The sequence below is a fragment of the Pseudomonas sp. GW821-FHT07F01 genome (genome assembly GCF_059418825.1).
In genome coordinates this window covers 57,672-114,554 of the sequence record NZ_JBWKQO010000009.1, presented here as the reverse complement: position 1 = coordinate 114,554, position 56,883 = coordinate 57,672, and the positions used below count along the sequence as shown (strand labels likewise).

The window sequence follows — 56,883 nt, the reverse complement described above, 5'->3', positions numbered from 1 at the left end:
GGGTGGTGCCCAGGGTCAGCGAGGCGTCGCCACGCAGGCTGGAGTTGCTGCTGCTCTGGCGGTCATTGGCCTGGTTCAGCGCCAGTTCACCGCCGCTCTTGAGCGTCACGCCACCCTGGCCGCCATTGAACTGGCTGCCTTCGAAGCGCCCGTCGCCGGCCAGCTGGATGTCCACGCCCTGGCTGGCGTTGTAGCTGCCGACCTGGGCCTGGTCCTTGCTGCTGGTGACGGTACTGCTGCCACCGGCGCCGCTGCCGCGAATGTTCAGGTCCTCGCCGGTATTGGTGTAGACCCGCACGCCGGCCTTGGCATCCAGGGCCTGTTCGCTGCTGCTGGTGCTGTTGCTGGCGGCGCTGGCCAGCAGGCTGTCGGCGCTGATTTTCACCGCGCCATCAGTGGCACGGTACTGGGTGCCCTGGTCCTGCAGTTGGCCTTTGACCTTGACCTCGATCTGGCCACCGCTCAACTGGCTGACCACCGCGGTGCCGCTGCTGCTGTCCAGCTGGCGGTTCTGGTGGCTGACGTCCACGTCCAGCCCGACGTTGGGCTGTTCCAGGGCATCGAGTACTCCCGGTTGATGGAACTTGCGTTGGGCCACGCCCTGGATGGCCTTCTCGATCGGCCGGGTGACGCCCTTGTATTCAACGTTGGCGCCGACATCCACTGCCCAGTTGTTGTCCTGGTGGTGGCTGGTTTCGCTGTTGCGGGCGGCCTTGTTCACCACCTCGCCGGCGTTGACCTGCAAGGTACCGCCAGCCTTGACCTGGGCCCCTTCGGTGGTCAGGCGGTTGCCGGCGTTGATGGTCAGGTTGCCGCTGGCGCCGATGTTGCTGGTTTGCGCGGTGCTCTTGCTGCTGCTGTCCTGGCTGCTGTTGTGCGCCACTTCCACGCCGTTGCCGGCCCGGTCCAGGCCGCCGGTGTAATAGAAGCCGCCGCCGGTGGTGGTGCTGTCGCTGTGCTTCTCGGTTGTGGTGTCCGCGGCCAGCAACTGCACATGCTTGCCGCTCAGGCTGGCATCGCCGGCCGTGGCCGCAAGGTCGCTGCCTTGCACCTTGAGATCTTCGCCGGCAGTGACCGCCAGGGTGCCGCCGGTGAGGCTGGAGGCCTGTTGCCGGGTGCTGTCGCTGCTGTCGTTGCGCTGCTGATCCTGGTAGCGCACCCCGGCCCGGTATTGGCCGGTGCCCGGTGCATTTTCCTTGGCGTAGGCGTCGAAGCCGCGCTTCTGAGTGCTGCTGCTGTCGTGCTGGGTGTCTTCGGCGGCCGCGACCTTGATCGTGCCCTTGGCGCTGGCGTCCAGTGCCCCTGCTGCGGCGACCTGGGAGCCGCTGACGGTCAGGTCCTCGGCGCTCTGCAACTTGAGGTTGCTGTCCGAGCGCAACTGGCTGCCGACCGTGGTGCTGCCCTTGTTCTGCTGGCGGCTCTCGTCCTTGGCAATGCCGAAGAACTTGCTGTCCTTGCTGTGGTTGTTGCTGTGAGACGTGTCCCGCACGCCGTCGATGGTCAGCGCGCCCTTGTCACTGATGACGCTGGCCTCGGTGCCGCCCCGGGCCTGGCTGCCGCTGATGCGTACGCTGTCGGCGCGCACGATCAGCTTGCCGTCGGCGTTGACCTTGCTGCCCTGGTTCTGGGTCTTGCCCTGGTCGCCGTCGGCGTTCTTGCCGAAGAAGCCACCGCCCACCAGGTCGCCGGAGTAGCGCTGGTTGCTCTGGCTCTGCTGGCGGCTGGCGCTGGTGATGTCGACGTCCTTGGCGCTCAGCAGGATGTCGCCCTGGCTGTGCAACTCGGCGCCCTGCAGTTGCAGTGTCTGCTGGCTGGTCAGTTCCAGCTGCTTGCCGCTCTTGAGCTGGCTGGTGACGGTGCGCTGCTCGCTGCTGGCGTTGTCCCAGTTTTCCTTCCACAGGTGCTTGCGATGCCGGCCCTGGTCACGCTGGGTGTGGGTCTCGGTGGCAGCGGTCAGGCGCAGGTCGCCGCCGCTTTGGGCGCTCAGGCGATTGCCGGCCTCGACGCTGCTGCCCTGGATCTGGGTGCTGGCGCCGGAATTCAGCTCGGCATCCTGCCGGGCGACGACCTTGTTACCGTGCTGGCGGCTGTCGCTGTCGGTGTGGGTACTGTCGTAGGTTTCCCAGGTGATGCCGATGGTGCTGTTTTCCCATTGCTGGCGTTTTTCCTGGAGCTTGCGGCTTTCGATGCTGCTCAGGGTCAGGTTGCGCCCGGCGTCGAGCTTGACGTTGCGGCCACTGACATCGGTGGCGGCCAGGGTCAGGTCCTTGGCTCCGTGCAGCTCGATGTCGCCCTGGCTGCTGACCCCGGCACGGATCGCGTCGAGGCTGTTGTCCACGGCCTGGCCACGGATGTCCAGGTCACCGGCGGAACTCAGCTTGACCCCGTCGCGGCCGTCCACCTGGACGGCGCCGACACGCACCCCGGCACCTTCGGCGGTGCTGACGATATTGATCCGCCCGGCCTGCATGGCACCGAACAGGCTGGCGTCGATGCGCTGCTCCTGGGTGCGGCTTGCCGGGTCGACGTTACGCACCTGGCCGCTGGGGTAGTCCAGCTGGTTGCGACCGACGGTGACATTCAACTGGTCCCGGGCCTTGAGGGCGCCCTGGCTGTCGATGCGCGGGGCGATCAGATTGATCGAACCCTCGGCGTTGCGCAGGCCACCGCCCTGGATAGCCAACTGGCCGTGGGCATCCTGGGTGTTGAGCCCTTGCAGCTTGCCGTCCTGGAGTTCCGGGCGGCCCACCACCAGGCTGGCATTGGGGGTGTTGATGAAGCTGCCGCCATTGACCGAGATGCCATTGGGGTTGGCCAGCACGAAGTCGGCGGCGCGGCCGAAGATCTCCTGGGCACCATTGAGTTGCGAGGCATTGCGGCTGATCACTTCGTTGAGGATCACGCTGGCCGCCTGGCCGTGGAACTGCTGGTTGGCCGCCAGTTGCCCGGCCAGTTGCGACTGCCCGGCCTGCAAGGCGTTGTTCAGTACCACGCCCTGTTGCCCGACGTTGTAGTCCAGGAACTGGTTGTGGGACAGGCCGCCGGCATTGGGCGCGACGATGTTGACGATGGGTACGCCACCCTGGTTTTGCAGCTGGGGGATGCCGCCGGGCCCCTCGGCCACGGTGATCCCGCCGGCCAGGGCCAGGGGCAGATGGGAGACCAGCAGCAGGCCGGCGATGGTCCAGCGCAATGTGCCCTGGGGCGAAAGGTGGAACCTGTGAGTGTTGTCAGGCATGAGAACCTCGTTCTGAGTGGGGTGAGCCGGGCGTTGCTTTCTAAGGGGGCAACGGCGCGTGATGCTCAGGTTCGTCGGTTGATTCAGGCTAATCGGCGGTCGGGTCAAATCTGCAGGCTGAACCTGGCCAGCCAGACTTCCGGCTCCGTTCGGAAACCTTCTGGGGTGTTGAGGCTGCGTTGGTAGTCCAGGTCGACCTGGAGTTTTTTCCAGCTCAGGTTGAGCCCCAAGCTGGCACCGCTCAGCTGCCGGCTCCGGGCGCCGTGCTCGGCCTTGATCCAGCCGTTGTCCAGGCCCAGTCGCGGGGTGATCTTGACCGGCAGGTCGTTGTCGAGCGGCAGGCGCAGGGTGTTGCGCCATACCGCGCCAATGGCGCCGGAAGCACTGTTGATGCGATAGCCGCGCACCGCCGAATCGTCGGTGCCCAGCAGTTGTTCGATGGCCGGCAGCGGGTCCGGGCTGTACTGCGCCGAGAGCTGGCTCTGCCACTGCCAGCGCTGGGTGCCCAACTGGCCGTTGCGCCACTGGCTGAGGCCGGCGCGGTACTTGCGGAACTGCGCCTGGGGCAGGTTGCGCTGTACCTGCTGCGAGTCGCGGTCGGCGCCGAACCAGGTCAGGCCCTGGGCGTAATTGACATCCAGGTTCCACACTGCGCTGTCGAGCCAGAACAGGTTGAGCCCGGCTTCGGCCACGGTCAGGGTCGGGCTCTGGATCTGCAGGTGGGCCTTCTGCAGGTAGCTGTCCACGTCCTTGTAGGCCAGTTGCAGGCTGGCGCTGAGCTGGTGGCTCTGGTCGCGCCACAGCACCCGGTCGGCGCGGCCGCTGACCATGTCGGTACGCCCGCTGTTGTACAAGGTGGTGCGGGGCAGCTTGAGCGGCGCGCGGTATTCGGCATGGCTGGCGAACAGGCTGTAGGTCCAGTAGCCGTAGGGCACCGAGTAGAACAGGCTGCTGCTGCGGCTGTAGCGCGGGCCGTGGTTGAGGGTGTCGCTGTAGTTCAGGTTCAGCGCATCGTTGATCTGCAACGGGCTGTCGAGGTTGAGGTTGATCGACTGCCGGTCACGCCCGGTGCCGGCGCTGCCCAGGTTGTCCACCCCCAGGCCCAGGCCCCAGCGTGCGGCGCTGCTGCGCGAGCGCAGGATGATCCGCGAGGCCCCGGGCTGGCTGCCGGGGGCGATGTCGGCGGTCAGGTCCAGGGAGCGCAGGCGGTTCAGTTGATCCAGGCCCTGCTCCAGGTCCCGCAGGTACAGGGGCTTGCCGAGCATGCCCGGGAAAGCGCCGCGCAGGGACACCGGCAGGCTCTGGTCGGCCAGTTCGATGGCTTCGACGTAGCCTTCCTCTACCAGGATATCCAGGCTGTGCCCGGCCGCCGGAGTGCTGGCCAGGTAAGGGCGGCTGGCGATGTAGCCGGCCTCTACATAGAGGCGAGTGATGGCCGCCAGCAGCTGGTTGATCTGGTTGGCCCCCATGCACGGCGCGACATACGGCTTGATGTAGTCATTGAGCCGGGCCTTGTCGAACAGGCTGACGCCGCCGATGCGGGTGCCGCTCAGGGGCCAGCAGCGCTCGTCGCTGGCAGTCTGCGCAGGTTGGCTGGGGGCCGCCGGGGTGCTGCTGAAACTGCCGCGCTGCATCTGCCGCTGGCGCTGTTCCAGTTGCAGTTGTTGCAGGTCCCGTTGCTGTTGTTGCTGCAGGCGCAGGGCTTCCTGGCCCGGTTGCAGGTTATCGGCCAGGGCCGGCGTCAGGTACGTCAGGCCCAGCAGCAGTCCCAGGCACCAAGTGCTGGTGTGGGGGAGAAGGGAGCGGTCAGTGCGTAATGAATAGGGCACTTGGCATCCTTACTGTAATAAGACGAAGTGACAGACACTCGGAAAGCCGGGTATGAGGCTCAACTAGTGGCGTCGCTTTTAGTTCTGCCCTGTGAACGCTAAATACCTTCGATATCTATATCTGAGGTTCAGTGCTCAAGTGCTCGGAAGTGACAGTTCCTGAGTAAGTGCCGGATGGGTTAGTGCAAATTCAGGTATGACAAAAGGGTTGAGTGAGTTGCAGTGGAAACGTTACAGCGCAGTGCAAAATTAATTTTTCCGGGGGCGGTCAGCGGGGGGAATAGCCTGTGAAATCGAGACTATCCGAAACCCAAAAGGCTATTTGTACGTAAATTGTAAATACATAGAAGGCTAACGAAATTTGCTTGTCAGCCCTGATTGGCAAGGGGTGTGGCGCTCGGGTGAATTATTCAAAGGTAGGATGTTTGGTTGAATGGCTAACTGGATGTTTAATTCTGTAATCGTCAGTTCGTATATCAACTTGCGAGCACCAAGTGTTTTCGGCTATTTGCTCTTTCTGTTTGAGTAGTTGCTCTATTGTTGTTCTTGTTTAATCGGGCTGTTGTTGCTAGGGGATCTCCTTAGATGTCTTGGTGGTAAGAATTCTGCACTGCACCCATAGTTTCTGGTGGTGTCGCCGGTGAAATTATCGACGTATAGAAAACTATATAGCGATACTCTGGCTAGGGGATTCCCTTAGTTGCAGATTGGATGTCGCAGGTCATATCAAGTGCCTGGCACAGTGGCCGGGCACTTGATGAATGACGGTTATTGCGGGCTGGAGCGCCCGGTCATTTCCCGGGCCATCTCACTGGCATAGCTGTCGGTCATGCCGGCGATGAAATCGATCATGCGCAGGAACGAGGTATGCAACGGCCAGTTCGGGTCCGGCGCGTTATTGCCCAGCAGATCGAGGATCCGCCGGTTCTTGAACGAGGGGGTCTTGCCGCCGTGCTGTTCCAGCGCCGCGCCGCAGAAGGAGTTCAGCAGGATCTCCAGGGTGGTGTAGGCGCCGATCTCGTGCAGGGTCTTGCGCTTGTCCTGGAAGATCTTGCGTCGCGCCACATCCTTGGCATTGAGTACGCAACGCTTGGCCGGACCATGCATGTGCTCCACTAGGTCGCCGTGCAGGGTGCCGGCCAGCAGGGCGTCCTGCTGTTCGACAAAGGCCCGGGCGGCGGCGTTGGTCAGGTGCTCGATGGCCTTGCCCCGCAGGATCGCCAGGCGTCGCCGGCGCGAATCGCTGGGGCCCAGCTGGCGATAGGTTTCCGGCAGGTCGTCGCCCACCAGGCCGAGTAGCAGCGCCTCGACTTCGGCGTACTCCAGCAGGTCCATCTCCAGGCCGTCCTCAAGGTCGATCAGGGCATAGCAGATGTCGTCCGCCGCTTCCATCAGGTACACCAGCGGGTGCCGGGCCCAGCGCTGGTCTTCCAGCTGGGGCAGGCCCAACTTGTGGGCGATCTGTTCCAGCAGCGGCAGCTCGCTCTGGTAGCAGCCGAACTTGTGCTTCTTGTAGCCCAGGGAGTCGGCATGGCGCGCGGTCCAGGGGTACTTGAGGTAGGTGCCGAGGGTGGCGTAGGTGAGCCGGGTGCCGCCATCGAACTGGTGGTATTCGAGCTGGGTGAGCACCCGGAAGCCCTGGGCGTTGCCTTCGAAGTTGAGGAAGTCCTGGCGTTCGGCCTCGCTCATCGCATCCAGCCAGCCCCGCCCGGCGGCTTGCTGGAACCAGTGGCGGATGGCGTCTTCCCCGGAGTGGCCGAAGGGCGGGTTGCCGATGTCGTGGGCCAGGCAGGCCGATTGCACCACCATCCCCAGGTCGCTGGGCTCACACCAATCGGGCAGGGCGCTGCGCAGGGTCTCGCCGACGCGCATGCCCAGGGAACGACCTACACAGCTGACTTCCAGGGAGTGGGTCAGGCGGGTGTGGATATGGTCGTTGCTGGACACCGGGTGCACCTGGGTCTTGCGCCCCAGGCGGCGGAAGGCACCGGAGAAGATGATGCGGTCGTGGTCTTTGTGGAAAGGGCTACGGCCGAGTTCTTCCGGGCTGTGCACTGGCTTTCCGAGGCGTTCGCGGTTGAGCAGGGTCTGCCAATCCAAGGCGGGTCTCTCCGAAAAAAACTGAAGGGCAGAGCTTCCGGTTTCTCGGGCGTGGCCGCAAGAGGCGCATGGTCTGCGCTTGTGTCGACGCCTTCGCTGGCAAGCCAGCTCCTGCACGGAAATGGCATGGCCTGCGGCCCACCTGTAGGAGCCGGCTTGCCGGCGAAAGGGCCCGCAGTTCGTGCATCCATCGTGGCGCTGCGTTCGCCGGCAAACGGGACGGGGTTACAGGCCGGCCGCGTCGATGTCGATCAGCAGCAGGCGCTGGCCGTTGTCGAAAAACTGCCCGGCGGTCAGGCAATACTGGTTGCTGGTGGCGTCGCGGTAGGTGTTGGACAGGGTCAGGCGTCGCTCCTCCCAGCCTTCGGCCAGCAGGTGATAGAAGTACGGGCGCCAGGACCAGTTGTGGCCAACGTAGCTGCTGTCGGCCTGCCAGCTGTTGTGGCGCCATTCCAGGTTCGGGGTCAGTTGGGTGCCATGGCGGTCGCACTGATAGAAACGCAGTAGCCAGGGAAAGGCCTCGACCCGGGGCAGTTGGCTGATGGGCGCCTGGGCCTGGGCCCAGGCCTGCAGCAGGTTCATCAGTTCGGCCAGTTGCAGGCGCATGCGCATCAGCCGGTTGCGTTCGGCCAGCTTGTGCCGCACGTAGCGCTCGCGCAGGCGGGCGAAGGGCTGGACGAAGGCATCGCTGGGGTAAAACTGTTGCTCGGCCTGGGCAAACAGGAAGCCCTGTACATAGCGCGAGCCGCACTCCAGGGCGAAATCCAGTTCGGCTTCGGTTTCCACACCTTCGGCGATGATCCAGCAGCCGGTCTTCTCCGCCATCTGCGCCAGGGCCTTGACCACGTCGCTGCTGGGGCCACCCCGGGCCGCGGCCTGGAACAGGCGCATGTCGAGCTTGAGGATGTCCGGTTGCAGGGCCAGCACCCGGTCCAGTTGCGAGTAGCCGGCGCCGAAGTCGTCGATGGCGATCCGTGCTCCGGCCTGGCGATAGCGCTCCACCACTTCGCTGAGGCGTTGGCTGTTGCCCCCCAGTTCAGTGATCTCGAACACGATGCGCCGCGGGTCTACGCGGTTCTGCTGCAATTGCTTGAGGCTGGGCAAGGGCTGCCCGGGGCGCAGGCGGCTGATCCATCGGGGGGAAATGTTCAGGCTCAGGAACCAGTCCGCGGGTGCCTCGTGCAGGCGCCGCAGGGCGTCGTCGCGGATCAGCCGGTCAAGGCGGCGCAGGGCGCTGGAGGGGGTTCGAGGATCGGCGAACAGCGGCCCCACGGACGCCAGTTGGCCATTGTCCTGGCGCAGGCGGCCCAGGGCTTCGACCCCGGCGATACGCCCGGTGGCGGTGTCGATGAAGGGCTGGAAGCAGGCGAGCGGTTGCCCGTCGATCACAGGGCCTCCTTACAAGAGTCTGGGTGGAGTAGGGCCGTGGCTGACGGGTAGGCGGCCACGAACCGGCCCCTGGGTAAAGGGGCCGATCCGGGTTGCTTAGCAAGAATGCAGCCAGATAGCGCCGCTCAGGATTTGCGCGAGGAGCCTTGCATCACCAGCTTGATCAGCGGCACCAGCGTGGTGCCCAGGCGAACCAGGCGTGTGAGGCCGCCGGCGCCGCCGCTCTTGGCACCCTTGCCGGTGATGAAGCCCAGGAGCGTCACCACTGCCACGCCCCAGAGCGGGGCGTGCTTGATGCCCAAGCCTTCCTGCCAGCTCTGCCCCAGGCCGCGGACCCGTTGCAGGGGTTGCAGCAGTTGCTGGGACTCGTGACGGATTTCCTGGCGGTGCATTTCCATGCGCAGGCGGATCAGTACCTTGCGCATTTCCCGGCGTGAAGTGTTCTGCGGGACTTCAGGCAGTTTCATGGCAGGAGGCGCTCCCGATCATTGGCCAACTCTTCGAGGGTGGCGTGGAAAGGTGAGGATTCATCGAAGATCGCTGCCTTGAGGCGCAATCCGCAGAAGATCGCCGCCAGGGTGTAGAACACGCACAGGCCGATGATTCCAGCCAGGCGATAGCTGTCCCACAACAGGATCAGCACCAGTGCCGACAGCCCCACCAGCAACAGCAGGGCGAACACCAGGGCCAGCCCGGCGAATAGCAGCAGGCTCACGGTGCGTGCTTTCTGCTCCTGCAACTCGATGCCGAACAGCTCGACATGGCTGTGCAGCAGCCCCAGGACCGCCGCCCCCAGGCGCCGCGAAGACGCGCTCGGGCCGCTGCCGGACGAAGTGGATTCGCCGATAGCCATATCAGCGCCGCGTCGCCAGGAGGCCGATCAGGAAGCCCACGCCGGCGGCGATGCCCACCGATTGCCAAGGGTTGCTCTGCACATAGTCCTCGGCGGCGGTGACCGCTGCCTGGCCCCGCTGGCGCAGGGAGTCTTCGGTCAGTTGCAGGGTCTCCCGGGCCTTGAGCAGGCTGTCGTGGATCTGCTCGCGCAACTCGTCGGCCTGGTCGCCGGCCAGGGTCGCGGTGTGTTCCAGCAGACGCTCCGTGTCACTGACCAGTGCCTGAAAATCCGCCATCAGTACTTCTTGAGCCGTCTTTGCCGTTTTGCTGGCCATGGTTCCATCTCCGTTAGTTGCTTGTGTGAGCTATGAGTGTGAGCCCTGGGCGAAGGTTCACTGCAATTGTCTGGTACAGCTTTTGCTTTGTCCTGGTGCGCCAGGCCCCGGGCCTGCGCCGAAAACGAGCGAGGGTCGCGCTGTAGCCCGCGTAAACCCTGGCCAAGAAAACCATAACCTCAGGTCAGTCCTCACCCCGTGGTTTGTCGTGCCGCCCCCGGCGCGCCAAAACGGTTCACCGAATGCGTGCAATGGCGCGCCCGGGAGCCAACTTGGTGCAAGGAGCGGGGCGCCCTGCCAGGGAACGGCTGGCCGATTTCGGATCTGCCTACTCCATGGAAAATCTGCAAAGCGCTGTGGACACCCTGGTCCACGGTTCCAACACCCTGTTCATCCTGATCGGGGCGGTCATGGTCCTGGCCATGCACGCCGGCTTTGCCTTCCTCGAAGTCGGCACCGTCCGGCAGAAGAACCAGGTCAATGCGCTGTCGAAGATCCTCAGCGACTTCGCCGTCTCGACCCTGGCCTATTTCTTTATAGGCTATTGGATCTCCTACGGCGTGAGCTTCCTGCAACCGGCGGCGGTGATCAGTGCCGATCACGGCTACGGCCTGGTGAAGTTCTTCTTCCTGCTGACCTTCGCCGCGGCGATCCCGGCGATTATCTCCGGTGGCATCGCCGAGCGCGCGCGTTTTGTGCCGCAATTGTGCGCCACGGTGCTGATCGTGGCCTTTGTCTACCCGTTTTTCGAAGGGCTGGTGTGGAACGGCAACTTAGGGGTGCAGGCCTGGTTGCAGCAGCGCTTTGGTGCCGGCTTCCATGACTTTGCCGGCTCGGTGGTGGTGCACGCCATGGGAGGCTGGCTGGCCCTGGCCGCGGTGCTGTTGCTGGGGCCGCGCAATGGCCGCTATCGCGACGGCAAGCTGGTGGCGTTCGCGCCGTCGAGCATTCCGTTCCTGGCCCTGGGCTCGTGGATCCTGATTGTCGGCTGGTTCGGCTTCAACGTCATGAGCGCCCAGACCTTGCAGGGCGTCAGCGGGCTGGTGGCGGTGAACTCGCTGATGGCCATGGTGGGCGGTACGGTGGCGGCGCTGATCGTCGGCCGCAACGACCCGGGCTTCCTGCATAACGGCCCGCTGGCCGGGCTGGTGGCGATCTGCGCCGGCTCGGACCTGATGCACCCGGTGGGCGCCTTGATCACCGGTGCCATTGCCGGAGCGCTGTTCGTCTGGTGCTTCATCGCCGCGCAGAGCCAATGGAAGATCGACGACGTGCTCGGGGTCTGGCCGTTGCATGGCCTGTGCGGTGTATGGGGCGGCATTGCCTGCGGGATCTTTGGCCAGAGTGCCCTGGGCGGCCTGGGTGGGGTCAGCCTGGTCAGCCAGTTGATCGGCACCGGCCTCGGGGTGGCGGTGGCGCTGCTGGGCGGCCTGGCCGTGTATGGGGTGATCAAGGCGGTCTGCGGGCTGCGCCTGACCCAGGAACAGGAGTACTACGGCGCCGACCTGTCGCTGCACAAGATCGGCGCGGTGAGCCAGGACTGAGACGACGCCCCTGGTATTGATGACCCTGGGCGCACGTCGCCCGGGGTTTGGTCTGGGTGGCTTCAACCGGCTTGCAGGCGTGCTTCGCAAGCCTCGATGGCCGCTTGCGGGCCGGACACCAGCACCCGGTCGCCGGCTTGCAGGCGCGGGCTGGGGTTCAGCGGCAGGTCGTTGCCATCGCGTTGCACCCCGCGTATATCCACGCCCAGTGCCTCCAGGCCCAACTCCTGCAATGGCCGGTTGCAGGCGTAGGCATCGGCGTCGAGGCTGACCGCGTGCATCTGCACCGCCGGCGGTTCGCGGTTGTCCTGGGCGCTGTTCTGGGTGCCGTGATAGAAGCCGTGCAACAGTTGGTAGCGGCTGTGGCGCACTTCATCCACGGTGCGCTGCACTCGCTGCTCCGGCAGGCCGAGCATGATCAGGGCATGGGAGGCGAGCATCAGGCTCGACTCCAGCAGTTCGGGCACCACTTCGTTGGCGCCGGCGGCCTTGAGTTCCGCCAACTGGCTGTCATCGCGGGTGCGCACCAGGATCGGCACCGTGCGGTCCAGGCGCCGCGCCGTCTTGAGCACCGTCAGCGCGATATCGCTCTTGTCCACTGCGATCACCAGCAGCCGCGCCCGTTCCAGGCCGACTGCGGCCAGGAGGTCGCCGCGCCGGCAGTCGCCGTAGTGCACGCAGCTTTCTCCCGCAGACGCTTCCTGGACCCGCACCGGATCATCGTCCAGGGCGATGTAGCGCAGTTGCTCGTGGCGCAGGAAGCGGCCAATGGACTGGCCGACCCGACCATACCCGCAAATCAGTACATGGCCTTGCAGCTCGGCGTTCTGCGCGCTGATTTCCTCCAGTTGCGCGGCCTGGTTGGGCTTGCGGTGCAGGCGGGCGGTGATGACCGGCGCCGCTCGCAGCAACAGCGGGGTTACCAGCATCGAGCAGAAGGTGGCGGCCAGCAGCAGGCTGCTGATGTCGGGCGGGATCATCTGGCTGAGCTGCATCTGCGCCATCAGGGCGAAGCAGAATTCACCGCCCTGGGCCAGGGCCAGGCCGCTGCGCCAGGCGGTTTCGCCATCGCTGCCGCGCAGCTTGAGCAGGGTCGCCACCACCGAACCCTTGATCAGCAGCAGGGCCAGGGTCAGGCCGGTGATCAGCAGGGCATGGTCGATGAACAGTTGCAGGTCGATGAGCATGCCGATGCTGACGAAGAACAGCCCCAGCAGAATGTCGCGGAACGGGCGGATGTCGGCCTCGATCTGATGCCGGTAATGGCTTTCCCCCAGCAGCATGCCGGCGAGGAAGGCCCCCAGGGCCGGTGACAGGCCCAGCAGGTGGGTGAGCCAGGCGGTGAGCAGGACGATCACCAGGGCCAGCAGCACAAAGAGTTCGGCGGAGTGCGAAGCGGCCACTTCATGGAACAGCCGCGGCAACAGCCAGCGGCTGGCCAGCAGCAGGCCGACGAACAGCACCACGGTCTTGCCCAGGGTCGCCGGCAGGGCCCAGTACCAGGCGTGCTCGCTGCTGCCGGCGAAGACCGGCACCAGGGTCAGCAACAGCACCGCCACCACGTCCTGGAACAGCAGCACGCCAATGGCGTTCTGCCCGTGGCTGCTGAAGATCTCGCCAAGGCTGGTCAGTTCCTTGCTGACGATAGCGGTGGAGGACAGGGCCAGCCCGGTACCGAGCATCAGCGCTGCGGTCAGGGGCATGCCGAACAGGGCCAGGAGGACCCCGAGGATCAAGCCGGTGCACAGCACTTGCAGGCTGCCCAGGCCAAACACCACGTGGCGCAGGGCAAGCATCTTCGACAAGGAGAACTCCAGGCCCAGGGAGAACAGCAGGAATACCACCCCCAGTTCTGCCAGGTCGGGCAGGTCCTCACTGTCGTTGACCCAGTCCAGCGCAGTGGGGCCGACCATCAGGCCCACCGACAGATAGCCCAGCACCGGGGGCAGGCTCAGGCGCCGGAACAGCGCAATCACCACCAGCGAGGAGGCAAGAATGATCAGCAGATTGGCAAACAACGGGCATCTCCGGACAGGGGGCGGGCAAGGCAAAGCCTAGAGGCAAAAAAAGGCGCGAGGATTACCCGGGCCGCAGAGAGTGACGCTGATTCAGGTCATTGTTTGTCGAGAATGTCTCATATTCATGAGCCTTCGCTATGCTCAGAAATTGTCGATAAAGGCGGTGCCCGGGTGACGGGGTTATCCACAGGACCCTGCCAGTGAGGTGTCGGAGAGGTGTATGGAGCGTCTGTATTCACTGCAAGGGTTGCGGGGCGCCGCGGTGTTGGGCGTGGTGCTGTTCCACATGATGTCGGTGGAAATCAAGTATTCGGGCGGTGACATCCTGCTGCCGGTCATGCTGAATTTCTTCCAGCTCGGGGTCGACCTGTTCTTTGTCATCAGCGGCTTCGTGATGGTCATCGTCAGTCGTGGGCGCTTTCAGAAAACCGTCGAGACCCAGCGCTTCCTGTTCAACCGCCTGTCCCGGATTTACCCCACCTACTGGCTGTATTTCTTCATCACCCTGGGGGTGTATCTGTGGCAGCCGGCGCTGGTGAACAGCTCCCACGGCGGCTCCAACCTGTGGATGTCCTTCCTGCTGCTGCCCAATGACCGGGTGCTGCTGGTGATGGTGGCCTGGTCGCTGCTGTTCGAGCTGTGGTTCTACCTGATGTTCACCCTGTTCCTGTTCTTCAAGGAAAAGCGCCTGCCGCTGATCCTGCTGCTGTGGGCGGTGGCGCTGGTGGTGTTCAACCTGCTGCAGAACTGGCAGGACTATTCCCCGGCGCTTAAGATCATCCTCCATCCCTACGCCCTGGAGTTCATTGCCGGCAGTGCCCTGGCGCTGTTCTTCTACGGACCCCATAGCGCCAGGGTGCCGACGGCGCTGGTCTGGGTCGCGCTGGCGGCGGCTCTGCTGGTGGGGTTTCCGCTGATCTACGCCTACCAGCTGTTCTTCACCGAGGGCTTGCCGAGGATGCTCGCGGTGGGCCTGACCTTCGGTACCCTGACCCTGTCCCTGGCCTTGCTGGAGCGGCGGCAACTGATCCGTATGCCAGGGTTTCTTACAGCCACCGGTGATATGTCCTACACCATCTATCTATCCCACTTACTGGTGCTGGGGGTCGTCGGCCGGGCCTGGCAGGTGATCGGCGCCTGGCCCGAGAGCTATGTGGATAACCTGGCCTTCATCGTGCTGATGATGACGGCGGTGGTCTGCTATGGCTGGGTTGGCTATCACTTTTATGAAAAGCCGATCCTCGATCGTGCCACGGCCTACTGCAAGCGCCGGTTCAGTACCGCCCCCCGTCGCAAACACTACGATCCGGTGTAGCCGTCCGGTCCTTCCTGCTTACTCGGGTAGCCATCGATGCCGAAAGTGCTCAACGCAAACCTCGACGCGCTGAAAGTTCTGCTGGCGGTGATGGTGGTGGCGCTGCACTGCAAGCTGCTGGGGGGCAATTACACCTGGGTCGGCTACTTGCTGTGCAACGGCCTGTTCCGGGTGGCGGTGCCGACGTTCTTCATCATCAACGGCTACTACCTCTTCCAGACCCTGGAGAGCGGCCACTCCTTCGCCCAGTGGTTCAAGCGCGGCCTTCTGCTCTACCTGTTCTGGATGCTGGTCTACAGCCCGCAGTACATCGACCCGAGCACGATCGCCAGCCTGGGCGGGGTGCTGGGGGTCGTGAAGAAGCTGCTGATCGGCTATTTCCACCTCTGGTACCTGGTGGGCATGCTCGGCGGCGCAGCGATGCTGCTGGTGCTGCGTCGCTGGCGTTCAAGTGCGCTGATCGGCCTGGCCCTGACGGCGTTCCTCATCGGTCTGGGCCTGCAGTACGCGCGGGTCTACTACGAACTGCCCAACGGCTTTCTCCAGCACTTCAATCAGAACGACTACACCGCGCGCAATTTCCTGTTCATGGGCTTCCCGTTCATGGCCATCGGCTTTCTTTGTGCCCGGCATCGCTTGGCAGAGCGGCTCAGCCGGCGCGGGGTGTGCTGCTGGCTAGCGCTGGGGTTGGGGCTGATCCTGGCCGAGGCGGCGCTGAACTTCGCCCTGCGCGCCGATGTAGAGCAGAACTTCGACTTCCTCGCCTCATTGCTGGTTATTGCCCCGGCCCTGTTCCTGTTGCCCCAGGTGTACTTCCGGGCCTCCCACAGCAACTTCGCGGCCAAGCTGTCTTCGGCGGTGTATTACGTGCATCCCTGGTTCATCTTCGGCGCCTTGTCCCTGGGCATGGCCTATGGCAACGGCATGGCCGGGCTGGTCCTGCTGCTGGCCTTTGGCGTTGCGCCGCTGTTGATCATGGCCAGTCGCCGGGTCCGTTTCATTCTCTGAGGGCGCTTGGTCGACGGCTTTTTCTCTCGGGCCTAGAATAGGCACCTGTTCTTTTTTGGTTGCCCAGTCATGCCCCCTGAATGCCAATTGTTCGGCACCCTTGGATGCCACCTGTGCGAACTGGCCGAGGCCGAGCTGATGCCCCTGGTGGAGCACGGCCTGATGGTCGAACTGGTGGATATCGCCGACAGCCAGCAACTGTTCGACAGCTACGGCCTGCGCATCCCGGTACTGCGCCGGGTGGATACCGGCGCCGAGCTGGGCTGGCCCTTCGACGCCGAGCAAGTGGTGGCCTTCCTGCGCTGATGCACCAGGGGGGGGCGGGCAGGGTTTCCGCCCGTCGCTCATCGTGCGAATTCATTGGCGAGAGCTCTCGATTGGTTTACTGTATGTATATACAGCTATCGAGGAGTCTCGCCATGTCTCTCACTTTCCTGACCGGTACCGAACGCTCGCAACCGATGCCAGCCCGCTTTGCGCCGCTGGGTGACAGCGAGCCTGCCGCGTTGGCCGATGGCCCCAGCGGCAGCGGTTTTTCCCTCGACCGGACCCTGGGCCTGGGCGCGCCGCAGATCCATGGCCTGCTGGTGGACGATGACAACCTGCTGGGGTTCGGCATCTACCCCGGTGACCGGTTGATCGTCGACCGCTCGGCCACTCCGGCGGTCGACCAGTACCTGGTGGTTCGGGCCCAGGGCGCCAGCGAATACTCGCTGCGCCTGCTGGCGCCCGATCCTCGTGGCGGCTTGCTGCTCAAGGCGGCGCGCCCTTCAATCCCCTCCATCGTTCTGGATGACCTGGGCTCGATCGAGATCTGGGGCGTGGTGTTGTGGGTGGTCAGTTATGTGGGGCGCAAGCAGCCCTGATGAGTGTGGTGGACGCTTCAAACCGTTAAAGGAATAGATGATGGTCAATGTCGAACAACTGAAAAACAGCGTGAACAGCATGCCCACCGATGTGGTGCGTGAAGCGGTGCTTGAGCTGCGCCTGGACGGGTTGGTCACCGAAGGCAAGACGCCTTTCAACAAGCTGCACTTCAACACCTGCTTTGCCGAGATCGAAGCCTTGTTCCAGCGTGCGGGCTACCACCGGCAACTGGATGTGGTGGGTTACCAGGGGCTGTTGTACGCCCTCTACGATCCGGGCCGCTGGGAGGCGGTGGATGTACTGCGCTGGCTCAAGGAGTTCACCGAGGCCGCGGCCCAGGCCAAGCAGTCCTGCGCCTGAAACCTCGGAAACTGTTCCTAGGTTCCTTGTGGCGGCTGTTGGATAATGCCGCCCTGCATTGATCCTTCGAGCTTTTTGTATGTCATCCGCACCTTTTTCCGCTGCACAGCATCAGGCCAGTACCCTGTACCTGCCCCCGGGCTCCTGGGCGACGGTGCTGGATTGCCTGTGTGATCACTTCAAGGCCATCAGCCGCGAACAGTGGCTGGACCGTATCGCCCGTGGCCGGGTGCTGGACGGGCAGGGCCAGCCCATCAGTCTGGAGCTGGCCTATCGCGAAGGCTTGAGGATTCACTACTTTCGCGAGGTGCCGGATGAAAAGGTGATTCCGGTCGAGGAAACCATTCTCTACGCCGATGAGCATCTGGTGGTGGCGGACAAGCCGCACTTTTTGCCGGTGACCCCGGCAGGAGAGTACGTCGAGCAGACGTTGCTGCGGCGCTTGATCCGGCGCCTGGGCAACCCGCACCTGGTGCCCCTGCATCGTATCGACCGGCATACGGCTGGGCTGGTGCTGTTCTCCGCGAACCCAGACAGTCGCTCGGCCTATCAGGCGCTGTTTCCCACCCGCAAGATAGAAAAACGCTACGAGGCGATTGCCGCTGCCTTGCCGCAGTTGAACTTTCCGCTGCTGCACAAGAGCCGGCTGGTGGACGGTGAGCCCTTCTTCCGCATGCAAGAAGCGCAGGGGCCAAGCAATACCGAAACAGCCATCGAGGTCAGGGAGAAACACGGCGAGCTGTGGCGTTACGCCCTGTACCCGGTCACGGGCAAGAAGCACCAACTGCGGGTGCATATGAATGCCCTGGGAGCGGCGATCTGCAACGATCCCTTTTATCCCGAGGTGCTCAAGGACATCGAGGACGACTATGCCCGGCCGCTGAAGCTGCTGGCCCAGGGGCTGCGTTTCATCGACCCGTTGAGCGGGCAGGAACGCGAGTTCGCGAGCCGCATCAGCCTGCAGTGGTGAATACCCCAGGCGCAGAAACAATAAAACCCGCACCAGGCGGGTTTTATTGTTTTCAGGTCGACAACCGTCAGGCTTACAGCTCTTTGACGGTACGGACCTGATCCTTGTTGATGCGAGTCTGCTTGCCGTCCAGCTGTTCAAACTCGTAGAAACCGGAATCCTTGTCGTATTTAGGGGTATCGACGGCCTGGATTTCGCGACCGTCATTCAAGGTGATCACTGTCGGCGAGGCGCAACCGGCGAGAGTGGCCAGGCCCAGTGCGAGCATGAGAGTGGCGAGGGTCCGTTGAGTCATTGTGTGTCTCCGAAATGAGTACTTTTGAGTGCTGGTCTTCAGACGTATACAACGTCTGCAAGTTCCTTGGCCAGGGACATTCTGCCACGTTGCCGGGCAGATCGCAGGCGTTCGCCGCGGCAGATTAGCCGAGTTCGCAACAGCGTCTACCCACTGGGGGCTATTGCCGAGGCCACAGCGGCGGCAAGCCGGAGCGCTGTGATATAACAACGGGCTGTTTCTCCTACCTTTGGATCGAGCCTATGAAAGCCAAGGCTGATGTACCTTTTGCGCCGCTGAACATTGCGGTGCTGACTGTCAGTGATACCCGCACCCTGGAAACCGACACCTCCGGGCAGGTCTTTGTCGAGCGCCTGGGCGCCGCCGGCCATCGTCTGGCGGCACGGGTGCTGCTCAAGGACGATCTGTACAAGATCCGCGCCCAGGTCGCGACCTGGATTGCCGACGACGTGGTGCAGGTGGTGCTGATCACCGGCGGTACCGGCTTCACTGGCCGTGACAGCACCCCGGAAGCCGTGGCCTGCCTGCTGGACAAGCAGGTCGACGGCTTTGGCGAACTGTTCCGGCAGATATCGGTCGCCGATATCGGCACCTCCACTGTGCAGTCCCGGGCACTGGCAGGGCTGGCCAATGGCACCCTGGTGTGCTGCCTGCCGGGTTCCACCAATGCGGTGCGCACCGGCTGGGACGGCATCCTCGCCGAACAGCTGGATTCGCGGCACCGGCCGTGCAATTTCGTTCCTCACCTGAAACAGGCGGCACCCTGTGAATCCCGCGGGTAAGCCGGGCAAGCAGGGCGCCCTGATGCCGGTGGAAGAAGCATTGGAGCGCCTGTTGGCGATGGCCGGTTCGGCCCCCATCCTCGAGCGTGAGCGCTTGCCGTTGGCGGCGACTCAGGGCCGGGTGCTGGCCGAGGCGCTGATCTCCAGCCTGGACCTGCCGCCCTGGCCCAACAGCGCCATGGACGGTTACGCCCTGCGCCTGGAGGACTGGCGGGGGGAACCCCTGCCGGTCAGTCAGCGGATCTTTGCCGGTCAGGCGCCTGAGCCACTGCAGCCCGGGACCTGCGCGCGGATTTTCACCGGTGCGCCGGTGCCGGCCGGGGCGGACTGCGTCGAGATGCAGGAAAACGCCCAGGTCCAGGACGATCAGCGCGTGCTGTTTAGCGAACCTCTGCAACTGGGTCAGAACATTCGCCCTCAGGGCCAGGAAACTACGGTGGGCGAGGAGGTGCTCGCGGCTGGCACTCGCCTGGGACCGATCGAGCAAGGCCTGGCTGCCTCCCTGGGCTGCGCCGAGCTTGAAGTGGTGCGCCGGGTCCGGGTGGCGGTGCTGTCCACCGGTGACGAACTGGTGGAACCTGGCCAGCCCCTGGGGCCGGGCCAGATCTACAACAGTAACCGGGTGGTGCTGTGCAGTTGGTTGCAGCGCCTGGGCTGTGAGGTGCTGGATGCGGGAATCCTCCCTGACGATCTGGCCGCGACCCGCCAGCGCCTGGCGGAACTGGGGGAGGTCGACCTGATCCTGTCCACCGGTGGTGTCTCGGTGGGAGAGGCGGACTTCCTGGGCATCGCCCTGCGCGAAGAGGGCGAGTTGGCCCTGTGGAAGCTGGCGATAAAGCCCGGCAAGCCGTTGACCTTCGGCCATTTTCGCGGCGTGCCGGTGATCGGCCTGCCCGGCAATCCGGCATCGACCCTGGTGACCTTCGCCCTGCTGGCGCGCCCCTACCTGTTGCGTCGCCAGGGCGTACAGCAGGTGCAGCCCCTGAGCTTCCAGGTGCCGGCGGGTTTTGCCTGGCCCCAGCCCGGCAATCGCCGCGAATACCTGCGGGGGCGCCTGGAGAACGGGCAGGCGACTATCTACCGCAACCAGAGCTCGGGCGTGTTGCGCAGTGCGGCCTGGGCCGAAGGGCTGGTGGAGGTGCTTGAAGGGCGGACCCTGGTGCAGGGCGATCGGGTCAACTTCATTCCCCTGAGTGAAGTGCTGGATTGACCCCGGCAGCGCGGGCCCGGCTGCCACCGGCCCGCGCCGAGCGGTTTAGCGCAGCAGCAACAGCAGCAACAGGCCGAAGCGGCTGTGCAAACCCCAGGTCACCAGGCCCGCCAGCAGTGCAGCGGCCAGTACCGCCCTGGCCAGGCGCTTGAGCCACGACAGGTGCCGACAATGACGCGGCAGCGGCTGCGAGGAGAGAGGCAGGTCGAGCTCCCGGGGGGAGCGGGCGGTCACCCAGGGCTGGCCCTGCAGATGCTTGAGCGGTGATCGCGCTTGTGGATAAAACTCCTTGTCTTTCATGACGGTGCACTTCCTTGTATGAGGCGTCAGTGCCTGACATGCACAGTCACTGATTGGCCCCGCAGGGTCAATTCAGGTGATTCTCTTTCTTCGGTCAGAAAATTCACTTTAGGCCTGGGGGCTCGGTTCAGGCATAGGGGCTGTCCCAATAGCGCTTGTACATGCCGAGCTTTCTTTTCAGGCCCAGGGGCAGGTAGCGCTCCTGCTGGCTGAGTTTGTAGGCGAAGAGCTTCACCGCGTTGCGCAGCAGCGACCCGGGCCACTGCCCCAGGCGTCCGGGGCCGAGGAAGCGCAGTTCGGACTGGACGTAGCGCAGGCCTTCGCCACCGGCGCCACCGAAGGCCTGGCGGATCCAGGGTTCCCGGGCATGGAATACGCCAATGTCGAAGTAGCGGCGGAACTCTTCCTTGAGGCTGTAGTTATGGGAGTGGCGGCAGCAGGCGCTGCCTTCATAGGCAACCTTCCAGCCGGCCAGCAGCATCTTCGCGCCCACATACATGTCTTCGGACAGGATCACGTGGTTGGGAAAGCCGCCGACCTGCATCAGCGCTTCGCGCCGGTAGGCGGAAAACGAGTTGGACATGAAGGCGGTCTTGATCCCCAGTACCGGCACATCGGCCAGGCTTTTCACCTGGGAAGTCGGCGGGTAGTTGAACAACCGCGCATGGCTGGCCAGGGGGCTGGCATCGAGGTGCGGCAACTGGCGACCGCATACTGCTCCCACTTGCGGGTCGGCGAAGGGCGCGACGATGCGGGCGAGACCTTCGGCATCCTCCAGGTAGGCATCCTGGGTCATGAACACATAGAGGTCGTAATCGGCGTTGCGCTCCACCATCAGTTGCCGGGTGCCGCCGTGGTTGAAGTCGCGGCTGTCGATGCGCAGCACATTGGCGCAGCGTGCCAGCGCCAGCTCGTAGGTGCCGTCGCTGGAGCTGGAGTCGACGATCAGGGTATCGAAGGGCGCGCTCTGGATTTCCAGGGAATCCAGCAGCCGCGCCAGGTCCTGGCAACCGTTGTAGGTGGGAATCACACAGGCCACGCGCAGTGTCGACATTGTCCAAGCCTCCGGTTCAGGTCAGGTTCTGGCGCCAGGGCTGCAGCCAGGCCGCGAGGATCAGCAACAGCAGCAGGCCGCAGGCGCTGCTCAGGCCCAGTTGCCACCAGATCGAGGTCAGCGGATGCAGGAACAGCGCCGCCAGGGCCATGCCACCCAGGCCGATCAGCCAATGACTGCGCCAAGGCACCAGCCCCAGCAACTGCTGGCGGCGCATCAGCAGCAGGCCGGTGAGGACCACCCCGCAGATCGCCGCCATGGCGATGCCGATCAAACCGAGGAAATACGGCAGCGCCGCCAGCAGCAGGGCATTGAGCAGGCTGCCGGCCAGTTCGCAATTGAGCGGCATGCGGGTGTCGCCGGCGGCATAGGCGTAGCGCGCCAGCAGGGCGTTCCAGGCGCCGAACATCAGCGGTACCGAGAACCAGGCCAAGAGCTCCGGCAAGGGGCTGTCCGCCGCTTGATTGGGCAGCAGCAGGTGCACCAGCGCGGCGGCGGCGCCAATCAGCCCGACCACTGCAGGAATGGTCAGCAGGGTGGCGCTGCTCAGGCCTTTGCGCAGCAGGTCCAGGCGCTGTTCGCCGGAGCTGCCGCTCATCAGCCCGAGCAGCACCTGGTTGAGGCTCATCAGGGCGATCAGCGGCAGGTTGATCAGCTTGCGTGCCAGGTTGATCCAAGTGACCGCCCCTTCACCCAGCAATGAGGCCGCCATGCGCTCCAGCAGGGCCAGGCCCTGGCTGGCGAGGTTGCTGCTCAGCAGCGGGCCGATGCGTTGCAGCAACTCGCGCCCGGCCCCGGGCGCGGCCTGCATGCGCCAGGGCCGCCAGCCATCGCGCAGCAGGCTCGGCAACAGCACCGTTGGCATCAGCAGGCTGCCGAGCACACAGGCCGCGGCCAGCCCGGTGGGGGTGGCGGCATGGTGCAGGCTCGCCAGGTAGATCACTGGCGGCAGGTTGAACAGCAGCGAGCCCAGGCCCGCCAGGACAAAGCGGGCGCGAGCCTGCAGAGGGACGCAGAACAGGCCGTGAAGAATGAACCCCGGTGCGCACCAGGCCAGCCAGTGCAGGCCGCCGCTGGCCAGGGCATAACCGTCGCTGCCCAGGCCGGGGCCGATCAGGCGTACCCATAGCGGCGCGCCGAGGCTCAGCAGCAGCGCCAGCAGCAGCCCACACAGCAACAGGCGGGGGGCCAGGGCACTGAGCCAGGCCTGTTGCTCCCCGGCCGAGCGCTGCTGGTACAGCGGCAGCGCGGCGGCGCTCAGCAGGCCCGCAGCCAGGGCCATGCGCAGGGCCTCGGGCAGGAACATCGCCACCAGGAAACCATCGCTCTGGCCACCGGCGCCCCAGGCCGCCACCAGCAGCCATTCCCGGGCAAAGCCGGCGGCCAGCCCGGTCAGGGTGGCCAGGGTCAACCACAGCGTCGCGCCGAACATGGGCCGGGCTTAGTGGAACAAAGTGAACAGGCCTTTGCCGCCCACTTTGTAGTTGAGGTTGCGGCAGCGCTCGCCCTTGATCGCCGCGTCCGGCCCGCTGACGATGGCGTAGGGTGGTACCGGCTTGGACACCACGGTCTGCCCGCCGACCACCGCGCCTTCGCCGATCTCGGCGCCAAACGACAGCAGGGCGCGGCTGGCGATCCAGGCGTAGTCATGGATGTAGATCGGCCCGCCGATGGCCCAGAATTCCGGCTCCTTGAGGTCGTGGCCACCGGCGATGATCAGCACATGGGAGGCGATGGTCACATGGTCGCCAATGATCAGCCCGCCCCGGGCGTCCAACTGGCAGTGCCAGGCCACGGTACTGTCCTGGCCGATGCGCAGGCTGTCGACACCCAGCACCTCGGTATTGCGCCACACCGTGGAGCCCTTGCCGATCTTCGCGCCGCCAAGGCGCAGCCAGAACAGGCGCAGGGTGTGGCTGGGGATCTTGCAGATGAGGATGTTGTAGATCTGCTCCCAGACCCGCAGCATGCGGTCGCGCAGGGTCGGCCAGTTGATTCCGTACATGGGAATCAGCGCCCCCTTGAGTTCGCGGCCCAGCAGTTTGTAGAAGCGCCGGGGCAGGGGCGGCTCGATCTTCGATTCGATGTTCAGGTAGCTGATGTAGGTCAGCACGTTGCCCTTGAGCGGTTGCTCGAACACGACATCGTTCTCCAGCATCCACTGATAGGCCGCCTCCAGTTCTGCAAGGCTCACCCCCATTTTCTGCGCATAGTCAGGCAAGGCCTGTTTCAGGTTCTGCGAGTGGAAGAGGCGATGTTTCATGGCTGGATTCCTGAGGGTGGGGAGTCTGGAGTAACCCTGGGCGCCGCAGCGCCGGCCTTGAGTCGCAGGCGTCTGGCTTCATGCAGGTTCAGGCCCAGCAGCAGCCAGAACAGGGCGATCAACACCTGGGTGAAGCTGAAGTAATGGTCGAACAGGCCGCTGATCAGTGCGGCGCTGAGGCCGGCCCCGCTGCCCAGCCAGAGGGCGTTGTCCCGATTCAACTGGATGGCCACCCCGGGAACCCGGGTTTCCCGCCACCAGCTCCAGATCACCGCGACGAACAGCAGCATGCCGGGCACGCCGATCTTGTAGATGTAGTTCAGCCACAGGTTGGAAATCCCCCACAGGCCGGTGCCGGGCACGGGTGGGTCGACCTTGAAGCCGATGCCGAAGGGGAACATCGCCATGGCGGCGGGGAAGTGCGAGTACTCGTCGACCCGCACGCTGGTGCTGGCATCGTTGGAGGTGAACAGGGTCAGCAGGCGGTCCTGCAAGGGCGGATAGGACATCAGCAGCAAGGCCCCGAGAACGAAGCCACCCATCAGCATGCGCCCGGTGTAGGGCACCCGCTGGCGGGCCATCCAGATCAGCACGATCAGCAGGCTGAGCAAGGCTCCGCGAGAACCGGAGAGCAGCAGCCCGGCGGCCCCCAGCAAGGCCACCGCCAGGCCGAGTTTACGCTGCCAGCCGCTGCGGGTCAGGCCGAAACAGAAGGCCAGGGGCAGCAGCAGGGCCATGGCGCCGCCAGTGACGTTGGGGTGCATCCACGGCGAGCCCATGCGATTGGCCAGGGCGCTGAGGCTGTCGCCCAGTACCGCGATGCCGCCGTAGCCGAGCTTTTCGAGGATCGGGGTCATGGCCGTGGCGCTGCCGTTCTTCAGAAACACCGGGATCGACAGCAGCAGGAGCAGCAGGGTCCCCAGCAACAGGCCACAGACCAGTTGCTCCCGGGCCTTGGCTTGCTGCAACAGGCGTCGCACCAGAAACAGCGCCGAGAGGTTGAGCAACCAGCGGACCCAGTTCACCGGGCCATTGCCATCGGCGTTCACCGTCACCTGGCCGATGATGAAGGGCAGGGCACTGAAGGCCATCAGGGCCAGCAGCAGCTTCTCGGTACGCAGCAGCCTGGGCGGCCGGGGCAGATTGGAGAACAGCCCCTGGGCCAGGATGCTGGCCCAGACCAACAGCAGCAGGGCTTCGGAGACGGTGGTGCGCAGGCCGATCTGCACCGTCGAATAGGGCAGGAAGGTCGCCAGTACCGCGAACAGCAGCAGCCCGCGCATGGGCTGGCGGACCACGGTCACCGCCGCTGCGATGCCGACCATCAGCACCAGCACCTTGAGCGCTGGCAGCAACCAGATCAGCACGCCGAAAACCAGGCCGAAGATCAGCGCCAGCGGCAGGGCGATGGGCATTACTTGAGCTCCTCGAGCAATTCATTGAAGCGCTGGCGATAGGCATCCTCGGCGTAGCCGGCCGCCCAGGCCTTGAGGGGGGCGGAGTCTTCCGGCGGGGCGCTGGCCAGTTGCACCATCAACTGGCTCAGCGCGGCGCTGTCGGTGGGCGAGAAGCGCGGGCTGCCCGCCGGGGTGATCTCGTCCAGGGCCGAGCCGCTGGCCACCGCCACCGGAGTGCCGACACTCAGGGCCTCTATCACCGGCAGGCCGAAGCCCTCGGCGTAGGAGGGCTGCCACAGGCGCTGGGCCTGGCGGTACACCCCATGCAACTGGCTGTCGCTGAGGTCGCTGAGAAAGTGCAGGCCATGCACGGCGCGCAGCTCGCTGGGCAGGTGTTCCGGTGCGCCGATCAGCACCAGTTCCGGTACATCCGGGGATTGCTGGCGTGCGGCCTGCCAGGCAGCGACGAACCAGGGGATGTTCTTGCGCGGCTCGCGGGTGCCCACCGCCAGCCAGTAGCGCTCGGGCAGTTGCAGGTCGCGGATGTCGGCGGGTTCGCCCTGGAAACCGGTAACCAGGTTGGGCAGCACCCGGACCTTGTCCCGGGCCTGGGGAAAGAGCTTCACCAGTTCGTCGGCGGTGTACTGCGAAGGTGTCCAGATGCGGTCCGCCTGCTTCACCGAGTGGCCGATGGAGAGCTTGTCGGTGAGGCCATAGACCCGCTCCTTGAGCCGCGAGCCATGGCTGTTGGTCAGGGTCAGTTGGAACAGGTCATGCAGTTGCAATACATAGCGCAGGTTCTTAGGTTTCCTGCCCAGAGGCAGGCCCATGTTGAAGTTGCAGATGTACAGCTCCACCTCGGCCTCACGCAGGGCCTCGGGCAGAAAACCGCCCTCGAAGCGCAGCCGGTTCGGCAGGCGATGCACCCCCTGCAGTGGTGCGCCCCACCTGGGGCAATGCACCCGGCGGCGCAGCGGATGGTCTTCCGGGGCGACGCCGAACAATTGCAGGCTGACCTGCGGATTGGCGCGCAGGGCGTCTTCCAGTGCCAGGTTCTGCCGGCCGATACCACTGTTGCTGTAGCCCGCGGCGGGGCGGTAATCCAGACCTATGCGCATACGGACACTTCTTCTTTGTCAGAGGGGAGTTGGTGATAGACCGCTTCCAGCTGGGCCGCGGCGGCGGTCCAGTCATGGTGGGCCAGCACGTAGTCGCGCCCGGCGGCGCCGATGCGTTGCAGGCGCTCGGGGTCGGCCAGGGCCTGGGCGAGAATCTGCGCCAGGGCCCCGGGGTCTTCGCTGCCCAGGTAATGCTGGCCGTTCTCTACCTGCAGCCCGGAGCTGCCCTGGGCCGTGGTGACTACCGGCAGGCCGGCGGCCATGGCCTCCAGGACCTTGAGCTTGGAACCGCCGCCCTGGCGCAGCGGGGCGAAGAACAGCGCCGAGCGCCGTTGCAGGTCCCGCAGGTCGGGGACAAAACCCTGCCACTCGATGCGCGGGTCGGTCCAGCGCTGGCGGAAACTGTCCGGCAGGGCGTAGCCGCAGATGGCGAAGTGCACCTCGGGGTTGATGGCCCACAGGCGCGGCAGTATCTCTTCCAGGGCCCATTGCACCGCATCCAGGTTGGGGCTGTATTCGTAGTTGCCGATAAACAGCAGGCGCTGGCTGCCAAGGTCCGGTTGCACCGCGGCGTAGTGCCCGCAGTCCACGCCGTTGACCACCACCGCGGCCGGTTTGCCACTCAGCCGGGCCAGGGTCAGGGCGTCCTGTTCGGTCACCGCGATGACCCGGGCCGCCTGCTGGAACACCCGGCGTTCCCAGCGCCGGTAGCGCCATTGGTCGTAACGGGTAAAGGGTTTCGACCAGGCCGGCAGGCGGTCGTAGCTGGCGGCACCGAGGGCCGACTCGACGTTGTGTTCGGTGAGGATGAACGGGCGCTGCAATTGCTTGAGCGGCTGTTCGAAGGGCTGGAAGCTGTAGCTGTGCTCGATCTGGATCACGTCCCAGGGTTCCTCCAACAGCTCGCGAAAACGCTGTTGCAGCGGCGCGGCCAAGCCGTTGACGTCGGCCAGCATGGGGTAGGGCGCGAACAGCACCGAGAACAGGGTCTTGAGGCTGCGCAACGGCCGCCGCGGCAGCACGATCAGGCGTTCCAGCCAGGGCTCCAGGGCCGCGCGGGTGGCGTCGTCCAACGGGGTTTTCGATTGCACCAGCAAGGTGATGCGGTGCCCGCGGGCGGCCAGGGCCCGCAGCAGGTGGTATTGCCGGGTCTTGCCGCCGCTGGTGGCGGGCCAGGGCAGGTAGGGCAGGGTCCAGAGGATTTTCATGCTCACCACACCAACAGTTGCAGGCTGGTTTTCAACGGCACGCTCAGGCCCGCTTGCCCGCTCAGCTCGGTGCGGGTGCCGGTCAGCGGATCATGCAGCGTGGCCGCGTTGAGCCCGGGAACCTGCAGGCTGGCGCCGCTGGCGCTCCAGAACATCCAGACGTGGGAGCCGTCGGGCCGGGTCCAGGCGATGCTGTACAAGTCGCTCGGGGCGTTGCTCAGGCCGGGGGGATCAGCCGGGGCCAGGCTCGGCCCGGTGGTGTCGAGAAAATATTTGAGGGCGTTGTAGACCGGTTTGGGTTCGCCGGCCAGGTCCACCAGCCCGTAGGACTGGTCGCGGTTGCTGGCGCGGGCATCCAGGTCGCTGAGGTTGAACAGGAAGATCCGCTGGTAGTCCATGGCCGCCATCAGGGCCAGGCGGCGCAGGGTGTAGTCGGCCTGGCCGTTGACGCCGATCATCGCCTGCATTTCCCGGGCTCCGCTGGTGTAGCTCGACCAGCCCCACTCGGTGGCCCAGACCTGTTGCACGCCCTGGCTGTGCAGCGCGTTGTTGAGGAAGTTGCCGCGTACGAGGAAATCCTGGGCCGCGGCATCGTCGCCTTCCGGGAGCTCGGAATAGGGGTGGTAGGCGGCAATCAGGTTTTCCGTGCCCAGGCCCTGTTGCAGCAGGTCTTCGAGCATCAGCCCCGGGGTGCTGCGCATCTGGCTGTAGTAGGCCATGCCCGCGGTCGCTACAGGCTTGTCGGGAATCGCCGCGCGAATGGCGCTGGTGGTGGTCGTGAGCAACTGGTCGTAGGCGTCGGGGTCTTCCTTGGGCAGCCAGACGATGTTGGGTTCGTTCCACACCTGCCAGGTGTTCACCTGGGGATAACGCTGGGCGAGCATTTTCATGCGCTGGGCGAAGACGTTGAAGTCCTTGGGCGGGTACTGGTCGGAAGGGGGCGAGCCGCTGGGCACGTTGGCGGCGAAGGGCGCCGAACCCACCATGTAGGCCAGGACCCGGTACTGGCGACCCTGCATGGCGTTCATCGCGGCGTCCAGGGTGTCCAGCTGCAGGTCATTCTCGCTGGGTTCGATCATGGCCCAGTGAATGGCCAGGCGGACCCAGCTCAGGCCCAGGGCATCGAGCCGGTCCATCTGCTTCTGGTAGACGCCGGGGGTGAAGTACTGGAACTGCGCGTTGACCCCGAGAAAATCCTTCCACACCACCGCTCGCGGCGCGCGCAGGGTGGTATCCGCCAGGGCGTTCCAGGACAGGCAGGCGAGCACCAGCAGGGCAATCGCCGAGCTACGTCGCATAGGCATGGGTCGGGCCTCCACAGGCATCGCTGAACACCCGGGCAAAGCGCTCGGCGGTATGGCTCCAGACCCGCCGGGAGCCGATCACCGCGGCGTGCTCGGCCCAGCGCTCCACCCGTTCCGGGCTGGCGCACAAGTGGCTGAGTTCGGCGGCCAGGGCGGCGACGTTGCCCTGGGGAAAGATCACGCCGTTGTCCTGGGCCACCTCTTCGGCGAAGGAGCGGGCGTCGGAGGTGATGGCGCCGCGGCCGCAGGCCACCGCCCAGGACAGGGCGCCGCTGGTCCCCCGCAGCGTGCCCAGGAGCTTGAGCTTGCTCGACTCGCGGTAGGGCAGGACCATCACGTGGTGGGCCTGGATCACCTTGGGAATGTCCGTGGCCGGCAGGTCCAGTTGCCAGTCGATGCTGTCCTGCAGGTTCAGGCGCTGGATGTGCTGGCGCAACTGGTCGAGGTAGCTGCCGGCGCTGCCGAAGGCCATTTCCGGTTCACTGCCCCCGGCCAGGGTCAGGCGCATGCGCTCGCGCATTGCCGGTTGCTGGGCGAAGGCCATGGCCAGTGCATCCAGCAGATCCTCGATGCCCTTGCCGCGGTAGATGAAGCCGAAATACAGCAGCCTCAACGGGCTCAGCGGCGGCAGCGGCCGGGCGGGGATGGCCAGGTTGCCGTGGGGGATCACCACCATCTGCTCCGCACGCAACCCCATGCGCTGGCGCAGGCAGGCGCCGCCGGCGTGGGTCAGGGTGATCAGCCGGGTGAGGCTGCGGGCCAGCTGCTTTTCTTCGTGCAGGCACAAGGGGTCGGTCAGTACCGTGGCGATCTGTGGCAGCGGTGAGGGCAGCCGCGTGGCCAGGGACAGCGGCCAGGGCAGGCTGGCCCGGCGCCAGACCAGGCGTTCGGGGTCGTGCACCGTGGCGCTCAGCGGCAGGCTGGGGAAACGCTCGCGCAACGCCTTGAGGGCATGAAACTCCGCCAGCCGGCCACCGCCCAGCTCGGCGTGCACCAGGTCGATCCCCTGCCAGTCACTGTGCGCCACCCGCTCGATGGCGCGTTGCGGGTCGTTGCCCAGCCCGGCCAGGGGCGTGCTGACTTTCAGCCCCAGGCCTTCCAGCGCGGCGCGCAGGTGCGCGGCGTAGTCGGCAATGCCGTTCTGCTCGGGAGGCATGGGTGCCAGCAGGGCAATGTGCATCAGTGGGGGCTCCTGATCCGCGCCAGGAAGTTCAGCACGTTCTCCGGGATGCCGAAGCGCCGGCGGTTGATGATGATTCCGTCGACCCGCTTGAAGGCGGTGGTGAGAATCGACAGGGCGTTTTGCAGCACGGGCACCGTGGTGGTTTCGGCTTCGACGATCAGGGCGATCAGGTCGGCCTCGCGCAGGCTGACGAAGGCTTCCTGGTTGGAGAAGAAGCCCGAGGCTTCCAGCAGGACGATTTCGCCGGGCACCGCGTTGGGGGCGCCATTGACCCGCACCACGTGCCCGCGCTCCTGGAGCAGGTCGCGCAGGTGCGCGGTGACGAAGCTCACGCCTTCGCCGCGGCGTGCCGAGGTCAGGCCGATCACCAGCCCCTGCAGCGCCACCTGCTTGAGGGGCAGGATGCCGTACAGGCGGTAGAGGCTGGCGGTGAAGGCGCTGTTGCGTTGCGGCAGGTGGCTGTCGAGGTCCTGCAGGCTGGTCCAGACCTTGACCCCGAAGCGCTCCTCGATCTGGTCGCCGTCATGGATGCGCTGGTCCAGCAGATAGAAGAAGTACAGCGCCAGCAGGCCCACCGCCAGGCTCAGGGGGATGGCGGCGAGCAGCATGCTCAGGCTCTTGGGAAAGACCCGGCTGGGTTTGAAGGTGGCTTCTTCGATCACCGCGATGTTGCTGATCTGGCTCTGGTCCAGCTCGCGGTCGATGCGGGCTTTCTCGGTGCTGTCGCTGTACAGCGCGAAGCTTTTCTCCGCCGCGCTCAGTTCCCGTTGCAGGCGTGCCAGTTCAGGTTCCACGGCCAGCGCCTGGCGCCGTTCCTGTTCGAGCTTGAGCAACTGGGTTTCCTGCTGGGCGGCCTGGGTCTGCAGGCGGCTGAGGCTGGCCTGCTGGTCGGCGAAGCTGTTCTGCAGGCGGGTATAGACCGGGTTCGGGGCCAGGTTTTCGCTGCGTTGCACAGTGCCGCTTTCCGATTTCAGCAAGGCTTGCAGGTTGGCGATTGCCGCATCCATGGCGCGGACCGGAGGGGCGCCTTCCTTGAAGGTGCGGAGCATTTCCTGACGCTCGATCTGCTTGGCGTTGATCCGCTGCTGCAGGTCCTGGCGGTCCGGGTTGAGGCTCATCTGGCGGCCGATGCTGATTTCTTTCTTCATGCTGTTGAGCTGCTTCTGGATGGTCTCCAGGCCGCTGCGAGTGGACGCCACTGCTCGGGTGGTATTGAGGTGTTCGCCCTTGAGGTTGTTGAGGTTGCGCGAGATATCGTTCAGGCGCTCCTCGATGCTCACCGCCCCCAGTTGGTTCAGGTAGTCGGCGATCTGCTTCTTGTAGCCGAGGATGCGCTGGTTGGTGGCGCCACTTTCGGTTTCATAGAAGGCGTACAGGCTTTTGCGCCCGAGGGTTTGCGCGCGTTCCTGCTGGTACTGCTCGATCCAGCTCTTGACCACTGTCTGGGCCACTTTGGGGTCGTTCCAGGTAAAGCTCACTTCCATCACCGAGGAGCCTGCGGCGTGGGTCACGCTGAAGCTTTTCAGCATGCGTTCGGTCAGGCGTTCCACCGGGGTCTGCTTCTCCACCAGGCCCACCAGTTGCAGGGCCCCGCGCAGCAGGTCGACGATGCCTTCCACCGCGCCCTTCACGGCGTTCTTGAGGGTGGCCAGGGCACCACTTGGCTGGGGCTGGCGGGACAGGTCGTCGAGGTACTTTTCCGCCACTTTGCGGGCGATGGGCTCGCCGCCGAGGATGCGCTCCTCATCGATGATCGGATCACGCTGGGCGCTGGGAATTACCACAGCCTGGCGATCGGCGATCTCGATCGGCAGGGTGCTGGTGTCGCGCCCCGGCTTGACCAGCAGCAGGGCGGTGGACTCGAAGCGATTGGGCAGCAGGAAGGCGCCCAGCAGGATGATGACGAAGGTCACCAGGACGGTGATCTTGACCTCGCGCTTGAAGATGAAGAACAACCGCAGCAGATCGCGAAAGGAACGGATATTGATCATGAGTGCTGTCCTTGGCGATCAATTGGTGGATTGACGGTTGATTTCGTAACTCGCCCCGATGCCGATCGACTTGGTGAACGGAATCAACTGGTTGAGGTACACATCCACCCACTCGATGCCGTTGCCGACGCTGGACTTGGGCACGAACACCACGTCGCCGCGTTGCAGCAGCACCGGGGCGGCGCCGGCGTTGCCGGCGATCATGAATTTGCGGTAGTCGAAGAAATAGGTCTTGTAGCGGCCGTCCTCGCCCTCGCGCAGCAGGGCGATATTGCGGCTGTCGCCCACGTTCAAGAGGCCCCCGGCGCCGACTATGGCCTGCTCCAGGGTGGTGGTCACGGTCACCGGCAGGGACGCCGGGTTGCGTACCGAGCCGCCGACGAACACGGTGTTGCCCGGTGCCTGGTTGATGTTCACGGTCAGTGCCGAGTCCTGGTAGATGTTCTTCAGCTTGTTTTCCAGGACCTGGGTCAGTTGCTGCGGAGTCAGCCCCGCGGCCTTGACCTGCCCGGCATAGGGGTAGGCGAAGGTGCCATCGTTGAGCACGGTGAACAGCGTCAGTTCGTAGATCGAGTTGGCGGTGAATGCCGAGATCGATGGCGCCTCACCAGTGTTGCGGACGATGCGCAGGGTGTCCCCCGGGCGAATCCGCTGGGGCGGCAACGGTTGGCCGGCCAGGGCATCACCGGCCCGATGGGCGGCCTCCAGGTCCTGGCTGGGCGGCAGCTCCACCTTTGCCGGAATGGAGCAGGCGCAGAGCATGAGAACACTGGAAATCAGCAGGAGTCTTTTCATCGAGCGGTCTTCCTGGCGTGCATAGTCACAACTCCCTGTCGGGCCAGATTGCTGCTTGGAGCGTCAGTTCAGGTCTTGGCGGCTTCGGCGGGAGCCCGCCCGTAAATGTCGTTGAAGCGCACAATGTCGTCTTCGCCGAGGTACTCCCCGCTCTGTACTTCGATCATCACCAGGTCGATCACCCCGGGATTGACCAGGCGGTGAGTGCGGCCGGGCTTGATGAAGGTGGACTCATTGGTATTGAGCAGGAACTCGTCCTCGCCATTGGTGACCAGGGCCATGCCGCTGACCACGATCCAGTGTTCGCTGCGGTGGTGGTGCATCTGCAGCGACAGCGAGGCATTGGGCTTGACCATGATGCGTTTGATCTTGAAGCGCGGCCCTTCCTCGAGCACGGTGTAGGTGCCCCAGGGACGGGTCACGGTGCGGTGCAGCTTGTAGGCGTCGTGGCCCAGGCGCTTGAGTTCCTGGGCGATCAGCTTGACGTCCTGGCTGCGGTTGCCGTCGGCTACCAGCAGGGCGTCCGGAGTGTCGATGATGATCAGGTTGTTCAGCCCGACCCCGCCCACCAGGCGCTTGCGCGAGTCGATATAGCAGTTGCTGACATCGTGCAGCACGGTCTCGCCGTTGCACTGGTTGCCATGTTCGTCCGCCGGGGTCAGCTCGCGCACTGCCTGCCAGGAGCCGATGTCGCTCCAGCCCAGCTGGCAGGGCACCACGGCGACTTTCTTTGAGCGCTCCATCACCGCGTAGTCGATGGAGATGTCCGGGGCCTGGGCAAAGCTGTCGCCATCCAGCTCCACTTGCAGTTCGTGCTTGCCCTCCTTGCGGTGGCTCTGCTCCAGGCAGTGTTCGACGGCGCTGACCACCTCGGGCACGAACTCGCGCAGTTCCTGCAGGATCACGTCGGCACGCATGCAGAACATCCCGCCGTTCCACAGATGCAGGCCGCCATCGACATAACGCTGGGCGGTGGCGGCGTCGGGTTTCTCGACGAAGCGGCTGACCTGGAAGCTGTCCTTGTTCAGGCCCTGGCCTTTCTCGATATAGCCAAAGCCGGTCTCGGCATGGGTGGGCACCAGGCCGAAGGTCACCAGCCAGCCTTGCTCGGCCAATTGCCGGGCGCTGTCCACGGCGTTGGCGAAAGCCTGCACATCCTTGATCAGGTGGTCGGCGGGCAGCACCAGCAGCTGTGCATCATCGCCATACAGGCGGCTCACGTGCAGGGCGGCGGCAGCGATGGCCGGTGCGGTGTTGCGCCCGAACGGCTCAAGGATGAAGTCCAGCTCCACTTTGGCCTTGTTCAGCAGGCGATAGTCGTCGAGGGTGCGAAAGAACACCTCGCGGTTGGTCACCGTCAACAGGCGGCCGACGTCCTTGAGCGCGGTGGCGCGCACGAAGGTTTTCTGCAGCAGGCTTTCGCCGTCTGGCAGGCGCATGAAGGGCTTGGGCATCGCCTCGCGGGATACCGGCCACAGGCGGGTGCCGGCGCCGCCAGCAATGATGCAGGGAATGAGTGTGCTCATTCAGAAGGCCTCGCGGGTCATGATCACGGATGGAACAGTGCGGAAGAGGATGTACAGGTCGAACCAGACCGACCAGTTTTCGATGTATTCCAGGTCGAACTCGACACGTTTCTCGATTTTTTCCAGGGTATCGGTTTCGCCCCGATAGCCGTTGATCTGCGCCAGGCCGGTAATCCCCGGCTTGACCCGGTGGCGCGAGGTGTACTCCTTGACCGCCTCTTCGAAGAGAATGCCGGCGGCCTTGGTCGCGGTGGCATGGGGGCGCGGTCCGACCATGGACATGCTGCCGCCGAACACATTGAACAGCTGGGGTAGTTCATCGAGGCTGGTCTTGCGAATGAAGCGCCCGACCCGGGTGATGCGCGGGTCGCCCCGGGTGGTCTGCTTTTCGGCATGGGCGTCGGCCATGTGCTGGTGCATCGAGCGGAACTTGTAGACCTCGATCAGCCGGTTGTTGTAGCCGTAGCGCTTCTGCTTGAACAGCACCGGGCCGCTGGAGTCCAGCTTGATCGCCAGTGCCACCAGCAGCATCACCGGTGACAGCAGCACCAGGGCGATGCTCGACAGCACCATGTCTTCCAGGCGCTTGAAGAACGGCGACCAGCCCCGCAACGGCACTTCGGAGGCGTTGAACATCGGCAGGTTGGCGACTTCGGTGATGCGGTTGTGGGCGTGCCGGAAGGCCACCATGTCGGGCACCAGCAGCACGTTCACCGGCAGCCTTCGCAGCTCGCGGATGACATAGGCCATGCGGTTTTCCGCCGACCAGGGCAGCGCCACCAGGACCTGGGTAACCTTTTCCTCGCGGATCAGCCGTTCCAGGTCGCTGGAGTTGCCCAGCAGCGGCAGGTTGCACAGGGTCTTGGGCAGGCGGCCGATGCGGTCGTCGATGAAACCGGTCACTCCGGAGCGGATGTCCTGATGCTGGGCCAGGTATTCGGCCAGGCGCTGGCCGTTTTCCGTGGCGCCGAGAATCACCGCGTTCTGCAGGAACACGCCGCGCTGCATCAACTGCTGGAACAGGGTCAGCAGCACCAGGCGCTCGATGCCGAACAGCACGAAGCTGCCGGCAAACCAGCCGAACAGCTCGGGGTTGCCGATGGTGTTGAACATCTGCATCGAGTGATGCATGAACAGCAGCACGCAAAAGGACGAGGCCCAGGCGAAGAGGGTCAGCTGGAAGCGCAGCTGGTTGCTGAAGATGGATTCGGCGTACACCCCCAGGGCCTGGAAGATCAGCACGCTGATGAGGGCGAAGAACACCAGCAGGGTCAGGTCGCTTTTCAAGGCTTCCTGGCTGTTGTTGGACAGCAGGATCAGCAGCAGCCCGGGAAGGATTGCAGTCAGCCCATGAACCACACGGATGCCGAATAGGAAGTACTCGACCATGCTGGGGCGAGTCAGTAACAGGCTGTCTACAGGTTGCAACCGCATAAGATCAATTCCCTCGACCTAAGGCACACCGGTTGACTGGAGAGATCGCGAGGAAGTTCGCAATGTTTGCGACTTCCCGTCGTCTGGTCCCGGCACCGAAAAAAGCCACGTCCCTTCATCCCCAGGCGTGGTCGGCATTCAAGTGGGAAAACCGTGCCCTCTGCGTATTCAGGTGGGGCCCCCGGCGCCGGTCAAGGTGATGACCTGCACTTCCTCATCTAAACGACAGGGTCAGTAAAGCTCATGAAACAGCGACCCGCTAATTGAAAGCCGAACCGTGCCGGACGAATCCCTGCCTCCCTGCGGCTAAGCTGCCGGATTGCCGGGGGGCCATGGTCAGACTGCTTCCGGCAAAAAAATAAATTCCGACGACAGACTTTTTCTGCGGGCGGCAGGGTCAACATCCTTCATGGAATCCATAACCGGAGTCAGGGCTGATGAGTGAGCGCAAGGCATTGTTGATACTGCACGGCAAACAGGCCCTCAACGAGGAGGTGCGCGCGGCCGTCGAGGCCCGGCGCGCCGCCGGCTGGGACTTGCAGGTGCGCTTGACTTGGGAGGCGGGGGATGCCCAGCGCCTGGTGCAGGAGGCGTTGGCTGCCGGCCATACCCGGCTGATTGCCGGCGGTGGCGACGGCACCCTGCGGGACATCGCCGAAGCCCTGGCCAATGCCGACGCCCCGGCCAGCCTGGTGCTGTTGCCGCTGGGCACCGCCAACGACTTTGCCCGGGCTGCCGGCGTGCCGCTGACCCCGGCGGCGGCCCTGGACCTGCTGGATGTGCCGGCGCGGGCGATCGACCTGGGGGAGGTCGGCGGGCAGATGTTCCTCAACATGGCCACGGGCGGCTTTGGCAGCCAGGTCACCGCCAACACCTCGGAGGATTTGAAGAAGGTCCTGGGGGGCGCGGCCTACCTGTTCACCGGTCTGTCACGTTTTGCCGAGCTGAGCGCGGCCTATGGCGAGTTGCAGGGGCCGGGTTTCCACTGGCATGGCGAACTTCTGGCCCTGGGTATCGGCAACGGCCGTCAAGCGGGCGGCGGGCACGAGTTGTGCCCGGGGGCCCTGGCCGATGACGGCTTGCTGGATATCAGCATCCTGCCGGCGCCCCAGGAACTGGTGGGCACATTGAAGAACCTGCTGGCGGGCGGGTTGGGGATCGACAATCTGTTTGTCCGGGCACGCCTGCCCTGGGTCGAGATCAAGGCGTCCCGAGGCCTGGACATCAACCTCGACGGCGAGCCGCTGCAGGGCGATACCTTGCGTTTCACCGCCCGTGCTGGCGCGTTGCAGGTGCATCTGCCCGAGGATTCGCCGCTGCTGGGAGGCGCCCGCTGAGTCAGTCGTCGAGGCTGATGATGCGTTCGCGCACGGCGAACAGCACCAGCCCGGCAACGTCGAAGATCTGCAGGCGCTTCATGATCTGCGAGCGGTGGGTTTCCACGGTCTTGATGCTCAGGCCCAGGCCCAAGGCGATCTCCCGGGTGGATTTGCCGCGCACGATCAGCCGCAGGATTTCCAGCTGGCGGGCCGTCAGGTTGTGGTTCTGCTCCGGTGGCGGAGGTTGCTTCTGAGCCCGGGTCAGGGCCTGGTTGATCACCGTGTGGGCGATGGCCGGGCTCAGGTAGCGTTCATTGTTGCGCAGGGCCTGGAGGGCGTGCTCGAGTTCTGTGGCGGTGGTGTCCTTGAGCAGGTAGCCGTGGGCGCCGCATTCCAGGGCCTGCATGATCAGGGCCGGGTCGGTGTGCATCGACAGGATCAGCACCTTGCTCTGCGGGTGGAGCGCCTTGAGCCGGCGCAGGGCGTCGAGGCCGCCGGTGTGTTTCATCGACAGGTCCAGCAGGATGATGTCCGGATGCAGCCTTTCGACCATTTCCAGCAGGAACGAGCCGTCATCCGCTTCACCGATCACCGCGTATCCGGGAATGTCCATGACCAGGGCACGCACGCCAGCCCTGATGAGCGAGTGGTCATCCACCAAGAGTAAATTACAGGTCAATGTAAAACCTTATTCGTGCTGGCCCGCTCCAGAGTGCGAGGGGCCCAGGGAAAGAGTGCTTCGATCTGTGTGCCTTGGTCGGCCTCGCTGGTGACCTTCAACAGGCCGCCCAACTGACTGATTCGTTCCTGCATTCCGGCCATGCCGCGTTGACCCTGGGCGCCCGGGTCGCTGGCCGGGGCGAAACCCTGGCCATCATCGCTGATGAACAGCGACAGGCCTTCGGGCAGTCGTTGCAGGCGTACCAGCAGGTTTTTCGCCTGGGCGTGGCGCAGGATGTTGGTAACTGCTTCCTGGGTGATGCGAAACGCTGCGACGGCCATTTCCTCGGGAATGCCCGCCAGGCGCTGGTGGCACTCCAGGCTCCAGTGCACCGAGGTGTTTTCCAGGGTCTTGAGCAGGTGGGCGCGCAGGCTGGCTTCCAGCCCGAGGCTGGCCAGTTGCCGCGGGTTGAGGATGGCGGAGACGTCCCGCACCTTGGCCAGGGTCTCTTCCAGGGTGGTGCCCAGCACCACGCAATGTTCTTGCAGCTCGTCCGGCAGGCGGCGCTTGAGCCAGTCGGTCTGCAGCTTGGCGGCGGTCAGCAGTTGGCCGATGTCGTCATGCAGTTCACGGCTCAGACGGTGCCGTTCGTTTTCCTTGACCTCCAGCAGGCGCTCGGCGAGTTCCTGGGGCTGGAAGCGGATGGATTTGCGCGAATAACCGTATTGCATCCAGATGCAGGCCAGCGCCGCCACGTTGATGACCAGCAACCCCAGAGGCAGAGGCCGGCCCAGCCAGTAGACCAGCACACTGGCCAGGGTCGAGCAGGAGCACAGCAACAGGCTGAGCCAGCGCAGGTGATCACGGGAGGGGGGCCAAGAGAAGAATGACTTGAGGCTGGCGTACATAGCGGATGGAGCCAATGGATGTTCGCTGCGAAGAGCCCGGTCAAGTATGGATGACGAGGCTTGTTTGGGAAACGGTGCTCTTTGAATACCCGGTTTCAATCAACGCTGTCTGTTCGTGTTGTACAGGCTGAGTAGTAACTGCCGCCATTGGAATCAATGTGCCATTAACTGTGTCCGTTTATGCGCCGCATAATACCACCGAAGATACCGTCGGTCGCGTTTATACGTTCAGTCATATAGGACTTCAGAGTCAGGAACTGGTGGGTAGCGGTACGTCGGTACCATTGGCGCCACGTGCGCCCGAACATCGCGCAAAGTGTGCTGGGGAGCGGGTTTGCCCTCAGGCACAGCGCATTGAACAGCAAGTCCCGGTGACGTTGCTAGTTGGCTTTATGGAGTGATTGATGTCGCTCTTGGGTATGAATTAATCAATAACGACCGGGTGCTTGGCAGTTGGCCCGATATTTTGTCGATGTTGTGCAGTAGGGCGGTGATTGGCGAGAGTTTTATCCGCTGCCCCGCCGGATAAATACAACTTCAGTGGCTGCAAGATGGATATGTGCAGTTACAGTTTTGTCCCACTTGCTCTGTCAGTTCTTCGATCAGCATGACTTGTTCGCTGTCGTCCAGATTGAGCTGGCCGTTGCGCGGGTCGATCAGTTCCAGTTGCCAGGCCATCAGCGTCAGGCAGCTCTTCAAGGCGTCGAGGATCGGATCGTTGAGGTCCAGGGGATGGGGGGTGCGCTTGAGCACGCCATGAATATGCAGGGAGAATTCGGCCAGCGGGCTGACTGCGTGGCGGGCCGCGGCCTGGGCCAGGCTCAGCAGGCTGGCGAGCAGGCAGTTGATGGCTTCTTCATCGTTTCTGATCAGGTGCAGGTGGCTCAGGCAGTCTTCCGATCTGGCCAGCAGGGCCTGGGCTTCAAGCAGGAACTCGGGCAGCGGTGTGGCGCACTCGTGGCCGTCCTTTAGCATGCTTATCTCCATGACTGCGTGTCCGATGGCTTGATAGGGCGTTGGCTGAACGGTTTGCAAGTTGGACGCGATAGGTGCAGCTGGATTGACGTTATAGCTGAATGCTTGCCTGCGGTCGCAGCCTGCCGAGCGAGTCGAGTGGCCTCGAACCCGGTCCGTGCGCGCATGCCGGCCACAGCAAGGCGGCGCAAGCGCGCTGGGGCAGGATGAGCGAGGGTAGTGGGGCTTGAAAGGGGGCCAAGCCACCTTTCTGCGATCAAAAACAAAAGCCTGACTCCGTTCATGCAATGAGAATGGCGTCACATTAATGGCTATTGGATATCGCGAATATCAGGCTGGTCCTGATTGTTGATAGGGGATTCCCCTAGGCACGGGAACCTTGCACCGAAATAGAGGTCTGGCCGGCGCAGAGGGTGGTGCTGAATTGACCGCGCCAGTAAAGCATGATGTTAATGTGACATCAATGGCTTTGTGTGGCAATTTGCATGCGGGTCAAGATACGGCAGACCCGGCCGATATCTGTCTTTAGTGAATTCATCAGAACAAGCCCAGGAGTCATTAATGGCCGGCATTCTCGACACGGTAGATCAACGCACGCAACTGGTGGGTGAGAATCGCCTGGAAATCCTCATGTTCCGCCTGGCCGGCCGGCAACTGTTCGCGATCAACGTGTTCAAGGTCCAGGAAGTGCTGCAACTGCCGAAGCTGACGCTGATGCCTCAGCGCCATCCCTTTGTCTGTGGGGTGGTCAATCTGCGCGGGCAGACCCTGCCGGTCATCGATCTGTCCCAGGCCATTGGCATGCGCCCGCTGGTCCCGGGCCCCAACAGCACCATCATCGTTACCGAGTACAACCGCTCGGTGCAGGCGTTCCTGGTCGGTGGCGTGGACCGCATCGTCAACATGAACTGGGAAGCCATCATGCCGCCGCCCACCAGCGCCGGGCGCCAGCATTACCTGACCGCCATCAGCAAGGTCGATGACCAGTTGGTGGAAATCATCGACGTGGAAAAGGTCCTGGCGGAAATCGTGCCCTACAACGCCAAGGTTTCCCGGGACAAGCTGGAAGATCCGGTGCTGGAGCGTGCCCGTGGCCGCGAAGTGCTGCTGGTGGACGACTCCAACGTGGCCCTCTCGCAATTGCGCGACACCCTCGGCCAGCTCGGGGTCAAGATGCACATCGCCAGTGATGGCCTCAAGGCCCTGAACATGCTCAAGGCCTGGGCCGACACCGACGTGGTGATGACCGACAAGCTGCTGATGGTGTTCACCGATGCGGAAATGCCGGAAATGGACGGCTACCGCCTGACCACCGAGATCCGCAACGATCCGCGTCTGCGCGGGCTTTATGTGGTGCTGCACACCTCCTTGTCCGGCAGCTTCAACGAATCGATGGTGAAGAAGGTCGGTTGCGACAACTTCCTGTCCAAGTTCCAGCCGGACAAGCTGGTGGACGTGGTCCGCCAACGGCTGATGCTGGACGAAGCCGACGCCTGACACGGGCCTTGCGCCGGCGCTCCTTTGTTTCGGCTAAATGCTGGTATAGGGTGAGCGCTTTTGCCCATACAGGGAGCTGGACATGCGTCTTAGCGCGCTTTACCGATACCCGTTGAAATCCGCCAGGGGCGAAACCCTGCAACAGATCGGCCTGGACAAGCTCGGGCTGCAAGGGGATCGCCGCTGGATGTTGGTGGATGAGGCCAGCGGGCGTTTCCTGACCCAGCGCGCCGTAGCGCGGATGAGTCAGCTGTCGGCCTTGTGGAATGACCAGGGTGGCCTGACCCTGAGCGCCCCAGGCCACTCCACCCTTGAAGTAGCGCTGCCGGGTGCGGATGCACCGTTGCGCGGCGTGACCATCTGGCAGGACACCTTGCGGGTTCCCGATGCGGGGGACGAAGCCGCGGCCTGGGTCAGCGAATTCATCGGCAAGCCCAGCCGCCTGGTGCAGGTTCCTGCGCAGCGGGCACGGAGCACCGCCGCCGGTTATGGCAGGGACGATGACCAGGTGGCCTTCGCCGATGGTTTTCCCCTGCTGCTGATTGGCCAGGCCTCCCTGGATGACCTGGTCGCTCGCGTGGGCCGGCCCCTGGAGATGCTGCGGTTTCGACCGAACCTGGTGGTCGAGGGCAGTGCGGCCTTTGCCGAGGACGACTGGAAACGCGTGCGTATCGGCGATGTCGAGTTCCGTGTGGTCAAGCCATGCTCGCGCTGCATTCTCACCACCATCGATCCGCAGACCGGCGAGCGCAGTGCCGACCGCGAACCTCTGGCCACCTTGCAGAAGTACCGGGCCCAGGCCGATGGGGCGATGTTCGGCCAGAACCTGGTCAATGATGGCAACGGTCGCTTGCAGGTAGGGATGGCGGTGACGGTCATCGAATAACCGGTGCCACCTCGAAAAATGCCCGTCTCCTGGGAGACGGGCATTTTTTATTCCGGGGTAACGCCGCGATGCTCGATCAGCCGCGGTATTCGCACAGGTAGGCGGTGTCCACTGCGACTTTGAGCTGGAACTTGCTGTTGGCCGGAACGTTGAACTGGCTACCGGCCGGGAAGGTTTCCCAGTCTGCGCTGTCTGGCAGGCGCACGGTCAGGGCGCCGGAGACCACGTGCATGATTTCCCGTTGTGCGGTGCCGAACTCGTATTCGCCCGGGGCCATGACGCCAATGGTGGCTGGGCCTTCGGCCGTGCCGAAGGCAATCGACTTGACGGTGCCGTCGAAGTACTCGTTGACTTTAAACATGGGCGATTCCTCAAGAAAGGGTCAAAAAGGGCGGCCAGTATGCACAAGGCCTTCAGGGCCGTCACCTGCCGCCGTCAAGGAAGAATCAGCGGTAATAAGCGTGCTGTATTGCGCGCATCTTCCAGGGCTCGATGCTGCTGGCCGGTGAACTGCATGCCGGCCAGTTGCAGGGCTGCATTGAGCCCCAGGGGCCGCTCCAGGCGCCGGGCCTTGGCGAAGCGCTGCTTGAGGTTCATGTGCGGCACCTCATTGAGCAGGCTGTGCAGCTGTTGGTTGTGCCATTCCAGCTGCAACTGCTTGCGGTCGTAGTCGCCCCAGCTGGCCCAGCCTTCCAGGCGCGGCTGATGCTGGCCGAGCCAGCGCTCGAACAGGCCCCAGACCTCGCTCAGGGGCGCGGCGCTGTCGATATTGGCCTGGGTGATGTGGGTCAGTTCGCGGCAGAACGGCGTCAGCATGGGGCGCCGCAAGGGGCGGACGAAACGCTGGAAGTGGTCCTGTTCCCGGCCCTGACGGTTGACCAGGGTGGCGCCGATCTCAATGATTTCCATCTCGCTCACCGGCCAGCCCCCTTCATCCGTCGTGGCTTCCAGATCTATTACCAGCCAGTGGGGCATCACGAATTCCAGCCTTGAAACATCCTGAAGAGGCTTGAGCGTAGCCAAAGCCGAGGCATCCGCCTAGGGGGACGGCTGCTTGAGCGCATCGAGGGGGCATCGTCCCGACCGATGCCCCGTCTGCCTGGATCTGCTGGAAGGTGCCCGGGCTACTCCACCTCCACCAGTACCTGGCGGTTTTTCACCTGGTCCCCGAGGTTGACCTGGACCCGGGTGATCACCCCGTCGATCCCGGCCTTGAGCGGGTGCTCCATCTTCATCGCCTCCAGCACCAGCAGCAATTGGCCCTTGCTTACGTGCATGCCCTCACTGACCAGTACATCGACGATCGCCCCGTCCATGGGCGCCTTGAGCGTACCGCTGGAGGCGGTGTTCTGGCCCTGGGCCGGGGCATGGGTACGATCCACCAGGTGCAGGCTGCCCTTGGCGTTGCTCAGCCACAGCTCCCCGCCCTCCAGCCGATAGGCGCACGGGCGGCGAATGCCGTTGATCTCCAGGCTGGCCCGCCGGCCATCGGCGCTGCGCACCTTGAGCTCCAGCAGCCCATCGCCCTGGCGCACCTGCACAGCGCCCGAGGGCAGTGCGTTCAGGTGCAGCGACCATTGCCGGTCCTGCACCCCGAGCCGGTAGTCCAGGGGCACCCCGGCATTGTTGCTCCAGGCATTGAGCGCCGGGCCATGGGCGCTGGCGCTGTGGTGGTGGAACAGCGCAGCGGCGATGGCCAGTTCCTCGGCAGTGGGCTCCTGGGGTTGCAGGCTCGGGTCCTGGGCAAAATGCTCGGCAATGAAGGCGGTGCTGAAGTGGCCGCTGGCGAACACCGGGTGGCGCAGCAGGTTGGCCAGCAGCCGGCGGTTGCTTTCCAGCCCCAGCAGCACGCAATCCTCGACGCCACGCAGCAGCTTGCGCCGTGCCTCTTCGCGGGTAGCACCGTGGGCGATCAGCTTGCCCAGCATCGGGTCGTAGAACGGGCTGATCCATTGGCCTTCCTGCAAGCCATGGTCGGTGCGGATCCCCGGTGCCGGCTCCCAGCGCAGGATCTGGCCGGTCTGCGGCAGGAAGTTCTGTGCCGGGTCCTCGGCATACAGCCGCACTTCAATGGCGTGGCCGTCGAGGCGCACCTGCTCCTGGCCCAGGGGCAGTGGCTCGCCGGCCGCCACTTGCAGTTGCAGGGCCACCAGGTCCAGGCCCGTTACCAGTTCGGTGACCGGATGCTCCACCTGCAGCCGGGTATTCATTTCCAGGAAATAGAACTGCCCGCTCGCATCCAGGAGGAATTCCACGGTACCGGCGCCCACATAGTTCACCGCCCGCCCGGCCTTGAGCGCTGCCTCGCCCATGGCCTGGCGCAGCTCCGGGGTCATGACCGGGCAGGGCGCCTCTTCGATGACCTTCTGATGGCGGCGCTGGATCGAGCAATCCCGCTCACCCAGGTAGATCAACTGGCCATGCTGGTCGCCGAACAGCTGCACCTCCACGTGCCGCGGCTCGATCAGCGCCTGCTCCAGGATCAGTTCGTCGCTGCCGAAGGCGTGCAGGGCTTCGGAGCGGGCCGTGCGGATCTGTTCCAGCAACTGGCCGGCCTGGTGTACCAGGCGCATGCCACGCCCGCCACCGCCGGCGCTGGCCTTGATCATCAGCGGATAGCCGATGCGCTGGGCTTCGCGCTGCAAGGTGGCGTCGTCCTGTTCCGCCCCCTGATAGCCCTGGATGCACGGCACGCCGGCTTCGAGCATGGCGATCTTCGAGCGACGCTTGCTGCCCATCAGCTCGATGGCGGCAGCGCTGGGGCCGATGAACACCAGGCCGGCGCTTTCACAGGCGGCGGCGAACTCGGCATTTTCCGAAAGAAAGCCGTAGCCCGGGTGAATGGCGTCGGCACCGGTGCGCCGTGCCGCTTCCAGCAGTGCGGCGCCGTCGAGGTAGGACTGCTGTACCGCGGACGGGCCGATGTGCACCGCTTCGTCAGCCAGTTGCACATGCAGGGCCTCGGCATCGGCATCGCTGAACACGGCCACGGTGCGATAGCCCAGAGCCTGGGCGGTACGCTGGATGCGGCAGGCGATTTCGCCACGGTTGGCGATCAGGATCTTGTTGAAATTGGGCATACAGGCTCCCGGGAATCGGTGGGGGGCGTTCGCCGGCAAGCCGGCTCCTACAAGGGCTCAGTTGGCCCAGGCCGGTTTGCGTTTCTGCACGAAGGCCAGGGTGCCCTCGACCCCTTCCTCACCCAGGACTGCATTGGCGAAGTCGTTGGCGGCCTGGTCCAGCAATGGCCCCTGCGGTTGGTCGACACTCGCCAGGAGCAAGGCCTTGGTCGCCGCGTTGGCCCCCGGGGCGCAGCGCAGCACCAGGGAAAGCTGCTGCTCCAGGCGTTCCTGCAGGGCCTTGGCATCGTTCTCGACAAAGTGCACCAGGCCCAGGCCCAGGGCTTGGGCGCCATCGAAACGGGCGGCGGTCAGGGCCAGGCGCCGGGCCTGGGCCAGGCCGATGCGCTGCACCACGAACGGGGCAATTTGCGCGGGCAGCAGGCCCAGGCTGGTTTCCGGCATGCCGAACTGGGCCGAGTGCTCGGCGATGGCGATGTCGCTGACACAGGCCAGGCCGAAACCGCCCCCCAGCACCGCGCCCTGCAGCACACACACCAACACCTGGGGCAGGTGCTGCGCTTCTTCCAGCAGGGCGCCGAAGGCCCGGTTCAGTTCACGGTAGGCGGCGCTGCCATGGGCACGGGCGCCGGCCATGTCCTTGAGGTCGCCACCGGCACAGAAGTGCTCGCCGGTGCCGCGCAGCACCAGGGCACGGATGCTGCGCCGGTCACGGACCGCGGCCATCACCGTGCGCAGTTCGGCGACCATCTGCAGGCTCATGGCATTGCGGTTTTGCGGGCGATTGAGGCTGATGAACAGTACGCCGTTGCGCGGCTCCAGCAGCAGGGTCTGGCAGGTAGGGAGCGGGTTCATTTCTTTTTCCCCGGCAGGATGCCCATGAGCTTGCAGATGATCCCCAGCATGATCTCGTCGGCACCGCCGCCGATGGACACCAGGCGCACATCGCGATAGGCCCGGGCCACCGGGTTGTCCCACATGAAGCCCATGCCGCCCCAGTATTGCAGGCAACTGTCGCTGACCTCGCGGCCCAGGCGCCCGGCCTTGAGCTTGGCCATGGAAGCCAGCCGGGTCACGTCCTGGCCGCGTACATACTGTTCGGTGGCCTGGTAGACCAGGGCCCGCAGGCATTCGATCTCGGTGGACAGCTCGGCCAGGCGGAAGTGGATCACCTGGTTGTCGATCAGCGGGCTGCCGAAGGTCTTGCGCTCCTTGCAGTACTCGATGGTGCTGTCCACGCAGTACTCCAGGCCCTTGATCATGTTCGCCGCGCCGAACAGCCGTTCTTCCTGGAACTGCAGCATCTGCATCATGAAACCGGCGCCTTCGTGGCCGATGCGGTTGCGTTGAGGCACTCGCACATTGTCGAAGAACACCTGGGCGGTTTCCGAGCTGCGCATGCCGAGCTTGTCCAGATGCGAGCTGAGGCTGATGCCCGGGGTGTTCATCGGCACCATGATCAGCGACTTGTTGACGTGGGGCTTGTCGTCCGAAGTGTTGGCCAGCAGGCAGATGAAGTCGGCGCTGGGGGAGTTGGTAATCCACATCTTGCTGCCGTTGATCACGTAGTCGTCGCCGTCCTTGCGGGCGTGGGTCTTGAGCCCGGCCACATCGGAACCGGCGCCGACTTCGGAGACGCCGATGCAGCCGACCTGCTCGCCCGTGATGGCCGGCCGCAGAAACTCGTCGCGCAGTTCATCGGAGCCGAAGCGCGCCAGGGCCGGGGTGCACATGTCGGTCTGCACGCCGATGGACATGGGAATGCCACCGCAATGGATGGTGCCGAACTCCTCGGCGGCGACGATGGAGTAGCTGTAGTCCAGGCCCATGCCGCCGAATTTTTCCGGCTTGGAGATGCCCAGCAGCCCCAGTTCACCGGCCTTGCGGAAAATCTCGTGGATGGGAAAGCGCCCGGCCTTTTCCCATTCCTCGACGTGGGGGTTGATCTCGCGGTCTACAAATTGGCGCACCGTGCGCCGCAGTTCTTCGTGTTCCTGGGTGAAGATCATTGTTGTTCTCCTCAAGTGGGGTCAGACCGCGAAATGTCCTATCAAAACCGCGCCACGCCAAAGCTGTTGGGCGCCAGCTCGCGCACCTGCGCCTCATGGCAGATGTCCAGCAGGTAGCCCAGCAGAGTGCGGGTATCGCGGGGGTCGATCAGCCCGTCGTCCCACAGGTTGGCGCTGCCGTAGAGCGCCGTGGACTGGCTGTCGAGCTTCTGCGCGGTGACCTGTTCCAGCATGTCGAGCATCTTCGGGTCGGCTTCCTGGCCGTTCTTCGCATGCTTGGCCTCGGTGACGATGCGCAGCACCTTGCCGGCCTGGGCGCCGCCCATCACCGCGGTGCGGCTGTTGGGCCAGGCGAAGATGAAGCGTGGGTCCAGGCCACGGCCGCACATCGCATAGTTGCCGGCGCCGTAGGAGCCACCGACCACGATGGTCAGCTTCGGCACTCGGGCATTGGCCACTGCCTGGATCATCTTCGCCCCGTGCTTGATCACCCCCTGCTGCTCGGATTCGGTGCCCACCATGAAGCCGGTGGTGTTGTGGAAGAACAGCAGCGGGGTCTGGCTCTGGTCACAGAGCTGGATGAATTGCGCGGCCTTGCTCGCGCCCTGGGGCGTGATCGGGCCGTTGTTGCCGATAAAGCCGCAGGGCCGGCCCTGGATCTGCAAGTGGCCGCAGAGGGTCTGGGCATCGAACTCGCCCTTGAACTCCAGGAACTGCGAACCGTCTGCCAGGCGGGCAATGATTTCCCGGGCGTCGTAGGGCTTCTTCGGATCGTCGGGAATCAGCCCGAGCAACTCGTCGATGGGATACAGCGGCTCGTTCCAGGTCCTGGCGGGCTGCACTGGCAGTCGGGCGTTCCACGGCAACAGGCTGACGATCTCGCGGACGATGCGGATGCTGTCGGCGTCGTTTTCCGCCAGGTATTCGGCGGTGCCGGCCACCTGGGCGTGCATCTCGGCGCCCCCCAGTTCTTCATCGGTGGCCACTTCACCGGTGGCGGCCTTGAGCAGCGGCGGGCCGGCGAGAAACAGCTTGGCCTCGCCACGCACCACCACCACGTAGTCCGAGAGCCCGGGCTGGTAGGCGCCGCCGGCGGTGGCCGAGCCGTGGACCACGGTGATCTGCGGCAGGCCCATGGCCGACATCCGCGCCTGATTGGCGAAGCTGCGTGCACCTTCGACGAAGATTTCCGCGGCGTAGTTGAGGTTGGCGCCACCGCTTTGCGCCAGGGTCACCACTGGCAGTTTGTTCTCCATGGCGATCTGTTGCAGGCGCAGGGATTTCTTCAGGCCGCTGGGGGAGATGGTCCCGCCCTTGATCGCGCAGTTGTTGGCCACCACCAGCATGCGCACGCCGCACACATAGCCGATGCCGGCAATCAGGCCGCCGCCGGCCTGGGTACCGTCCTTGTCGTCGTGCAGCTTGTAGCCGGCCAGGCTGGCCAGCTCGAGAAACGGCGCGCCCGGGTCCAGCAGCAGGTTGAGGCGTTCGCGGGGCAGCAGTTGGCCGCGCCGGTCGAACTTGGCCTTGGCTTCGGCGGCCTTGGCCAGCAGGTTCTGTTGCAGTTCCTGCAACTGTTGCAGGCCCGCCAGCATGGCTGCGCGGTTTTGTGCGAACTGCGGGCCGTGGGGGTCGAGTTGGGACTGGATCACCGGCATGGCTTATTCCTCGCCCTTGAGTACGTCGGGCAGGTAGGCGCGATGGAAGCCGTTGTAGGACTCGCTGTTGCGTGCCTTGCCCAGGGGCCAGGCACGGCTGCCCAGGCTGGCGGCGCCGTCGATGCGCAGGGTGCTGCCGCTGATGAAGGCCGCGCCAGGGCTGAGCAAGAAAACGATGGCGGCGCTGACTTCCGATTCGCTGCCGATGCGCTTGAGCGGCACGTGTTCACGCAGGGTGGGGATCACTGCCTTGAACGCGCCTTCATAGGTGTCCATGCCGCTGGAAGCGATCCAGCCCGGCGCCACCGCGTTGACCCGCACCCCGGCGTGCCCCCATTCGTAGGCGGCGGTCTTGGTGAAATTGTCCATTCCCGAGCGCGCCGCACCGGAGTGGCCCATGCCGGGCATGCCACCCCACATGTCGGCGAGCATGTTGACGATGCTGCCGCCGTGGCGGCTCATGGACTGGTTGAACACTTCCCGGGCCATGAGGAAGCCGCCCACCAGATTGGTGCGCAGCACGGTTTCGAAACCCTTCTGGTTGATCGAGGCCAGGGGCGCCGGGTACTGGCCGCCGGCATTGTTCACCAGGCCATGGATCGGACCAAAGCGCTCCATCAGCCGGGCCACCAGGGCCTTGACCGCTTCCTCGTCGCGGATGTCGCAGGCCTGCCAGTCGGCCTTGCCGCCGTCCTCGGCAATTTCGCCGGCGACCTTCTGCAGTTTTTCCGCCTTGCGCCCCACCAGCAGCACCTGGGCCCCCAGGGCCGCCAGTTCGTGGGCAGTGCAGCGGCCGATACCGCTGCCGCCGCCGGTGACGATGATGGTCTGGCCGGCGAACAATTGCGCTTTGAAAATCGAGTCGTACACCACGGCAGCTCCTTTAATTGACGGCGTCGGCGATGCTCTGCGGCACCGGGATCTGGATTTCCAGCAACTGCTGGGCAAAGGCCTTGCCTTGCGGGTCGATGCGCAGGCTGGCGACGCCGCCGCCGCCCAGGGCGTTCTCCAGCAGGAAGTTGAGGCTATGGGTGCCCGGCAGGTACCAGCGCTGGACCCGGCCATGCACCGGGTCCAGCACATGGCCCATCCAGTCCACCAGCACCTCGGGGGTCAGGGCTTCGGCGATCCACGGCAGGTAGTCGGGGTGGCGCGCCATGACCCCGATATTGCTGTGGTTGCCCTTGTCGCCGGAGCGTGCCACCGCCAGCTTCACCAGCGCCACGCTGGCATCGGCGCGGCCGCGGGGGGCGGGCAGGGAATGGGGGGCGGGCAGGGCTGCCGGGTCCAGGCGGTCGGTGTGCGGCAGCGCGCAAGGGTGACGCTGGCCGGCAAGGTCGATCTCCAGCCGGCAGGCGTCCTTGTCCAGCAGGAAGGAGAACAGGCGGATCACCGGGTACACCGTCGGCCGGCCACCGACGATGCCGGTGAGCCCCGGGGCCATGCCGGTGGCGGCCTGGGCGATTTCCCGGGAGAACAGCACCAGCGCCGCCTTGTTCGGGTGGCGCACTGCCAGCTTGATCACCACCTCGCGGCTGTCCTGGCGCTGGCCGTGGGGGCCGTAGGTGGCCTCGCTGCCCAGCAGTTCGATGTTCACTTCGCTGTAGGGCCCCCAGCCGCGCTGGGCGAACATCTCGCTGGTCTTGTCGATGATCGCCTGGCTGACCCGGTGCGCCTTGGCGACCGCGTCGATCCCGGCCATCAGGCAACTGGCGGTGCAGCGGAAGCCGTCCGGGTAGGTGGCGCTGACCTTGTACTGGTGGCTGGGGGGCAGGCCCCTGGCACCCTGTACATGAACCCTTTCCGGGCCTTGTTGCCGCAGTTCCACCTGAGAGAAATCGCACACCACATCCGGAAGCAGATAAGCCCTGGGGTTGCCAATTTCGTACAGCAGTTGTTCGCCCACCGTCAGCGGGCTCACCAGCCCTCCGGTACCGGGTGCCTTGCCGACCACAAACTGGCCGTCAGCGCCGACCTCGACGATGGGGAAGCCGATATGTTCGTAGTCCGGCACCTGGCGCCAGTCGGTGAAATTGCCGCCGGTGCACTGCGCGCCACATTCGATGATGTGCCCGGCCAGGGCGGCCTGGGCCAGGCGGTCGTAATCCTGCCAGGACCAGTTGAACTCGTGGACCAGGGCGGCGCTGACCACCGCGCTGTCGACGCCGCGGCCGGTGATCACGATATCCGCCCCCAGGCGCAGCGCTTCGACGATGCCGGGGGCACCGAGGTAGGCATTGGTGGAGACGCACATTGGCGGCAGGGGCGCGCCACTGAACATCTCCACAATGGCGGCGTCGCTCAACTGCTTGAACTGCGGTTGCAGGTCGTCCCCCAGCAGCACGGCGATCTTCAGCGCCACCCCGGCCTGTTCGCAGGCGGCCTGCAAGGCACTGGCACAGGCCTGCGGGTTGACCCCGCCGGCGTTGCTGATGACCCGGATGCCCTGTTCGCGGATCGAGCCCAGCAAGGGTTTGAGCACCTCGACGAAATCCGTGGCGTAGCCCGCCGTCGGGTCCTTCATGCGCGCCCCGGCCATGATCGACAGGGTGATCTCTGCCAGATAGTCGAACACCAGGTAGTCCAGGCGGCCGCCTTGCACCAACTGCGCTGCGGCGCTGCTGGTGTCGCCCCAGAAGGCACTGGCGCAGCCGATTCTTACGGTCTTGGTCATGACAGGGCTCTCGAATGAAGAACTGCGAGGAGGCTACCAAGCAAGCGCTTGGTTTGTAAATACGTTGGCCTATTCTTCTGGCCAAGCGCTTGCTTGGTAACCGGCAGAGGCTTAAATTGCGCGCGCCGCGCCCGGATTTGCCGGGTTACGCTGAGCTATTGATGACGTGAAGGTAGGAGAACACCGGTGGACGAGCAAAAAGCCCAGCAGGTAGTACGCGAGCTGATCGCCAGTGGCCAGGTGACCGACCCCGAGAGCGCCCGGGGCAAGCTGCTGCAAACCGCAGCGCACCTGTTTCGCAACAAGGGTTACGAGCGCACCACCGTGCGTGACCTGGCCAGCGCGGTGGGCATCCAGTCGGGCAGCATCTTTCATCACTTCAAGAGCAAGGACGACATCCTGCGGGCGGTGATGCAGGAAACCATCCACTACAACACCGCCTTGATGCGCGCTGAACTGGCCGAGGCCGGCAGCGTGCGCGAACGGGTGCTGGCGCTGATCCGCTGTGAACTGCAGTCGATCATGGGCGGCAGCGGTGAAGCCATGGCGGTGCTGGTGTATGAGTGGCGCTCACTGTCCCCGGAAGGCCAGGCAGCCGTCCTGGCGCTGCGCGACATCTACGAACAGATCTGGCTGCAGGTGCTGGGGGAGGCCAAGGAGGCGGGGTTCATCAAGGGCGATGTGTTCATTACCCGGCGCTTTCTCACCGGCGCCCTGTCCTGGACCACCACCTGGTTTCGTGCCGAGGGCAGCATGACTCTGGAACAGCTGGCCCAGGAGGCCCTGCTGCTGGTGCTCAAGGATCATTGAGCGGCTGGCTAATTGTGCGTGGCAACGTTGTCGAAGTGGCTGAAAACGCCTAGCTTTAGCTCATTCATTTTCATTTCCTTGAGGTGTGTTGCCTTGATGTCCTTGCCGCTGCGGTCAGCCTTGCGAATGCTCTTGCTGGCGCTGGCAACACTTTGGGTCTGTCCGGCCTCCTCGGCGCAGCTGGTGCGGGTCGCGGCGGCGCATTTCCCGCCTTATACCGTCCGTCCAGAAACCGGTGCCGACACCGGTTTGCTGCCGCAACTGGTGGAAGCCCTCAACCAGTCCCAGAGCGACTATCAGTTCGTCCTGGTGCCCACCTCGATTCCCCGGCGTTTCCGCGATTTCGAGCAGGGCCGGGTGGACCTGGCGATCTTCGAGAACCCGGCCTGGGGCTGGCAGAACATTGCCCACACCAGTGTCGACATGGGCCTGGAAGACGCGGAAATTTTCGTCGCCCAGCGTCAGGGCGGGCGCCAGCAGGACTATTTCGCCAACCTGAAGGGCAAGCGCCTGGCTCTGTTCAGCGGTTATCACTACGCCTTCGCCCAGTTCAACGCCGACCCCAAGTTCCTGGCCGACACCTACAACGCCACCCTGACCTATTCCCATGACAGCAACCTGCTGATGGTCCTGCGGGGCAGGGCGGACATCGCCCTGGTGACCCGCTCCTACCTCAGCGACTTCCTGGCGCGCAATGCCGAAAGCACGGAGCAGTTGCTGGTTTCCGAACGCATCGATCAGGTCTACCACCATTACGCCCTGATCCGGCCCAAGGCGCCGATCACGGCCGAAGACTTTTCCGGGCTCCTGCAAAAACTGCGGGACAACGGCCAGATGCACAAGATCTTCGATCCCTATCGCATTGTGGTGATGAGCGTGCCCCACGCCTGACATCACGCAGCGACCGGCCCGGCCCGCGACGGGCTAAATTTCCGGCGGCGGCCCACGTCACTTGGTTGAATGCCCAACCGACGGTGAGCGCTGCCATGTCCCCTGTAGATCCGCTGAATGTTGCAGCCCTGCCCACTAGCCAGCTCACGGGAATCGATGAGGTCATCGTCCGCCAAAGGCTGTTCGAGTCTCTGCGGGGCCGGGGGCAGGCGCCCGTGCCGGTGGATGCCCAGGCAGCCGAGGCGGCGCGCCAGGATCGGCTGGCTTTCTGGCTGTCGGCCCAGGTACATGCCCTGTATCTGGACCCGCCAGGTGCGCAGCGGCCGGCGCCAGGCGCCCACGCGCCGCCCTGTGCTGCGCATGACCGTTGTCGGTTCTGCCAGCAGGAGTTCGATCTGTTGCATAAACGTGCAGCGTTACTGGTGCTTGGCCGCAGTGGCCTGCTTGAGGTGTAGGCACCCTTCAAGCCGGGTCATGCAGGGCGCCAGTCAGCGACGGGCGAAGGTATCGGGGCGGTTGCCCGAGACTTTGCGGCAATGCACCAGGGCATCGCGAATCATGAAGTTGACCAGGGTCGGCGATACCCCCAGCTCCTTGGCGATGTCCTTTTGCGGGACGCCATGCAGGCGGTACATCTCGAAGGCGTAGCGCGTGCGGCTGGGCAGCTCGGTCAGGGCTTCGGCGATGTTTTCCAGGGTGGAAAAGTTCATGTGGGAGGTTTCAGGTGAAGCGCCATGAATAACCACATTCAAGCCTTCCTCTTCAGTACCCGAGTACTTCTGTTCCAGCGCCTGCTTGCGGTAGTGGTCGATGGCCAGGTTGCGCACGATCTGGAACAGGTAACTGAGCTGGGCCTTGAACGAGGAGGTGATCTGCGGCGCCGACTGCAGGCGGAAAAACGCATCTTGAACCACGTCTTCAGCCCGGGATCGGCAGCCGGTAATGCGGGCTGCAATCTTCACCAGGATCAGACGGTTGTCGACAAAAGCCTGGAGTAACGGTGAATCGCACCTGCTTGTGGATACTTGTTCCGTCATGGAAATCACCTTGTTGCAAAGAGGTTAGTGGGACGTCAGAAAAATCTGACCCGTCCTACACATCGAGCGACAAATTAGGCTGAATGATAATGATTGTCAATTGAGAAAAAGAACTAATGCTCTCTGTCAGTGCAGATTGCGAACGGCTGCTCGTCAGTGGGCTGGATCAGGCCTTGAAGGGCAGGATGCGGACTAATTATTTCAAGACGTCATCCGTTCTCATTGGAGAAAGATTCCGGGTAGCAGACCCGGCCACGGCGCCCTCCGGATGCCCACGACTTTCTTATAACTATTTGATTTATAGATAGTTATTAAAGTTATGGGAGAGCAGGGCCCGCTCTCCATTGCAAGCACAATCCTGGCAGGAAACCCCATGACGGACGCGTTCGAACTCCCCAGCACCCTGGCCCAAGCCCTTCAACGCCGGGCAGTCCTGGCACCTGATCAAGTGGCGTTGCGCTTTCTCGCCGAAGAGCAGGATCAGAGCGTGGTCCTCAGTTACCGGGACCTGGACCTTCGTGCGCGCACCATTGCTGCGGCTCTGCAAGCCAACGCCGAATTCGGCGATCGCGCGGTATTGCTGTTTCCCAGCGGCCCGGACTACGTCGCGGCGTTCTTCGGTTGCCTGTACGCCGGGGTGATCGCGGTGCCGGCCTATCCGCCGGAATCCACCCGTCGTCATCACCAGGAGCGCCTGATTTCCATCATGGCCGACGCCGAGCCACGGTTGCTGCTGACCAGCGCCGGGCTGCGGGATTCACTGTTGCAGATGGACGAACTCAAGGCCCCAGGCGCGCCGCAACTGCTGTGTGTGGACACCCTGCAAGCCGGGCTGGCCGAAGACTGGCAGGCCGTGGCGCTGCAGGGCGACGACATCGCCTTCCTGCAATACACCTCGGGCTCCACCGCGCTGCCCAAGGGCGTGCAGGTCAGCCATGGCAACCTGGTGGCCAACGAACTGCTGATCCGTCGCGGCTTCGGTATCGACCTCAACCCGGACGACGTGATCGTCAGCTGGCTGCCGCTGTACCACGACATGGGCTTGATTGGCGGCCTGCTGCAACCGATTTTCAGCGGCGTGCCCTGTGTGCTGATGTCACCGGCCTACTTCCTGGCGCGGCCCGTACGCTGGCTGGAAGCGATCAGCGAATACGGCGGCACCATCAGCGGCGGCCCGGATTTCGCCTACCGCCTGTGCAGCGAACGGGTCAGCGAGTCGGCCCTGGAGCGCCTCGACCTCAGCGGCTGGCGCGTGGCCTATTCGGGGTCCGAGCCGATCCGCCTGGACACCCTGGAGCGTTTCGCCGAGAAGTTCAGCGCCTGCGGTTTTGGCCATGAAAACTTCCTCGCCTCCTATGGCCTGGCCGAAGCCACCCTGTTCGTGGCCGGTGGCGTGCGCGGCCAGGGCATCCCGGCCCTGCACCTGGACGACCAGGCCCTGGCGCAGAACCGCGCCGAGCCGGGGCAGGGCAGCGCGATGATGAGCTGCGGCTTCAGCCAGCCGGAACACGCCGTGCTGGTGATGGATCCGCAGCAACTGGGCGAATTGCCTGACAACCGTATTGGCGAAGTCTGGGCCGCCGGGCCGAGCATTGCCCATGGCTACTGGCGCAATCCTGAAGCCACCGCCAAGACCTTCGTCCAGCATGCCGGTCGTACCTGGTTGCGCACCGGTGACCTGGGCTTTATCCGCGATGGCGAGCTGTTCATCACCGGGCGCCTGAAGGACCTGCTGATCGTGCGCGGGCACAACCTCTACCCCCAGGACATCGAAAAGACCATCGAGCGCGAGGTGGAAGTGGTGCGCAAGGGCCGGGTGGCGGCGTTTGCGGTCACCGAGCAGGGCCAGGAAGGCATCGGCATCGCCGCGGAAATCAGCCGCAGCGTGCAGAAGATCCTGCCCCCCGAGGCGCTGATCAAGGCCATCCGCCAGGCGGTGGCCGAAGCCTGCCAGGAAGCGCCGAGCGTGGTGGTGCTGCTCAACCCCGGGGCCCTGCCGAAAACCTCCAGCGGCAAGTTGCAGCGTTCCGCCTGCCGCACCCGGCTGGCCGATGGCAGCCTGGATTACTACGCGCTGTTCCCGCAGGCCGGCAGCGCAACGGCTGACGCCGCAGACAGCGCCGGTGACGCGCTGCAAGCCCTGATCGGGCGCATCTGGCAGGAGCAACTGCAATGCGCTTCAGTGGCCGCCGACGATCACTTTTTCCTCCTGGGGGGCAACTCGATTGCCGCTACCCAGGTGATCGCCCGCCTGCGTGAAGAGCTGGGGCTGGAACTGGGCTTGCGCCTGCTGTTCGAGGCTCCGACCCTGGGTGCCTTCAGCGCTGCCGTGGCGCGCCAGCAGCAGGACGGCGGCGTGGCCCAGGGCAGTATCAATGCCCTGTCGCGCCAGCAGCCGCTGCCCCAATCCCTGGCGCAGAACCGCCTGTGGATCACCTGGCAACTGGACCCGCAGAGCAGCGCCTACAACATTCCCGGCGGCCTGCGCTTGCGTGGCGAGCTGGATGAAGAGGCCCTGCGCGCCAGCTTCCAGCAACTGATCCAGCGCCACGAAGCGCTGCGCACGCGCTTCTTCGAGCGTGACGGCCAGGCCCTGCAACAGGTGGATGCCGCCGGCGAATTCAACCTGCAGGTGATCGATATCAGCGACCTGCCACCGGCCGAGCGTGAAGCCCGGGCGCGGCAGATCCGCGAAGACGAGGCCCGGACCCAGTTCGATCTAGAGAAGGGGCCGCTGTACTGGGCGACCCTGGTGCGCCTGGATGACGAAGAACACCAACTGCTGCTGACCCTGCACCACATCATCGCCGA

Annotated in this window: 50 protein-coding genes (2 of these 50 running past the window's edge); 16 read left to right on the top strand and 34 right to left on the bottom strand. The window is 64.5% G+C overall.

Annotation, left to right across the window (positions count from 1 at the left end; translation table 11 throughout):
• From AC07R1_RS29075 to AC07R1_RS29045, 7 genes are all read right to left on the bottom strand, one after another.
• A protein-coding gene (locus AC07R1_RS29075; protein WP_495111190.1) for a hemagglutinin repeat-containing protein crosses the window boundary here: on the bottom strand, positions 1-3,238 show its 5' portion. 1,721 nt of this gene lie to the left of the window's left edge; the window shows 3,238 of its 4,959 coding nt (coding positions 1-3,238); its start codon is at positions 3,236-3,238; the stop codon falls past the left edge of the window.
• A 104-nt stretch (positions 3,239-3,342) separates the two neighbouring features.
• Entirely contained in the window at positions 3,343-5,067 is a 1,725-nt protein-coding gene (locus AC07R1_RS29070; protein ID WP_495111189.1) for a ShlB/FhaC/HecB family hemolysin secretion/activation protein, read from the bottom strand.
• Positions 5,068-5,835: 768 nt separating this feature from the next.
• Entirely contained in the window at positions 5,836-7,167 is a 1,332-nt protein-coding gene (locus tag AC07R1_RS29065) for a deoxyguanosinetriphosphate triphosphohydrolase (protein ID WP_011062510.1), read from the bottom strand.
• Between the two features lie 225 nt (positions 7,168-7,392).
• Complete coding sequence (locus AC07R1_RS29060) at positions 7,393-8,556, bottom strand: EAL domain-containing protein (RefSeq protein ID WP_011062509.1); 1,164 nt, start codon at positions 8,554-8,556, stop codon at positions 7,393-7,395.
• Between the two features lie 125 nt (positions 8,557-8,681).
• Entirely contained in the window at positions 8,682-9,023 is a 342-nt protein-coding gene (locus tag AC07R1_RS29055; protein WP_011062508.1) for a hypothetical protein, read from the bottom strand.
• Positions 9,020-9,409: a phage holin family protein gene (locus AC07R1_RS29050; protein WP_011062507.1), complete on the bottom strand. Its 390-nt coding sequence runs from the start codon at positions 9,407-9,409 to the stop codon at positions 9,020-9,022. The genes AC07R1_RS29055 and AC07R1_RS29050 overlap by 4 nt, the downstream gene beginning before the upstream one ends.
• A 1-nt stretch (position 9,410) precedes the next feature.
• The gene (locus AC07R1_RS29045) at positions 9,411-9,725 is read right to left on the bottom strand and encodes an ElaB/YgaM/YqjD family protein (RefSeq protein ID WP_011062506.1); all 315 of its coding nucleotides are present in this window, start codon (positions 9,723-9,725) and stop codon (positions 9,411-9,413) included.
• 335 nt (positions 9,726-10,060) lie between these two features.
• On the opposite strand from AC07R1_RS29045, the gene AC07R1_RS29040 reads away from it, so the two are divergent.
• Entirely contained in the window at positions 10,061-11,269 is a 1,209-nt protein-coding gene (locus AC07R1_RS29040) for an ammonium transporter (RefSeq protein ID WP_072442875.1), read from the top strand.
• Positions 11,270-11,331: 62 nt separating this feature from the next.
• Here the strand turns inward: AC07R1_RS29040 and AC07R1_RS29035 are convergent, their stop codons facing one another.
• Positions 11,332-13,287, bottom strand: coding sequence for a monovalent cation:proton antiporter-2 (CPA2) family protein (locus AC07R1_RS29035; protein ID WP_495111188.1), 1,956 nt, complete (start codon positions 13,285-13,287; stop codon positions 11,332-11,334).
• Positions 13,288-13,507: 220 nt separating this feature from the next.
• Here AC07R1_RS29035 and AC07R1_RS29030 point away from each other — a divergent pair, with 220 nt between their 5' ends.
• The 6 genes from AC07R1_RS29030 to AC07R1_RS29005 all read left to right on the top strand — a co-directional run bounded on the left by AC07R1_RS29030 (position 13,508) and on the right by AC07R1_RS29005 (position 17,807).
• Positions 13,508-14,602 carry an acyltransferase family protein gene (locus AC07R1_RS29030; protein WP_041119367.1) on the top strand — a complete coding sequence of 365 codons (1,095 nt, stop codon included), beginning with the start codon at positions 13,508-13,510 and terminating at the stop codon, positions 14,600-14,602.
• A 36-nt stretch (positions 14,603-14,638) separates the two neighbouring features.
• Positions 14,639-15,610, top strand: coding sequence for an acyltransferase family protein (locus AC07R1_RS29025; RefSeq protein ID WP_072442883.1), 972 nt, complete (start codon positions 14,639-14,641; stop codon positions 15,608-15,610).
• 69 nt (positions 15,611-15,679) lie between these two features.
• The gene (locus AC07R1_RS29020; RefSeq protein WP_011062501.1) at positions 15,680-15,916 is read left to right on the top strand and encodes a glutaredoxin family protein; all 237 of its coding nucleotides are present in this window, start codon (positions 15,680-15,682) and stop codon (positions 15,914-15,916) included.
• 113 nt (positions 15,917-16,029) lie between these two features.
• Positions 16,030-16,476 carry a S24 family peptidase gene (locus AC07R1_RS29015; RefSeq protein WP_011062500.1) on the top strand — a complete coding sequence of 149 codons (447 nt, stop codon included), beginning with the start codon at positions 16,030-16,032 and terminating at the stop codon, positions 16,474-16,476.
• A 40-nt stretch (positions 16,477-16,516) separates the two neighbouring features.
• The gene (locus AC07R1_RS29010; RefSeq protein WP_011062499.1) at positions 16,517-16,837 is read left to right on the top strand and encodes a hypothetical protein; all 321 of its coding nucleotides are present in this window, start codon (positions 16,517-16,519) and stop codon (positions 16,835-16,837) included.
• Between the two features lie 79 nt (positions 16,838-16,916).
• On the top strand, positions 16,917-17,807 hold the full coding sequence (locus AC07R1_RS29005; RefSeq protein ID WP_015636516.1) for a pseudouridine synthase: 891 nt from the start codon (positions 16,917-16,919) through the stop codon (positions 17,805-17,807).
• Positions 17,808-17,880: 73 nt separating this feature from the next.
• On the opposite strand, the gene AC07R1_RS29000 is transcribed toward AC07R1_RS29005, so the two are convergent.
• Positions 17,881-18,102, bottom strand: coding sequence for a YgdI/YgdR family lipoprotein (locus tag AC07R1_RS29000; protein WP_015636515.1), 222 nt, complete (start codon positions 18,100-18,102; stop codon positions 17,881-17,883).
• A gap of 242 nt (positions 18,103-18,344) precedes the next feature.
• On the opposite strand from AC07R1_RS29000, the gene moaB reads away from it, so the two are divergent.
• Positions 18,345-18,884 (top strand): molybdenum cofactor biosynthesis protein B, encoded by a 540-nt coding sequence (gene moaB, locus AC07R1_RS28995; RefSeq protein WP_015636514.1) that lies wholly within the window; start codon positions 18,345-18,347, stop codon positions 18,882-18,884.
• Positions 18,885-18,906: 22 nt separating this feature from the next.
• On the top strand, positions 18,907-20,094 hold the full coding sequence (locus AC07R1_RS28990) for a molybdopterin molybdotransferase MoeA (protein WP_495111222.1): 1,188 nt from the start codon (positions 18,907-18,909) through the stop codon (positions 20,092-20,094).
• Positions 20,095-20,139: 45 nt separating this feature from the next.
• Here the strand turns inward: AC07R1_RS28990 and AC07R1_RS28985 are convergent, their stop codons facing one another.
• From AC07R1_RS28985 to AC07R1_RS28925, 13 genes are all read right to left on the bottom strand, one after another.
• On the bottom strand, positions 20,140-20,394 hold the full coding sequence (locus AC07R1_RS28985) for a hypothetical protein (protein WP_041119363.1): 255 nt from the start codon (positions 20,392-20,394) through the stop codon (positions 20,140-20,142).
• A 127-nt stretch (positions 20,395-20,521) separates the two neighbouring features.
• Positions 20,522-21,448 carry a glycosyltransferase family 2 protein gene (locus AC07R1_RS28980; protein ID WP_065365488.1) on the bottom strand — a complete coding sequence of 309 codons (927 nt, stop codon included), beginning with the start codon at positions 21,446-21,448 and terminating at the stop codon, positions 20,522-20,524.
• Between the two features lie 16 nt (positions 21,449-21,464).
• Positions 21,465-22,880 carry a lipid II flippase MurJ gene (locus AC07R1_RS28975; RefSeq protein ID WP_495111187.1) on the bottom strand — a complete coding sequence of 472 codons (1,416 nt, stop codon included), beginning with the start codon at positions 22,878-22,880 and terminating at the stop codon, positions 21,465-21,467.
• A 9-nt stretch (positions 22,881-22,889) separates the two neighbouring features.
• Positions 22,890-23,711, bottom strand: coding sequence for an acyltransferase (locus AC07R1_RS28970; RefSeq protein WP_011062492.1), 822 nt, complete (start codon positions 23,709-23,711; stop codon positions 22,890-22,892).
• On the bottom strand, positions 23,708-25,126 hold the full coding sequence (locus AC07R1_RS28965; protein WP_011062491.1) for an O-antigen ligase family protein: 1,419 nt from the start codon (positions 25,124-25,126) through the stop codon (positions 23,708-23,710). The genes AC07R1_RS28970 and AC07R1_RS28965 overlap by 4 nt, the downstream gene beginning before the upstream one ends.
• Entirely contained in the window at positions 25,126-26,226 is a 1,101-nt protein-coding gene (locus tag AC07R1_RS28960; RefSeq protein WP_495111186.1) for a glycosyltransferase family 4 protein, read from the bottom strand. The genes AC07R1_RS28965 and AC07R1_RS28960 overlap by 1 nt, the downstream gene beginning before the upstream one ends.
• The gene (locus AC07R1_RS28955; RefSeq protein ID WP_011062489.1) at positions 26,217-27,434 is read right to left on the bottom strand and encodes a glycosyltransferase family 4 protein; all 1,218 of its coding nucleotides are present in this window, start codon (positions 27,432-27,434) and stop codon (positions 26,217-26,219) included. The genes AC07R1_RS28960 and AC07R1_RS28955 overlap by 10 nt, the downstream gene beginning before the upstream one ends.
• Before the next feature lie 2 nt (positions 27,435-27,436).
• Entirely contained in the window at positions 27,437-28,732 is a 1,296-nt protein-coding gene (locus AC07R1_RS28950; RefSeq protein ID WP_065365491.1) for a cellulase family glycosylhydrolase, read from the bottom strand.
• Entirely contained in the window at positions 28,722-29,918 is a 1,197-nt protein-coding gene (locus AC07R1_RS28945; RefSeq protein WP_495111185.1) for a glycosyltransferase, read from the bottom strand. The genes AC07R1_RS28950 and AC07R1_RS28945 overlap by 11 nt, the downstream gene beginning before the upstream one ends.
• Entirely contained in the window at positions 29,918-31,912 is a 1,995-nt protein-coding gene (locus AC07R1_RS28940; RefSeq protein ID WP_072442890.1) for a lipopolysaccharide biosynthesis protein, read from the bottom strand. Before AC07R1_RS28940 ends, AC07R1_RS28945 begins: the two co-directional genes overlap by 1 nt.
• A gap of 18 nt (positions 31,913-31,930) precedes the next feature.
• Complete coding sequence (locus AC07R1_RS28935; RefSeq protein ID WP_072450601.1) at positions 31,931-32,707, bottom strand: polysaccharide biosynthesis/export family protein; 777 nt, start codon at positions 32,705-32,707, stop codon at positions 31,931-31,933.
• A 68-nt stretch (positions 32,708-32,775) separates the two neighbouring features.
• On the bottom strand, positions 32,776-34,233 hold the full coding sequence (locus AC07R1_RS28930) for a mannose-1-phosphate guanylyltransferase/mannose-6-phosphate isomerase (protein WP_072442892.1): 1,458 nt from the start codon (positions 34,231-34,233) through the stop codon (positions 32,776-32,778).
• On the bottom strand, positions 34,234-35,667 hold the full coding sequence (locus tag AC07R1_RS28925) for an undecaprenyl-phosphate glucose phosphotransferase (protein ID WP_011062483.1): 1,434 nt from the start codon (positions 35,665-35,667) through the stop codon (positions 34,234-34,236).
• 437 nt (positions 35,668-36,104) lie between these two features.
• On the opposite strand from AC07R1_RS28925, the gene yegS reads away from it, so the two are divergent.
• Positions 36,105-37,004: a lipid kinase YegS gene (yegS, locus tag AC07R1_RS28920; RefSeq protein ID WP_495111184.1), complete on the top strand. Its 900-nt coding sequence runs from the start codon at positions 36,105-36,107 to the stop codon at positions 37,002-37,004.
• A gap of 1 nt (position 37,005) precedes the next feature.
• On the opposite strand, the gene AC07R1_RS28915 is transcribed toward yegS, so the two are convergent.
• From AC07R1_RS28915 to AC07R1_RS28905, 3 genes are all read right to left on the bottom strand, one after another.
• Positions 37,006-37,665, bottom strand: coding sequence for a response regulator (locus tag AC07R1_RS28915; RefSeq protein WP_011062481.1), 660 nt, complete (start codon positions 37,663-37,665; stop codon positions 37,006-37,008).
• Positions 37,662-38,555 (bottom strand): sensor histidine kinase, encoded by an 894-nt coding sequence (locus AC07R1_RS28910; protein WP_072450598.1) that lies wholly within the window; start codon positions 38,553-38,555, stop codon positions 37,662-37,664. Before AC07R1_RS28910 ends, AC07R1_RS28915 begins: the two co-directional genes overlap by 4 nt.
• A gap of 537 nt (positions 38,556-39,092) precedes the next feature.
• Positions 39,093-39,530 carry a hypothetical protein gene (locus AC07R1_RS28905; RefSeq protein WP_015636500.1) on the bottom strand — a complete coding sequence of 146 codons (438 nt, stop codon included), beginning with the start codon at positions 39,528-39,530 and terminating at the stop codon, positions 39,093-39,095.
• A 561-nt stretch (positions 39,531-40,091) separates the two neighbouring features.
• Between AC07R1_RS28905 and AC07R1_RS28900 the strand changes: the two genes are divergently transcribed.
• Both AC07R1_RS28900 and AC07R1_RS28895 read left to right on the top strand, forming a co-directional pair.
• Positions 40,092-41,027 (top strand): chemotaxis protein CheV, encoded by a 936-nt coding sequence (locus AC07R1_RS28900; protein WP_011062478.1) that lies wholly within the window; start codon positions 40,092-40,094, stop codon positions 41,025-41,027.
• 82 nt (positions 41,028-41,109) lie between these two features.
• Complete coding sequence (locus tag AC07R1_RS28895) at positions 41,110-41,913, top strand: MOSC domain-containing protein (protein WP_011062477.1); 804 nt, start codon at positions 41,110-41,112, stop codon at positions 41,911-41,913.
• Between the two features lie 76 nt (positions 41,914-41,989).
• On the opposite strand, the gene ppnP is transcribed toward AC07R1_RS28895, so the two are convergent.
• The 8 genes from ppnP to AC07R1_RS28855 all read right to left on the bottom strand — a co-directional run bounded on the left by ppnP (position 41,990) and on the right by AC07R1_RS28855 (position 51,334).
• On the bottom strand, positions 41,990-42,274 hold the full coding sequence (gene ppnP, locus AC07R1_RS28890) for a pyrimidine/purine nucleoside phosphorylase (RefSeq protein ID WP_011062476.1): 285 nt from the start codon (positions 42,272-42,274) through the stop codon (positions 41,990-41,992).
• Between the two features lie 74 nt (positions 42,275-42,348).
• Complete coding sequence (locus AC07R1_RS28885; RefSeq protein ID WP_011062475.1) at positions 42,349-42,888, bottom strand: 3'-5' exonuclease; 540 nt, start codon at positions 42,886-42,888, stop codon at positions 42,349-42,351.
• A 149-nt stretch (positions 42,889-43,037) separates the two neighbouring features.
• Entirely contained in the window at positions 43,038-44,993 is a 1,956-nt protein-coding gene (locus tag AC07R1_RS28880; RefSeq protein WP_342400439.1) for an acetyl/propionyl/methylcrotonyl-CoA carboxylase subunit alpha, read from the bottom strand.
• 57 nt (positions 44,994-45,050) lie between these two features.
• Entirely contained in the window at positions 45,051-45,848 is a 798-nt protein-coding gene (locus AC07R1_RS28875; RefSeq protein ID WP_041119338.1) for an enoyl-CoA hydratase/isomerase family protein, read from the bottom strand.
• The gene (gene atuD, locus AC07R1_RS28870; protein WP_011062472.1) at positions 45,845-47,002 is read right to left on the bottom strand and encodes a citronellyl-CoA dehydrogenase; all 1,158 of its coding nucleotides are present in this window, start codon (positions 47,000-47,002) and stop codon (positions 45,845-45,847) included. The genes AC07R1_RS28875 and atuD overlap by 4 nt, the downstream gene beginning before the upstream one ends.
• 41 nt (positions 47,003-47,043) lie before the next feature.
• Positions 47,044-48,660 carry a geranyl-CoA carboxylase subunit beta gene (atuC, locus tag AC07R1_RS28865; protein ID WP_495111183.1) on the bottom strand — a complete coding sequence of 539 codons (1,617 nt, stop codon included), beginning with the start codon at positions 48,658-48,660 and terminating at the stop codon, positions 47,044-47,046.
• A 3-nt stretch (positions 48,661-48,663) separates the two neighbouring features.
• Positions 48,664-49,533, bottom strand: a complete 870-nt coding sequence (locus AC07R1_RS28860) for an SDR family oxidoreductase (RefSeq protein ID WP_019095082.1) — start codon at positions 49,531-49,533, stop codon at positions 48,664-48,666.
• Positions 49,534-49,543: 10 nt separating this feature from the next.
• Positions 49,544-51,334, bottom strand: a complete 1,791-nt coding sequence (locus tag AC07R1_RS28855; protein WP_015636494.1) for an acyclic terpene utilization AtuA family protein — start codon at positions 51,332-51,334, stop codon at positions 49,544-49,546.
• 186 nt (positions 51,335-51,520) lie between these two features.
• Here AC07R1_RS28855 and AC07R1_RS28850 point away from each other — a divergent pair, with 186 nt between their 5' ends.
• From AC07R1_RS28850 to AC07R1_RS28840, 3 genes are all read left to right on the top strand, one after another.
• Positions 51,521-52,144 carry a TetR/AcrR family transcriptional regulator gene (locus AC07R1_RS28850; protein WP_011062468.1) on the top strand — a complete coding sequence of 208 codons (624 nt, stop codon included), beginning with the start codon at positions 51,521-51,523 and terminating at the stop codon, positions 52,142-52,144.
• Between the two features lie 96 nt (positions 52,145-52,240).
• Complete coding sequence (locus tag AC07R1_RS28845) at positions 52,241-53,035, top strand: substrate-binding periplasmic protein (RefSeq protein WP_019095084.1); 795 nt, start codon at positions 52,241-52,243, stop codon at positions 53,033-53,035.
• 95 nt (positions 53,036-53,130) lie between these two features.
• Complete coding sequence (locus AC07R1_RS28840) at positions 53,131-53,490, top strand: hypothetical protein (RefSeq protein ID WP_495111182.1); 360 nt, start codon at positions 53,131-53,133, stop codon at positions 53,488-53,490.
• Positions 53,491-53,523: 33 nt separating this feature from the next.
• Here AC07R1_RS28840 and AC07R1_RS28835 read toward each other — a convergent pair whose 3' ends face one another.
• A complete protein-coding gene (locus AC07R1_RS28835) occupies positions 53,524-54,072 on the bottom strand; it encodes an RNA polymerase factor sigma-70 (protein WP_011062465.1) in 549 nt (182 codons plus the stop codon).
• A gap of 373 nt (positions 54,073-54,445) precedes the next feature.
• Between AC07R1_RS28835 and AC07R1_RS28830 the strand changes: the two genes are divergently transcribed.
• On the top strand, positions 54,446-56,883 hold the start of the coding sequence (locus AC07R1_RS28830; protein ID WP_495111181.1) for a non-ribosomal peptide synthetase. It continues 10,579 nt past the right edge of the window; only the first 2,438 of its 13,017 coding nucleotides appear in the window; the start codon lies at positions 54,446-54,448; the stop codon falls past the right edge of the window.

Coding starts and splice junctions, on each gene's coding strand:
- AC07R1_RS28845 (WP_019095084.1), top strand. CDS start 52,241: ATGTCCTTGCCGCTGCGGTCAGCCTTGCGAATGCTCTTGCTGGCGCTG.
- AC07R1_RS28980 (WP_065365488.1), bottom strand. CDS start 21,448: ATGTCGACACTGCGCGTGGCCTGTGTGATTCCCACCTACAACGGTTGC.
- AC07R1_RS29000 (WP_015636515.1), bottom strand. CDS start 18,102: ATGACTCAACGGACCCTCGCCACTCTCATGCTCGCACTGGGCCTGGCC.
- AC07R1_RS29020 (WP_011062501.1), top strand. CDS start 15,680: ATGCCCCCTGAATGCCAATTGTTCGGCACCCTTGGATGCCACCTGTGC.
- AC07R1_RS28885 (WP_011062475.1), bottom strand. CDS start 42,888: ATGCCCCACTGGCTGGTAATAGATCTGGAAGCCACGACGGATGAAGGG.
- AC07R1_RS29010 (WP_011062499.1), top strand. CDS start 16,517: ATGGTCAATGTCGAACAACTGAAAAACAGCGTGAACAGCATGCCCACC.
- AC07R1_RS29040 (WP_072442875.1), top strand. CDS start 10,061: ATGGAAAATCTGCAAAGCGCTGTGGACACCCTGGTCCACGGTTCCAAC.
- AC07R1_RS28935 (WP_072450601.1), bottom strand. CDS start 32,707: ATGAAAAGACTCCTGCTGATTTCCAGTGTTCTCATGCTCTGCGCCTGC.
- moaB (WP_015636514.1), top strand. CDS start 18,345: ATGAAAGCCAAGGCTGATGTACCTTTTGCGCCGCTGAACATTGCGGTG.
- AC07R1_RS29055 (WP_011062508.1), bottom strand. CDS start 9,023: ATGAAACTGCCTGAAGTCCCGCAGAACACTTCACGCCGGGAAATGCGC.
- AC07R1_RS28960 (WP_495111186.1), bottom strand. CDS start 26,226: ATGCGCATAGGTCTGGATTACCGCCCCGCCGCGGGCTACAGCAACAGT.
- AC07R1_RS28975 (WP_495111187.1), bottom strand. CDS start 22,880: ATGTTCGGCGCGACGCTGTGGTTGACCCTGGCCACCCTGACCGGGCTG.
- AC07R1_RS28835 (WP_011062465.1), bottom strand. CDS start 54,072: ATGACGGAACAAGTATCCACAAGCAGGTGCGATTCACCGTTACTCCAG.
- AC07R1_RS29045 (WP_011062506.1), bottom strand. CDS start 9,725: ATGGCCAGCAAAACGGCAAAGACGGCTCAAGAAGTACTGATGGCGGAT.
- AC07R1_RS28895 (WP_011062477.1), top strand. CDS start 41,110: ATGCGTCTTAGCGCGCTTTACCGATACCCGTTGAAATCCGCCAGGGGC.
- AC07R1_RS28990 (WP_495111222.1), top strand. CDS start 18,907: ATGCCGGTGGAAGAAGCATTGGAGCGCCTGTTGGCGATGGCCGGTTCG.
- AC07R1_RS28880 (WP_342400439.1), bottom strand. CDS start 44,993: ATGCCCAATTTCAACAAGATCCTGATCGCCAACCGTGGCGAAATCGCC.
- AC07R1_RS28970 (WP_011062492.1), bottom strand. CDS start 23,711: ATGAAACATCGCCTCTTCCACTCGCAGAACCTGAAACAGGCCTTGCCT.
- AC07R1_RS29030 (WP_041119367.1), top strand. CDS start 13,508: ATGGAGCGTCTGTATTCACTGCAAGGGTTGCGGGGCGCCGCGGTGTTG.
- AC07R1_RS28965 (WP_011062491.1), bottom strand. CDS start 25,126: ATGCCCATCGCCCTGCCGCTGGCGCTGATCTTCGGCCTGGTTTTCGGC.
- AC07R1_RS29005 (WP_015636516.1), top strand. CDS start 16,917: ATGTCATCCGCACCTTTTTCCGCTGCACAGCATCAGGCCAGTACCCTG.
- AC07R1_RS28875 (WP_041119338.1), bottom strand. CDS start 45,848: ATGAACCCGCTCCCTACCTGCCAGACCCTGCTGCTGGAGCCGCGCAAC.
- AC07R1_RS28900 (WP_011062478.1), top strand. CDS start 40,092: ATGGCCGGCATTCTCGACACGGTAGATCAACGCACGCAACTGGTGGGT.
- ppnP (WP_011062476.1), bottom strand. CDS start 42,274: ATGTTTAAAGTCAACGAGTACTTCGACGGCACCGTCAAGTCGATTGCC.
- AC07R1_RS28840 (WP_495111182.1), top strand. CDS start 53,131: ATGTCCCCTGTAGATCCGCTGAATGTTGCAGCCCTGCCCACTAGCCAG.
- AC07R1_RS29050 (WP_011062507.1), bottom strand. CDS start 9,409: ATGGCTATCGGCGAATCCACTTCGTCCGGCAGCGGCCCGAGCGCGTCT.
- yegS (WP_495111184.1), top strand. CDS start 36,105: ATGAGTGAGCGCAAGGCATTGTTGATACTGCACGGCAAACAGGCCCTC.
- AC07R1_RS28945 (WP_495111185.1), bottom strand. CDS start 29,918: ATGCACATTGCCCTGCTGGCACCCATGCCTCCCGAGCAGAACGGCATT.
- AC07R1_RS28985 (WP_041119363.1), bottom strand. CDS start 20,394: ATGAAAGACAAGGAGTTTTATCCACAAGCGCGATCACCGCTCAAGCAT.
- atuD (WP_011062472.1), bottom strand. CDS start 47,002: ATGATCTTCACCCAGGAACACGAAGAACTGCGGCGCACGGTGCGCCAA.
- AC07R1_RS29015 (WP_011062500.1), top strand. CDS start 16,030: ATGTCTCTCACTTTCCTGACCGGTACCGAACGCTCGCAACCGATGCCA.
- AC07R1_RS29025 (WP_072442883.1), top strand. CDS start 14,639: ATGCCGAAAGTGCTCAACGCAAACCTCGACGCGCTGAAAGTTCTGCTG.
- AC07R1_RS28855 (WP_015636494.1), bottom strand. CDS start 51,334: ATGACCAAGACCGTAAGAATCGGCTGCGCCAGTGCCTTCTGGGGCGAC.
- AC07R1_RS28905 (WP_015636500.1), bottom strand. CDS start 39,530: ATGCTAAAGGACGGCCACGAGTGCGCCACACCGCTGCCCGAGTTCCTG.
- AC07R1_RS28955 (WP_011062489.1), bottom strand. CDS start 27,434: ATGAAAATCCTCTGGACCCTGCCCTACCTGCCCTGGCCCGCCACCAGC.
- AC07R1_RS28925 (WP_011062483.1), bottom strand. CDS start 35,667: ATGCGGTTGCAACCTGTAGACAGCCTGTTACTGACTCGCCCCAGCATG.
- AC07R1_RS28910 (WP_072450598.1), bottom strand. CDS start 38,555: ATGTACGCCAGCCTCAAGTCATTCTTCTCTTGGCCCCCCTCCCGTGAT.
- AC07R1_RS28950 (WP_065365491.1), bottom strand. CDS start 28,732: ATGCGACGTAGCTCGGCGATTGCCCTGCTGGTGCTCGCCTGCCTGTCC.
- AC07R1_RS28940 (WP_072442890.1), bottom strand. CDS start 31,912: ATGATCAATATCCGTTCCTTTCGCGATCTGCTGCGGTTGTTCTTCATC.
- AC07R1_RS28930 (WP_072442892.1), bottom strand. CDS start 34,233: ATGAGCACACTCATTCCCTGCATCATTGCTGGCGGCGCCGGCACCCGC.
- atuC (WP_495111183.1), bottom strand. CDS start 48,660: ATGCCGGTGATCCAGTCCCAACTCGACCCCCACGGCCCGCAGTTCGCA.